The sequence below is a fragment of the Spinactinospora alkalitolerans genome (assembly GCF_013408795.1).
In the GTDB taxonomy this organism is placed as follows: Bacteria; Actinomycetota; Actinomycetes; order Streptosporangiales; family Streptosporangiaceae; genus Spinactinospora; species Spinactinospora alkalitolerans.
This window is the reverse complement of the sequence record NZ_JACCCC010000001.1, coordinates 4,222,076-4,278,354: the sequence shown is the minus strand read 5'-3', so window position 1 is coordinate 4,278,354 and position 56,279 is coordinate 4,222,076. Positions and strand designations below refer to the sequence as shown.

The window sequence follows — 56,279 nt, the reverse complement described above, 5'->3', positions numbered from 1 at the left end:
CAAGAACTCCGGCGTGGAGCGGCTGCAGATCGTCGCCCAGCGCCGCCTCATGCTCAAGACCGCCGAGACCCTGGCCGAGCGGCTCGGTGGTGCGGCGCTGATCACCGGCGACGCGCTCGGCCAGGTCGCCAGCCAGACCCTGACCAACATCACCGCGCTCGACGACGCCGTCGACCTGCCGATCCTGCGCCCGCTGGTCGGCATGGACAAGAGCGAGATCATGACGGAGGCGCGCAGGATCGGCACGCTCACCATCTCCGAGCTGCCCGACGAGGACTGCTGCACCCTGCTGACCCCCCGCCAGGTGGAGACGGCCGCCAAGATCCCGGACCTGCGCCAGATCGAGAGGCGCCTGGACGCCGAGGAGCTCGCCGAGCACCTGGCCGGCACCGCTCAGGTGCACAAGCCGAGCTACCTGGGCGGCGACTCCGGAGCCGCCTGACCGCGCCGCGCCCGCCCCGGTCGCACGTTCGGGACGGGCGCACGAGCGGCTAGACGCCCGCGGCGATCGGCGCGGGGGCCGGCGCGGGAGCCGGGGTCGGAGTGCGGCCGAGCATGCCGGGCAGCGTCGCGACCACGTCGGCGAGCTCGGCGAGGTCGTCGCCCACCAGGGCCTGCGGGCCGTCGCACAGCGCGGTCTCCGGCGTGGGGTGCACGTCGACGATGATGCCGTCGGCGCCCACCGCGATCGCCGCCCGCGACAGCGGGAGCACCAGGTCGCGCTTGCCGCCTGAGTGCGACGGGTCCACGATCACCGGCAGGTGCGACAGCTTCTGGGCCACCGGCACCGCGCTGATGTCGAGGGTGTTGCGCGTGGCCTTCTCGAAGGTGCGGATGCCGCGTTCGCACAGCACGATGTCGAGGTTGCCGCGCTGGGCGATGTACTCGGCGGCCATCAGCCACTCCTCGATGGTGGCGTTCATGCCGCGCTTGAGCATGACCGGCCGCCCGGCCTCGCCCGCGGCCTGCAGCAGCGCGAAGTTCTGCATGTTGCGGGTGCCGATCTGCAGCATGTCGGCGTAGGAGGCCACCAGCTCGACGTCGGCGGCGTCGACCACCTCGGTGACGATCGGCAGGCCCGTTTCGCCGCGCACGTCGGCCAGGATCTTCAGGCCCGCCTCGCCCAGGCCCTGGAAGGCGTAGGGGGAGGTGCGCGGCTTGTAGGCGCCGCCGCGCAGCAGCGACGCACCGGCCGCACGGGCCATCAGCGCCGCTTCGAGCGTCTGCTCCGGGGTCTCCACGGCGCAGGGGCCGGCGATCAGCGTCATGTTCTCGCCGCCGATCGGCACCCCGGCGACGCTGACCACCGTGCGGCTCACGTGGTTCTCCCTGCTGACCAGTTTGTAGGGCGCTGAGATGCGCAGCACGTCACTCACTCCCGGCATCGCGCTGAGGTCAAGAGTCTCGAACTGCTGGACGTCTCCGACGAGCCCGATGATCGTCCGGGTCACACCCCTGGTCACGTACGCCTCACCACCCGCGGTGGCGACCAGATCAACGATGGTGTCGATGTTGTCGGAGGTGGCTTCGGGCGCCATCACGATGACCATGTGCGTCGTTCCTTAGGCTCGTCGGAGATAACGGTTCTTGGCGGGGAAGGGCTTCGGGAGCGCGGGAGGCGCCGCAGAAGCGGGGCCGGACAAACGAAAGAGCCCCGGGCCGTGCGGCCCGGGGCTCTTCGAACGTCGTCCGTGTCAGCGCAGCGCTTGACAGGCGACCGTCCTACCCGAGGGCCGGTAGCCATAAAAGCGCCAAAACTTCCGCTGCATGGCTGGAACTATAGCGCACGGGTGCGGGTGCCCGGCGCGACCGGGGTCCGATTCGGAGCGTCACCGGCGCCTGGCAGGATTGTCACGACGGGCCACGAAGGAGAACGATTGTCGGAGCATCGACTGCCGCCGGGGCAGTACGTGCCGCGCGGATGGCCGGCCCTGCACTACGGGCCGGTGCCGCGGTTCCGCCCGCAACGGTGGGACTTCCGCGTCTACGGCGTCACCGAGACACTCGGCGAGTACCGCTGGACCTGGCCGGAGTTCGAGGAACTGCCGCGGATCGAGGTCGTCGCCGACTTCCACTGCGTGACGAAGTTCACCATCCCGGACAACCGGTGGTCGGGCGTCTCGACGTCGTCCCTGGTAGAGCTGGCGCCGCCGCACCCTTCGGTCACCCACGTCATGGTCTGGGCTGAGTACGGCTACAGCGCCAACCTGCGCGTGGACGACTTCCTGCGCCCCGACGTGCTCCTGGCGACGCACCGTGACGGCGACCGGCTGGCCGCCGAGCACGGGCACCCGGTGCGCCTGGTGGTGCCGCACCTGTACGGCTGGAAGAGCGTGAAGTGGGTGCGCGCGGTGGAGTACCTGACGGCCGACCGGCGCGGCTTCTGGGAGGAGCGCGGCTACCACAACCTTGCTGACCCCTGGGCCGAGCAGCGCTACTCCTACCAGGAGGAGCCCGGTCAAGGTCCCTCTCTGGACTGACCGGGCCCCGTCCCGGCGGATCGCGGAGCAGGGCGGCCGCCGCGGCGGGGCGCCGGCCGACAATGCCGGAAAAGGGCGCGCTTGGGGCATCGATCCTCTAGCTTGTGCCCATGCTCTACGTCGCGGTCACCAGCAGCCTGATCGCCTTAGCCTGCGCCGGCGAGCTGCTCCGGCGCTCGCTGGCCTCCCGCAGGCACCGGGTCCTCGACGCCCACGCCACCCGGGCGACCCTGCGCACGGCTGCCCTGGCGGCCCCGGCGCTGCGCCAGGGCCTGCGGCGCGAGCCCGCCCGCCGGGCCATCCGGCACGTGCGGGCGCTGCTGGGCAGCCAGGCCGCCGCGATCGTGGACGCGACCGAGACGCTGGCCTGGCACGGCGCCGGATCGGAGCACGCCGACACGGCACTGCTCCTGGCCGAGTCGGCGCTCGTCGACGCCCGGCCGCTCGTCGACGACCGGATCGCCTGCGACGATCCGCGCTGCCCCCTGCGCGCGGTCGCCGTCGCGCCGCTCACCGTGGACGACGCCCCGGTCGGCGCGCTGCTGGCGTTCGACACCGCACCCTCCCCGGTGCTCGCCGACGTCACCGCGGAGGTCGCCTGCTGGATCTCCGGCCAGCTCCAACTGGCCGAACTGGACCGCTCCAGGGCCGAGCTGGCCGACGCCGAACTCCGGGCGCTGCGGCTGCAGATCTCCCCGCACTTCGTCTACAACTGCCTGACCACCATCGCCTCGTTCGTGCGCACCGACCCGCCCCGCGCCCGCGGCCTGCTGCTGGACTTCGCCGACTTCGCCCGCTACTCCTTCCGGGGGCCGCGCAACCTGACCACCCTGGAGGAGGAGCTCCACTCGATCGACCGCTACCTGGCGCTGGAGCGCGCGCGCTTCGGCTCCCGACTGCGGGTCACCGTGCGCGTCGCGCCCGAGGTGCTGCCGGTGAAGGTGCCGTTCCTGTGCCTGCAGCCGCTCGTGGAGAACGCGATCCGGCACGGCATGGAGGGCGGCAACGGGCCGGGCAGGCTCAGCCTCATCGCGCGGGACGCGGGGGCCGAGGCGCACATCAGCGTCGAGGACGACGGCGTCGGGATGGACCCCCGGCGGCTGCGCGCGGTTCTGGCCGGACGGCGGCCCGCCGACTCCGCCGACTCCGGCGGGATCGGCCTGGCCAACGTCGACGAGCGGCTGCGCAACATGTTCGGCGACGCCTACGGCCTGGTGATCGAGACCGAGGTCGGCGCGGGGACGAAGATCAACCTGCGGATCCCCAAGTTCCTGTCCGAGTGACGAGCGGCGCACCGGGTGAGCTGCCCGCCGCCGTCCGGGCGACGTACGGCCGGGACCGATTCGTCGGCTCCCGGCCGGAACGGGCCCCGCGATGAAGCCGGAACCCCGCATATATCAGGGCATCCGGTCGTTCGCGCCTCCGTTCCCGTCGCTTCGTGCCAAACCGGTTGCAGTGGGTGACGGGCTCGGCCATCCTCGTTGCCATGCTTCGTGTCCTTGCCGTGGACGACGAGGTCCCGGCACTTGAGGAGATGGCCTATCTGCTCCAGCGAGACCCGAGGGTGGGGGACGTGGCCACGGCCGGCGACGCCACATCGGCCATGCGGCTGGTCAGCGACCTCGTCGCCGCCGGCGACCACCTCGACGCCCTCTTCCTCGACATCCACATGCCGGGTCCCAGCGGCATCGACCTCGCCCGGTTCACCTCCGCCCTGGCGCATCCGCCCGAGGTCGTCTTCGTCACGGCGCACGAGGACTTCGCCGTCACGGCCTTCGAGTTGAAGGCGCTGGACTACCTGCTCAAGCCGCTGCGGGAGGAACGGTTGGCCGACACCCTCGGCCGGCTCGCCCGGGTGCGCGGCCACCGGCCGGAGGAGAACAGGGTGGCGGTCGAACTGGCGGGGCGGGTCCGCTTCATCCCGCGCACCGACGTCTTCTACGCCGAGGCGCAGGGCGACTACGTGCGGCTGCGCACCGCCGAAGGGAGCTACCTCATCCGCAGCACGCTGGGCGCCCTCGAACGCGAATGGGACGGCGCCGGGTTCGTGCGGATCCACCGCAGCGTCCTCGTCGCCGCCCGGCACGTCTGCGAACTGCACTTCGACGGCTCCCGGGCCAGGGTCAAGGTGGGCGAGGAACTGCTGCCGGTGAGCCGCAGGCAGACCCGTGAAGTGCGCGACCAGTTCATCCGGCGGATCTCCGGGGATCCGGGCGTGTCGTGAACCGCCGCCCGGTTCCCCCCGGCGGCGCGGCCCCTCCCCGCCGCACCGTGGTCGTCGGCCCGGCCACCCAGCGGGCGATGCGGGCCGGCGCTCCCGTTCCCGCGCGCGCCGACCGCGTCCCCGACTGCACCCGGCTCATGCGCCGCCAATTGTCGCTGGGGCTGGCGCTCGTCGCCGTCGTGGCGCTGGTGCTGCTGGTCCTGCCGATGGTCTTCACCCTCCGCCCCTCGCTCAGCGGGGCGTGCTCGGGAGGGCTGCGGCCGGGCTGGATCGCCGTCGCGGTGGGGCTGCCGCCCCTGGCGGTGCTCGCGATGATGGCCCACGTGAGCGCCGTCGAGCGGCTGGAACGTCGGGCCGCGTTCAGGGCGGACGGTGCCGCGCACCCGGATCCGGCCGAGCCGGAGGACCGCCGGTGATCGAGCTCGTCGGTGGTGCGCTGCTCATGGCCATCACCCTGCTCGTCGTGCTGACGGTCGCGGGTTTCCACACCCGCTCCGGCGCGACGTCGGACTTCACGGCGGCCGTCCGGCCTCCGCACGTCCTGTCCTCCGCCGCGGCCGTCTGCGGCGAGTACCTCTCGGCGGTGACGTTCCTCGGCCTCGCCGGGGTCATGCTGGTCCACGGTTTCCAGGTCATGTGGCTGCTCACCGCGATCGCCCTCGGATACTGCGTGCTGACGGCCCTGGTCGTCGCCCCACTGCGCCGAGCGGGGGTCTACAGCCCTTCGGACTTCGCCGAGTGGCGGCTGCGCTCACGCAAGGTGCGCCGGGTGGTCAGCATCTGCGTGGTGGCGGCCGGCTGGCTGTACCTGCTGGCGCAGTTCAGCGCCGCGGGACTCCTGGTGCGCAGGTTCAGCGGCCTGCCGGGGTGGGCGGGCTGGGCGGCGCTGGCGGCGATCGTGCTGGTCATCGTGCTGTGCTGCTCCGGCGGGTCCAGCACCGGCTTCCAGGCGGTGCACTTCTGGTTCAAGCTCGTCGCCATCGGCGTGCCCGCCATGGCCCTCCTGGTGCTCTGGCAGGTTCAGGATGGCCGGCGGATCGAAGCCGACACGGTCCCCCGCTTCCGCGAGCCGACGTCGGTGCACATCGAGCGGGACCAGCGGCTGCGCGTGTCGGAGAGCACGCCGGTGACGGTGAGCGGGGAGCTGGGCCGGCGGTCCCTGGACGGGGAGACGGTGCGTCTGGAAGCCGGCGCGCACGAGGTGGCGGCGGGCAGCACGCTGTCCTTCGAGGCCGGCGCCGCCGTCCCGCACCACGCGGACCTGCCGGTCAAGGAGGGCGGGCGCTGGGCGGAGGTGGGCGTGGACGTCCCGCTGATCGACGCCTACTCCGTCTACATCGCCCTCGCGCTCGGCGTCGTCGGGCTGCCCCAGTTCGTGGCGCGCTTCTACGGCGCGCCGAACGCCCGCACCGCGCGCCGGACGGTGGTCGTGGTGTTCGCGCTGATCGCGGTCTTCTCGATCTTCCCCGTGGTCTACGCCGGGCTGGGCCGGGTCTACGCCGGCGACCTGCTGACCACGGCGCGCACCGACCTCCTGGTGCTGGAGCTGCCGGGACGGATCGCCCCGGGCCTCTCCGGCGTGCTGCTGACCGCCCTGGTGGCGGCGGGCGCGGCCGTGGCCGTCATCACGGTGTCGGTCGGCCTGGTCACGGCGCTGGCCGGGACCATCTCCCAGTGCGTCCTCGGCGGCGGCACCCAGGCGTTCCGGCTCGGGGCGGCCATGGCGGTGGGGGTGCCGCTCGCGGTCAGCGTCGCGCTCCCCGAACTGTCGCAGGCCGGCCTGATGGCGATGGTGGTCCCCGCGTTCCGGCTGAGCGCGGCCACGGTGGCCCCGCTCCTGCTGCTGGGCATCTGGTGGCGCGGGCTGACCGATGCCGGGGCCGCGGCGGGACTGGTCACCGGGCTGCTCGGCACGGCGGCGAGCACGCTGCTCACGGCCGAGGGGGAGGCGGGCACCGGCCTGCCGGCCGATGCCACCATCGTGCTCGTCCCGCTCACGTTCGCGGTCATGGTCGTCGTCTCCCGGCTCACCCGCCGCCGGGTGCCCGGTGACGTCGCGGCCGTGCTCGCGCGCATGCACCTTCCCGAGGAGACCCCGCGCATCCCGTGACGGGCCGTCCGGACCGTTCGCCGTCCGGGAGCGACCGTTCGTCGATGGCGGATTTCCGCATGGCGACCTCTCGGCACCGCCCGTCGATCAAAGGCCGAAGAGAGCGGTTCGCAGACCGCACACGCCGTAGGGTGATGGCTGAGCGACCGGCCGATCGCCGTATCGGTCGACACGCCTCGGTCTGCCGGCCGGTCGCTCGTGAAGAGGGGGAGAGACCCGGCGCCGTCAGCCCGCGGAGCGCAAGCGCCGCGGCACGGAGGGGAGCGGCGTCGGAGCGCGTCGCCCGGCGGCCATCGCACGACGATGGCGGCCGGGCGACACCGCTGTGCGGACCCTCACTGATGTCGGGCGATCGGATCCGCACAGGGGGTCGGCCATCGCAGTGCGCGCAAGTCGCCAGCGGCACGGCCGTCCGAGCCCGAAAGCCCCATCTCGCCCCCGAACGCAGCGGTCACCACCCGTCAGCCCGGCCTTCGCCCGGCGCCCGGTCAGTCCCCGCCCCGGCCCCGCCCCCGGCCGTTGTCGCCGTTGTCGTCGTTGTCGTCGTTGTCGTCGTCGTCACCGCCGCCGCCCGGAGCGAAGGGCGACACGAACAGCTCGATCTCGGCGCCCTCCTGCGCCTTGCCCTCGGGGCTGTAGGAGCCCACCCGGTCGCCGCCGAGGATCCGGGTCACCTTGACGGTGAAGCCGAGCTCCTCCAGTTGCTTCCTGGCGTCCTTGGCCTTCATCCCCCGCACGTCGGGGATCTCGATCTCCTCGGGACCGGAGGAGACGGTGATGGTCACGGTGTCGCCGCTGCCGACGCTCTCGCCCGCGGCCGGGGCCTGCTCCATGACCTCGCCCTTGGGCACGTCGTCGCTGGGCTTCTCGGCGACGTCGACCGCGAGGTCGTTCTCCTCGAGCTGGCGCGTGGCGTCGTCCTGGCTGAGGCCGACGACGTCGGGCAGGTCGAAGCCGGCGCTGACCTGGAGCGTCACGCTCTCCTCCCGGTCGGCGCCGTCGCCGGCGGAGGGGTCGGAGGACAGCACGGTCCCCGGCGCCTCCTCGTAGGAGACCGTCTCCTCCTCATCGATCTCGGTGATGCCCTGCTCCTCCAGGAGCTCGCGCGCCTCGCCCACGGGCCTGCCGACGACATCGGGCATCTCGACGGTCTGCGGCCCCTGGGACAGCGCCACGGTCACGGTCTCGCCGGGGAGGATGCGCTCGTCGGGGGCCGGGGTGCTCTCGGCGATCATGCCCTCCTCGGCCTCGTCGCTGTAGACCCGCTCGTCCGACACCTCGATCTTCAGCCCGGCCCCGGACAGTTCCTCCTGCGCCTGCTCCTGGCCCATGCCGACCAGGTCGGGGACGCTCTCGTAGCGGCCGAGCAGCATCCACCAGCCCAGGCCCAGCAGTGCCACCAGGAGCACGCCGCCCACGAGCAGCAGCGGGTAGTTCAGGTTGGGACGCCGACGGGCGGGGGCGCCGTCGTCGCCGTACTCGGCCGGCGGGAGGTCGACCTCGTTGAGGTCGACGACCAGGGTGCTGTTGGAGCCCTCGCCGGTGGCCGGCTCCGTCCCGGCGGCGGCGGGGGTGCGGGTGAGCGGCATGTCGGGGCCGGTCTCGGGCATCGCCTGGTAGACGGCGAACACCGAGGTGAGGAACTGCCCGGCGTCACCGGGGCGGTAGCGCGGATCGCGCTCGGTGGCCCGGGTGACCAGCGAGTCGATCTCCTGGGGCACGCCGGGGACGGTCCGCGAGGGCCGCGGCACGTCCTCGTTGACGTGCTGGTAGGCGATCGCGATCGGGCTCTCGCCGGTGTGCGGCTGCCGACCGGTGAGCAGTTCGTACAGCATGATGCCGGCGGCGTAGACGTCGGTGCGCGCGTCGGAGACGCTGCGCGAGATCTGCTCCGGCGCGAGGTAGGCGGCCGTGCCCATGAGCGTGCCGGTCTTGGTGAGGTTCTGCTGCGTGGCCTCGACGACGCGGGCCAGCCCGAAGTCCACCACCTTGACCTGGCCGTCCTCGGTGAGCAGGACGTTCTCGGGCTTGACGTCGCGGTGCACCATGCCGGCCTGGTGGGCCGCGCCGAGCGCGGCCAGCACCGGGACCATGACCTGCAGCGCGTCGCGCGGGTCGAGCCGGCCCCGGGCGGTGAGCAGGTCGCGCAGCGTGCGCCCGGGCACGTACTCCATGGCCAGGTACACGTGTCCCTGGTCGGTGCCCTGGTCGTAGACCTGCACGACGTTGGGGTGGGAGAGCTTGGCCACCGAGTGCGCCTCGTTGATGAAGCGGCGCACGAAGTGGGGGTCCTGGGCGAGGGAGGAATGCATGACCTTCAGCGCGACGCGCCGGTCCAGCCGCAGATCGTGCGCGACGTAGACCGTGGCCATGCCACCGCCGTCGACACGGGACTCGACGTAGTAGCGATGGTCGAGCGTCGTGCCAACAAGCGGGTCCGCAGTCGTCATGTCCACGAAGGTGAGTTTACGGGCGATTGCGGTGAGAAGTGAGAGGAAGGCGGTTTCTGCGAGTCGCGGACGGGGTAACGCTCCACCTCAGACTCCTGCGGACGGCCCCCGTTTCTTCTCGGAGATCCGGGGTGCCGCCACGCAGGGTGAACGAGTGTGCGCCCGGGGTCGCGTCCGCGGTGGCGGGCTACTCCGCCGCGGGGGAGGAGGCGTGGGCGTAGCGGCGCACCGGGATGCGCCCGGCCCGCCGCGCCAGGCGACCCGCTGTGACCGCATCGCGCATCGCCGCCGCCATCAGCGCCGGCTCCCGAGCCCGGGTCACGGCGGTGGCCAGCAGGACGGCGTCGCAGCCCAGTTCCATCGCCAGCGCGGCCTCGCTGGCGGTGCCGATGCCGGCGTCCAGGATGACCGGCACGCCGGCCTGCTCGACGATCAGTTCGATGTTGTGCGGATTGCGGATCCCCAGCCCCGACCCGATCGGCGCGCCCAGCGGCATGACCGCGGCGCAGCCCACCTGCTCCAGGCGGCGGGCCAGGATCGGGTCGTCGTTGGTGTAGGGCAGCACCACGAACCCGTCGTCGACGAGGCGCTCGGCCGCGTCGAGCAGCTCCACCGGATCGGGCAGCAGGGTGCGCTCGTCGGCCACCACCTCCAGCTTCACCCAGTCGGTCTGCAGCGCCTCCCTGGCCAGCCTGGCGGTGCGCAGGGCGTCGGCGGCGGTGAAGCAGCCGGCGGTGTTGGGCAGCGGCCGGATGCCGTTGGTGCGCAGCACGTCCCACACCGACCCCTGGGTGCCCGGGTCCACCCTGCGCATCGCGACGGTGGTGATCTCGGTGCCGGAGGCGAGCAGGGCCTCCTCCAGGACGTGCAGCGACGGCGCGCCGCCGGTGCCCATGATGAGCCTGGAGCCGAACTCGCGCCCGGCGATGACCAGCGGGTCGCGGCCGGTCGCGGGGAACGGTGCCTCGGTCGTTGCGGCGGTCATCGTCAACCTCCCTGGACGGCGGTGAGGACGTCGACGCGGTCGTTCTCGGCGACCGCGGTCCTGGACCACTCGGTCTTGGGCACGACCTCGTCGTTGACCGCGACCGCGACGCCACTGGCGGCATCGGTCAGCGAGCGGACCACGGACTCGACCGTGGTCTCGGGCGCCATGTCGCGGCGCTCACCGTTGATGATCACGTGCACGGGACTCACTTCTTCCTTCGCGGGGACGTCGGGCGCGCGGCCGGCGTCGATTGGGCATGGCCGGTCAAAGGGGTGCTCATCGAACTCTGACTGCTGCGTTCGTGGGGCGGGATGGGATTTCCAGGGCTCGGACCTGCTGTGCCGCCGGCGCTGCGCGCACTGCGACAGCCAACCCCCTGTGCGAGCGCGGTCGTCAAACATCAGTCAGGCCGGGACACCGAGGTCACGGGTCGCGGCGAACCTGCGGGCGTGGTCGGGCAGTGGTGCGCCGGTCAGCGCCTCGGCCATGGCGTCGCCGGTCGCCGGGGTCAGCAGCACGCCGTGCCGGAAGTGGCCGACGGCCAGGTGCAGCCCGGGGATCCGGGTCGGACCGAGCAGCGGCTCGTTGTCGGGGGAGCCGGGGCGCAGGCCCACGCAGGTCTCGGCGATCTCCAGTTCGCTGACGCCGGGGACCAGTTCGCGGGCGTCGCGCAGGACCTCCCACACGCCGCCGACGGTGAGCCGGGTGTCGTACCCGGTCTCCTCCTGCGTGGCGCCGAGCACGATCTCGCCGTCGGCCCGCGGCACCAGGTACACGGGCGTACCCCTGACCAGGCCGCGCACCGTGCGGGTGACGATCGGCTCCTCGCCCTCGGGGGTGCGCAGCCGCAGCAGTTGCCCCTTGACCGGACGCAGCGGCGGGAGCACGTCGGCCGGCACCCCGCCGATGCCGGGGGTCCAGGTGCCGGCCGCCAGCACCACCTGCCCGGCGTCCAGGCGGTCGCCGCCGCTCAGGCGCACGCCCAGCGCGGCGCCGCCGGATACGACGACCTCGGTGACGCGGTCGGTGACCAGCTCGGCGCCGCGGTGCAGCGCCGCGGCCCGCAGCGCCGCCATCAGCCGGCGGGGGTCGACGGAGTGGTCCTCGGGCGCGAGGACGCCGCCGCGCACCGACGGCGCCAGCATCGGTTCCAGCCTCCGGCACTCGCGGCCGGTCAGCCGCTGGGCCTTGACGCCGAGCCGGCCCTGCAGCTCCATCAGCTCGGTGAGCCGGGCCAGGTCGTCGGTGTCGAAGGCGACCTGCAGGGTCCCTTCGGCGCGGTACCCGGCGTCGCGGCCGCTCTCGGACTCCAGTTCGGCGATGAAACCGGGGTAGCGGTCGCGGGAGTGGATCCCGAACCGCATGAGGGCCTCTTCGCCGAAGGCGGCCTCGGTGGCCGGGGTGAGCATCCCCGCGGCGACGCCGGAGGCCGCCGCGTGCGGCTCCGGCGCGACGACGCTCACCCGCAGTCCCCGCTGGGCCGCCCGCCATGCGGTGACCAGGCCGATCAGCCCGGCTCCGACGACGACGACATCGGGGGCGGGCCGGGAGGAACCGTGGTCGGATGGTGGTGTGCGCACGTCTCGCCTCCACTCCCTTCGCCGGCATGATCCGGATCAGGTTCGTGCGGTCGGAGGCTCACAGCCTCCCTCTCAGCCGGGTCCCACCCGGCTCCCGCGGGGTTTCATGTTCTACGGCAATGCTAGAACGTCGCGGCGCGGTGGGGGCAACGCGCCCGCTCGTCACCGCTCACCACTACGCCTACAGCGATAACGCCCCGTGTCCGCGTTTGGATTCCAGTGGTATGTGGGAGATTGGCTGACGTGACACAGATTGACCGCGACACCGACGCCCTCGTGGGCGACTGGCTCACCATCAACGAGACCGCCCAGGCGCTCGGTGTCAGTCCGAATCGGATCAAACAACTGATCAACGACCACAAGCTCCTCGGGGTGCGGCGCTCGGGGGTCTGGTCGATCCCCGCCGTCTTCATCGCCGACGGCGAGATCGTCAAGGGCCTCTCCGGTACGCTCACCGTCCTCGCCGACTGCGGTTTCACCGAGGACGAGGCGCTGCGCTGGCTGTTCACGGCCGACGACACGCTGCCCGGCGCCCCGATCGACGCCCTCATCGCCAACCGTGGCACCGAGGTGCGCCGCCGCGCCCAGGCACTGGCGCTGTAGGGCCGCCCTCCGCCGCCCGGCGGCGTCGGTCCTATGCTGGGCGGCGTGAATGCGAGCTTGCGGGAGCGCCTTGACTCCGCCCTGCTGTACCTGTGCACCGACGCCCGCCAGGGCCAGGGGGACCTGGCCGACTTCCTGGACGCGGCGCTGTCGGGCGGCGTGGACATCGTCCAGTTGCGCGACAAGACCCTGGAGACCCGCCAGGAGCTGGAGTGCCTGGAGACCGTTCGGGAGGCGTGCGACCGCCACGGCGCACTGCTGTCGGTCAACGACCGCGCCGACATCGCCCGCGCTGTGCGCGCCGATGTGCTGCACCTGGGCCAGAACGACCTGCCGGTGCCGCACGCTCGCGAGATCATCGGTCCCGGGCCGCTGATCGGGCGGTCCAACAACGCCCCGGAGATGGCCGCGGCCTCGGCCGTCGAAGAGGGCGTCGACTACTTCTGCGTCGGCCCGGCCTGGGCCACCCCCACCAAGCCGGGGCGCCCGGCCGCCGGCCTGTCCGTCGTGGAGCACGCGGCCGGACTCGGCACCGACCGCCCCTGGTTCGCCATCGGCGGCATCGACCTGTCCAATCTCGGCCAAGTACTGGACGCGGGCGCCCGCCGCGTCGTCGTGGTCCGCGCCATCACCCTGGCCGAGGACCCTCGGGCGGCTGCGGCCGAGTTCAAGCGCAGGCTGGTGGCCGCGGGGGAGCGCGGTGCCGGAACCGCGTCCGGCGGCGTCGGCCCGGTGTCGTGAGACAGTGCCCTAACACCGTTAGGTAACGGTCGTCTTTCCGCCCTACCCCCGACGTCTCTCGCCCCTTACCCTCGTGGCACCGATCACACCCGGCATTACCAGCGATGGGGGCGATGACCTATGCGCAGCACCATGCAGGACGTACCGCTGTCAATCGCCGACCTGGTCCGCTACGGCACGACGGTGCACGGCGGGTCTACGGTCGTCACCTGGACCGGGGCGGAGCCGCGCCGCACCGCCTACGCCGAGGTCGGGCGCCGTGCGGCCCAACTGGCCCACGCCCTGCGCGAACTGGGGGTCACCGGCGACCAGCGCGTGGCCACGTTCCAGTGGAACAACCAGGAGCACCTGGAGGCCTACCTCGCCGTCCCGGCCATGGGCGCGGTGCTGCACACGCTCAACATCCGGCTGCACGCCGACCAGATCGCCTACATCGCCAACCACGCCGAGGACCACGTCGTCATCGCCGACGCCTCGCTGCTGCCACTGCTCGCCCCGCTGCTGCCCCGCATGAAGACGGTGCGCCACGTCGTCGTGGCCGGCGGCGACCCGGGCGACCTCGCCGCCGAAGGCGTCCGGGTGCACCGCTACGACGACCTCATCGCCGGCCGGCCGGAGGAGTTCGACTGGCCGGTCGTCGACGAGCGCGACGCCGCGGCCATGTGCTACACCTCCGGCACCACCGGCGACCCGAAGGGCGTGGTCTACAGCCACCGGTCGATCTGGCTGCACTCCATGCAGGTCTGCATGAGCGACGGCATGGCCGTCGGCCAGGCCGACTACTCGCTCGCGGTCGTCCCGATGTTCCACGCGATGTCGTGGGGGATGCCCTACGCCGCGCTCATGTCGGGGTCCTCGCTGCTGCTCACCGACCGCTTTCTGCAGCCCGCGGCCCTCGCCGACATGATCGCCGCCGAGCGGCCGACCATGGCCGCGGCGGTGCCGACCATCTGGCAGGGGCTGCTCCAGGAACTGGACGCCGCTCCGCGCGACGTCTCCTCGCTCAAACGCGTCGTCGTCGGCGGCTCCGCCTGCCCGCCCTCGCTGATGAAGGCGTTCGAGGAGCGCTACGGCGTTCCGGTGCTGCACGCCTGGGGCATGACCGAGACCTCGCCGCTGGGCAGCGTCGCCCACGCGCCCGCCGGCGCCGAGGGCGAGCAGCGGTGGGCCTACCGGCTCAGCCAGGGCCGGCTGCCCGCCTCCGTCCAGGGGCGGCTGATCGGGGCGGAGGGCAGGCCGATGCCGCACGACGGGGAGAGCGTCGGCGAACTGGAGGTGCGCGGTCCCTGGATCACCGGCTCCTATCACCGCGACGACGACCCCGCCAAGTTCGACGACGGCTGGCTGCGCACCGGTGATGTCGGCACGCTCACCCCCGACGGCTTCCTCCGGCTCACCGACCGGGCCAAGGACGTCATCAAGTCCGGCGGGGAGTGGATCTCCTCGGTGGAGCTGGAGAACCAGGTCATGGCGCACCCGGCCGTCGCGGAGGCCGCCGTGGTCGCCGTCCCCGACCCCAAATGGGACGAGCGCCCCCTGGTCGCCGTGGTGGTCAAGGAGGGACACAGCGTCGACGCCGCCGGGCTGCGGACCTTCCTCGCCGACAGGGTCGCACGCTGGCAGCTCCCCGAACACTGGGCGTTCGTCGACGAGGTGCCCAAGACCAGCGTCGGCAAGTTCGACAAGAAGACCCTGCGCCACCGGCACGCCGACGGCTCCCTCGAGGTCGTCGACGTCCGGGACTGACCGGCGTCCGGTCGGCCCCGCCCGCCACGAGACGGGCGGGGTCAGCCGCTCAATGTGGCGACGTCGTACTTCTGGACGGCACCGTCCTGAGTCACCAGGGTCAACCCCTCCTCTTGGGCCTGGGCGACCAGGATCCGGTCGAACGGGTCGCCGTGGTGGCGGGGCAGTGCCCCGGCTCTCAGCCCGTGGGCGACGCTGATGGGGAGCTCCTGGAAGCCGTAGTAACGCAGGGCCGCCGTCAGGTCGTCGGGGACGGAGAGCTTGCCCTGTGCCGACTTGATCGACATCTCCCAGGCGGTCGCAGAGCTTACGAAGATCTCGTCTTCGCTGATGAGGAGAGCTCGTAGGGAAGCGGAGAGCTTCGGGCTCTCCTCAAGCCACCACAGCAAGATATGGGTGTCCAGCAGCAGCCTCACGGGCGCTCTCCGTTGAAGGCGGCGAGGGTCTCATCGTCCAGTTCGTCGAAGTCGTCCGCGATGCGCACCTTGCCTTTCCACAGCCCGGGGCCGGGACGCCTGGGCGTTGGACGAAGCGGGATGACCTTGGCGACCGGCTCCCCGTGGCGGTTGAGAACGACGTCGTGTCCCGACTCGACGTCCTGCAGGAGGTCGGCCAGTTGGACATCGGTCTCGTCCAGGTCGTACTGGTATGCGGGCTCCATGAACGGACTCCTTTCGAGTTCCTGCTCATCAAGGTAGCGGCACGCTCACGCGTGCCGCCATCGTTTCGCGCGGGCTGTGGATCAGGTGTGCACGTGGGACAGTGCGCTGGGGTGTTTGCGCAGGTAGCCCTCTATGGAACAGGCCGGGTGGCCGGTCAGGTCCTGGACCGTGTCGCTGACCACGTCCAGCTCGCCCGAGGCGATCGCGGCATAGGAGCTGGCCCAGCCCTCGACGGCCCATTCCGGTGCGCCCGAGCCGCGCCGGGACTCCAGCGCCTCCTCCCAGGTCTCGGGGACGTAGCTCAGGTGCTTTCCGGTCAGGGCCGAGAACCGGTCGAGGGTTTCGGACAGCGTCACCGACTCCGGTCCGGTGACGTCGTAGGTCCGGCCGTCGTGCACCGATCCGCCGGTGAGCACGGCCGCGGCCACGTCGGCGATGTCGTCGCGGGCGACCCAGGCGATCCGGCCCCGGCCGGCCGGACCGCGGACCACGCCGAAGGCGTCGGCCCAGTACGGCACCAGGTCGAGGTAGAGGGAGGGGCGCAGGAACGTGTGCGCCACCCCGGTGGAGCGGATGTGGGCCTCGGTGTAGAAGTGGTCGCGCGCGAACGTGAACGTCGCGGCGGGGGCGGCGGCGAGGAAGGAGAGGTAGACGATCCGGTCCACCCCGGCCGAGACCGCGGCGTCCACCGCGCTGATGTGCAGGTCGACCCGGTCGGCGGCCTCCGGGGCCGACACCAGGAACAGGGTGTCGACTCCTCTCACGGCGCGCTCGAAGGCCGCGGCGTCCTCGTAGGCGGCCATGACCGCGCTGGAGCCGGGGAGCTCCGGCGCCCGGTTGATGTCCCTGACGACGAGCCGCTGCGCCAGGCCCCGGCGGGCCAGCCGCGCCGCCACCCGGCCGCCGATGGAGCCGGTGACGCCGGTTATGCCGATGCTGCGCTTTGCTTCCTGATCATCACCCATGTCTCCCTATCTTCGGTGAATGACCCGTTGTGCGCACCCATCGGCGCGCACGTGAGCAAAGGGACGGCCGCCGGGCGGCGCCCCGACCGCTATCGGACGGGCGCGGCGTCGCGGTAGGCCAGCCGCCGCAGCAGCACCTCGGCCGGTCCGCGCCTGTGCGCGCGCTCCAGCGCGTAGGCCCCGGCCACCGTCACCAGCCAGGTGGCGACGGCGAACGCCGCCATGGCCGCGCTGCCGAAGACCCCGCCCCAACCGAGGCCCCATGCGGTCAGCAGCGGCGCGCAGATCACCGACTGGGCCAGGTAGCACGACAGGGAGCGCTTGCCCACGGCGGCGACGGCGGTCGTGGACGGGCCCCGCCGCCCGCTGCGGGTCAGCCGGGCGCCGATCAGGCCGAACAGCGCCACGTAGCCCACGCCGGCGGCCAGGCCGGTGACCGGCTGGGTCGAGGAGAAGACCCAGCCCGCGGCCTCGGGGACATCGAGCAGGCCCAGGTGGGCCAGCGCGTTCGGCAGGCCGCCGAGCCAGCCGATCGCGATGCCGCCGACCGCGACCCGGCGCAACAGTCCCATGTGGCGTTCGGGCTCCTCCAGAATCCGGTTCCGGGCCGCCCAGAAGCCGAGCAGGAGGGCCACGGGAACGGCCAGTCCAAGGAGCCCCTGCCCGAGCACGATGACCGGCCAGACCATGACGCGCTGCACGGCGGCGGCGAGCGGGTCCTCCTCGCTGATGTTGGCCGCCATCGCGGCCGTCGTGTTCACCGCCGGCTCGGCGGGGGCACCGAGGGAGGAGGCCACGGCGATGGCGCCCACGATGCCGGAGACCGCGATGAGGGCGAGCAGGCCGGTGCCGACCGCGCTCCAGACGAGCAGCGTGCGGTCGCGGCGCCGCAGGAACAGCCACCCAAGGAGCAGCCCGGCCAGGCCGTAGGCGCCGAGGATGTCGCCCATCCACAGCAGCGCGGCGTGCGCGAACCCGAACGCCAGCAGCCACAGGTTGCGCCGTCGCAGCAGGGCCAGCGCCGCGGCCTGCGAGCGTCCCGCCGCCTGCTGGCGCGTCAGCAACTGCACCATGCCGTAGCCGAAGAGGAGAGCGAACATCGGGTAGGTCCGCATGTCCACGGCGACGATGATCACGAACTGGGCGATCCGGTCGAGCACCGACCCCCCGGCCGGGTGGACGGTGGCGGCGCCGACCTCGCGGCCCCAGATGTACCAGACCGTGTTGGCCAGGGCGATCAGCAACAGCATGAAGCCGCGGGCGAGGTCGGGCGCCAGGGTCCGCTCCTCGCTGCGGACCGGGCCGCGGACCGTGGACTCGGGGCTGCTCATGGGTGCGACTACTTCCGTCCGGTGGCCGCCCGCCGCTGCCGCGGCGCGCCCCTCCAGCCTGGAACGGCCGCCCGGCCGGCGTCATCCGCCGCGCGGACGAAACGGACGGAACCGGCGTCCTCCCGCGGTCAGGGGCGGCTTCCTCCGTCCGGCCCAGTGCCGCCCCGCCTGGTCAGTACTTGCGGGCGGTGGTGGCCACGATGAGGTCGGACAGCGCCGAACGGGCGCTGTCGGCGATCGCGTCGGTCTCCAACGCGGCCGTCGCCTCCTCGACGTAGCGGTCGATGCGCCGCTCGCAGGAGGTCAGCGCGCCGCTGTCGGTGATGACGCCGCGCATCCACTCCACGGTCTCGGGCGTGAGCCCGGGATCGCCCAGGCGCCGGCGGAACTCCGCCGCGTCGGCCGCGCCGGCCAGGCGCAGCGTCTCGGCCACCAGCACGGTGCGCTTGCCCTCGCGGAGGTCGTCGCCCGCCGGCTTGCCCGTCTGGGCCGGGTCGCCGAAGACCCCCAGAACGTCGTCGCGCAACTGGAAGGCCGTGCCCAGGGGCAGGCCGTAGGCGGTGTAGACCGGGCCGAGCTCCTCGTGGCGCCCGGCCAGCGCCGCGCCGAGGTGCAGCGGCCGCTCGATCGTGTACTTGGCGGTCTTGTAGTGCATGACGCGCAGGGCCGCCTGCACGGTGTCGGCGCCGCGCGCCTGCTCGACCAGGTCGAGGTACTGGCCGGCCATCACCTCGGTGCGCATCAGGTCGAAGGGGACCCGACCGGTGGCCAGCGCCCCGGCGTCCAGCCCGCTGGCCTGGTACATCTCCTCGCACCACGCCAGGCACAGGTCGCCGAGCAGGATCGCCGCGCCCTCGCCGAACCCGGCGGAGTCGCCGCCCCAGCCCGACCCGGCGTGCAGCGCGGCCAGTCGGCGGTGCGTGGCCGGCAGGCCGCGCCGGGTGTCGCTGTTGTCGATGACGTCGTCGTGGATCAGCGCACAGGCCTGCAGGAACTCCAGCGCCGCCGCGGCCGTGTAGATCGCGGGGACGTCCTCGCCCCCGGCGCCGCGCCACCCCCAGTAGCAGAACGCCGGCCGCAGCCGCTTGCCGCCCGTCAGCATGGCGTCCAGCGCCTCCAGCACCGGAGCCAGTTCCGGGCCGACCTCCAGCAGCTGTGCGCGGCGCCGCTCGACGAACGCGTCGATCTCGGCGTCGACCGTCGGCCGCACGAAGGAGACGGGGGAGGAGTGCGAGGAGCTCATGGAGGCACATTATCCGCTGCTCGGCAGAGGGCCGTCCCGCCCGGCCGCGGCGCGTGCGGGGCCGGCGGCGGACCATTGTGGCCGGGCTCTCCCCCGCCCCCGCGGAACGGGTGGCCTAAGGTAAGGAGCATGCTTGGGTCACCGACACGTTCCGCCGCGCCGCAGGGGCTCGCTCCGCGACCGCGGCACATCCGCGACCTCCTCGCCGCCGGCCGACCGACCTTCTCCTTCGAGTTCTTCCCCCCGAAGACCCCTGAGGGCGAACGCAAGCTCTGGCACGTCATCCGCCAGCTCGAAGCCCTGCAGCCGTCCTTCGTCTCCGTGACCTACGGCGCGGGCGGCGGCACCCGCGACCGCACGGTCGACATCACCGAACGCATGGCCACCGACACCACGCTGCTGCCGGTCGCGCACATGACGGCGGTCGACCACTCCGTCCGCGAGCTGCGCCACCTCATCGGCCGGTTCGCCGGAGTGGGCGTGTCCAACGTCCTCGCACTGCGCGGCGACCCGCCGGGCGACCCGCTGGGCGAGTGGGTCAGGCATCCCGAAGGCCTGGAGTACGCGGAGGAACTGGTCCGCCTGATCAAGGAGAGCGGCGACTTCTGCGTGGGCGTGGCGGCGTTCCCCTACAAGCATCCGCGCTCGGTCGGCATCGACGACGACGTCGAGTTCTTCGTCCGCAAGTGCCGCGCGGGCGCCGACTACGCGATCACCCAGATGTTCTTCGAGGCCGACGAGTACCTGCGGCTGCGCGACCGGGTCGCGGCCAAGGGCTGCGACGTGCCGATCATCCCCGAGATCATGCCGGTCACCAAGCTCGCCACGATCGAGCGGTCCGAGCAGCTCTCGGGCGCGCCGTTCCCGCGCCACCTGGCCGAGGAGTTCCAGAAGGCGGCCGACGATCCCGACGCCGTGCGGCGGCTGGGCATCGAGCAGGCCACCCGGCTGTGCGAGCGGCTGCTGGACGAGGGCGCGCCCGGAATCCACTTCATCACGTTCAACCAGTCCACCGCCACCCGCGAGATCTACCAGCAGGTCGCCGGTTCCCGGGTGCCCGCAGGGGCAGGGGCGCGGCCATGATCGTGAACGGCTGCTCGGGGCTGCCGGGGAAGTAGAACTCCGGCAGCACGTCGGCGAACCCGCACGATCGGTACAGGCCGTGGGCCGGGGTCGAGCCGGTGTGCGTCGACAGCACGGCGGTGCGCTCCGCGCGCGCCTGCGTGAGCCGCAGCAGCATGCCGCGGCCGACGCCGCGGCCCTGCCAGTCCGGATGGACGTGCACCTCCGCGATCTCGAAGGAGTCGCCGAACCAGCGGGGCACGGCGGCCTCGTCGCGCAGGCGCAGTTCGTGGGTGACCACATCGTGCCACCACTGCCCGCCCTGGCCGTGGAACCCGTAGGCGAACCCCACCGCGCTCTCCCCGTCGGGGGAGACCGCGGTGACCGAGTGGAACAGGGGCAGCCCGGTGTGGTGCTCCATGACGGTGCGCCGACCGGGTAGCTGGTCCCGCGGCGGCGACATCGCCGCCGCGTAGATCTCCATCAGCGCGGGGACCGCACGGAGGAATGCCGGGGCTGCGAGCTCCCAGAGCTCGATTTCGGTCTCCACAACGCCACCTTAGGCACTGCGCGGAGCGCCCGGGGCGGGATCGCCCGTCCCGGGCCGTTCGCGTGCCGCGGGGACCCGGCGCCGGGTCCCCGCGCGGCCGTGCCCGCGGCCTCCGCTCGCCCGCGGCTAATCGCGGCCGACGTCGGCGACCGAACCCGAGGTGATCCCGACCAGCTCGTCGAAGGAGGTCGGGAACACGGTGTGCGGGTGCCCCGCGGCGGCCCACAGGGGGTCGTGCTTGCGCAGCCATTCGTCGACCAGCGTGCGGATCGGCGCGGGATGGCCCACGGGGGCCACGCCGCCGATGGGCTGGCCGGTGTGCTCGCGCACGAACTCCGGGGCCGCCCTCCCGACCTTCGCCGCGCCGAGCAGCGCGGCGACCTTGGCCGTGTCCACCTTGTGCGCGCCGCTGGTGAGGACCAGCACGGGGCGGGGTTCTGCGGAATTGTCACTGGTCACCGCGAAGATGAGACTGTTCGCGATCGCACCGACGTCGCACCCCAGTTGGGCGGCCGCCGTGGCCGCTGTGGAGGCGGAGTCGGGCAGTTCGCGGATCTCGCCGGCGGCACCGAGTTCGGCGAGGCGGTCCGCGACCTTCCGGGCGTTGGGATGCATGGCCGGGATTGTATGCCCGAGCCCGGGGTCGGAGCGCCCGTCAACGGAATTCGGCGAGAAAACCGCAGGTGAAAGGGCTTGACGAACAGGTGTTCGATGAGGTTCACTGGAATCAGGCCCGGTTGAATGCATGGATTAGAGAACCACTCGCAGTGCTCCCCGCGCAGGCGGGGCGATTCCGGGTGACCGTGGAGCCCCCTCCAGGGCTCGTCTCCGGTCGCTGCCCCCGTGGCGGCCGGGGCGAGAGCGGTCGGGCGGGGGGAGGGGAAGCCTCTCGCTCGACCGCGTCCACCACGGCGCCGGTTTGGAGGAACCATGGCCATGTCGCAGCCGCCGATCTTCTCCGATGCCGACACCGCCGCCGCGCACCCGCCCCGGCGGCCGACTCCCGCGGCCCTGAACATGCTGGAATCAGCACGGCAGCACCTGCGTGACGCCGCGGCCACGACCGTCCCCGAACTCCGCTACGTCAGCGCCCACATGGCGGGGCTGCGCGCGGCGGCGGCCGTGCTGGCCCAGCGCGGGGAGCCGACCCAGCGCCCGTCCCGCCGCAGGCGGCCGCGCAGCGTGTGGGAGATGCTGCCCGAGGCCGCGCCGGAGCTGAGGGAGTGGGCCGCGTTCTTCGCGGCCGGCGCGGCCAAGCGGGCCGCGGCCGAGGCCAATCTGCCCAGCGCGGTCACCGCCGCCGAAGCCGACGACCTGCTGAAGGACGCCCAGGTCTTCCTCTCCCTGGCCGAGACGACCGTCGGCGTCCCCCGCCACCCCACGGTGCTCCCGCGCGCGAGCTAGGACCGCGACGCGAGGGAATCCGGGGCCTCGGAATGGTTTGGAGAAGGCCTGGCTTCAGGGGTTTGTAACCCCGGCCCCGGAAGGGGCTCGTGCGGGTGCGGTCCTCTCGTGTGGCCGAAGGCCCGTTGAGGTGAACCGTGCACCCGTGCGCGAAGCAGACCCGCGCTTTGGGCTGGGGCCGACACCGGGGTTTCGGCCTGGACCACGCGGTAACCGATGTGTTCCGCGCGGAGCCGGACACCCCGCGAAAACGGGCCTTCGGCCACACGAGGGCCGCCCGTTCACCGCGCCCCCTGGGGCAGGCCTTACCGACCCCCTGTGGTCGAGGTGGCGAACCCAGTGGTCCGGAAGGCCCCATGCACAACGGCGGCCGCGTCGATCGGTCGACGCGGCCGCCGCGGATTCTCCGGTGTGCTGCGCTGCCGGTTCCCCTGGGGCACGGGGGAGCGCGGACGCCGTTGACGGACGCGGCGCCCTGCGTTTGGCGGTGGACGCGCCCGCATCGGGGCGCGGCCGCCGGCGAAGAAGAGATCGGATGCCGGGTGGGACGGCTCCTAGAACGCGTCCACGGCGCGGCGCGCCTCGGGGTCGAGGACGCCCCAGTTGATGAGCTCCTCGGTGAGGTCGGCCGGCGAGCGGTCGTAGATGACCGCGAGCGAGCGCAGGTCCTCCTGGCGGATGGACAGCACCCGGCCGTTGTAGTCGCCGCGCTGGCTCTGGATGGTGGCGACGTAGCGCGCGAGCGGGCCGGCCTTCTCCTGCGGCAGCTGCTGCATGCGCTCCAGGTCGATGACCAGCTTCGGCGTCGGGCCCAGCGGGGTCGGCGCCGCGCCGCCCGGCAGCAGCTCCGACATCGGGACGCCGTAGAAGTCGGCGAGCTCGGCGAGCTTCTGCACGGTGACGGCGCGGTCACCCCGCTCGTAGGAGCCGACCACGACGGCCTTCCAGCGCCCGTGGGACTTCTCCTCCACCCCGTGCAGGGAGAGGCCCTGCTGGGTGCGGATGGCGCGCAGCCGCGCGCCCAGGGACTTCGCGTATTCCGATGGCATCTTCTTCGTCGCTCCCCGGTCGTGATGGTGGCTGGCGTGGGGCGGCTGACCCCCGAGTTCACTCGGCTGTCACGACGGTCCCCGTAAATTCGCGTTCTGCGCTGCTTCGCGGGGGCGGCGCGGAGCTGCTCCACCCAGATTGGTTACGGACAGTGACGGTAAAGCGGTAAGGGCGCCAGGTCAAGCCGTTAGGTGAAAACGCGACTAATCAGTGGCCAAACTGTGCGTAAGTGAGGGGTCTCTCATAGGGCGATTAAATAGGACACTTTGCCCCGTCAATGAGAGATGAGAAGGCCTGCGGGGTAAGGGATCCCGTGACCTCCCACTGCCCGGTGGCCGACGGGGCCCGCATCGGGAACGCCCGCGTCGTGGGGAAATCGCGGTCGAGCGCTGTGACGAGGGTCATACTCCTGTTCGATACGGGCCCCCGCCGCGTCGGTTCACCGAGGTCGCGCTGGTAGCGTGATGCTCGTCCGACATCCTTTAACGACCTGTTCAGTGAGGCAGGGAAGGAGGTCATCACTATGTGTGCCCAAAAGCGCACAGGCGGTGGCGAGAAAGTCGGCGGCCCTCCCGCGCGGAGGAGCGCCGAAGACGCCCGGGCCGTTCTCGAGGGCCCCGAGATCAACCGGGCGCTGACCCGGATCGCGCACGAGGTGCTCGAGCGCACCAAGGGCGGCGCCGACATCACGCTACTGGGCATCCCGAGCCGCGGCGTCCCGCTCGCACACCGGCTGGCCCGGCGCATCGAGCAGGTCGAGGACCGCGCCGTCCCGCGGGGCTCGCTCGACATCACCATGTACCGCGACGACCTGCGTCTGGCTCCGGCGCGCGCGCTCGGCCGCACCGACATCCCCGCCGAAGGCATCGACGGCCGCGTCGTGGTCCTCGTCGACGACGTGCTCTTCTCCGGCCGCACCGTGCGCGCCGCACTCGACGCCCTCAACGACTTGGGCCGTCCCAGGGCCGTCCAACTGGCGACCCTGGTCGACCGCGGCCACCGCGAGCTGCCCATCCGCGCCGACTACGTCGGCAAGAACCTCCCCACCTCGCTGCGCGAGAAGGTCACGGTCCTGCTGGAGGAGACCGACGGCCGCGACGCCGTGCTGCTGGGCCCGGCCGGGCCGCGCATCGGGCATGCGGCGCCCGCGGCCGACGGAGCGGAGGTCGATCGCTGATGCGGCACCTGCTCTCCGCCGGGGACCTCTCCCGCGACGAGGCCGTCCTGGTGCTCGACACCGCCAAGGAGCTCGCCCAGGTCGGCGACCGCTCGGTCAAGAAGCTCCCGACCCTGCGCGGCCGCACCGTGGTCAACCTCTTCTACGAGGACTCCACCCGCACCCGGATCTCCTTCGAGGCCGCGGCCAAGCGGATGTCGGCCGACGTCCTCAACTTCTCCGCCAAGGGCTCCAGCGTCTCCAAGGGCGAGAGCCTCAAGGACACCGCCCTGACCCTGCAGGCCATGGGCGCCGACGGCGTCGTCATCCGGCACGGCTCGTCCGGGGCGGCCCGCCGGCTGGCCAACTGGGTGGAGGGCGCGGTCCTCAACGCCGGCGACGGCACCCACGAACACCCCACCCAGGCCCTGCTGGACGCCTACACGATGCGCGAGCGCATGGGCCGCCTGGAGGGCCTGCGCGTCGCCGTCGTCGGCGACGTCCTGCACAGCAGGGTGGCCCGTTCCAACGTCCTGCTGCTGCACACCCTCGGCGCCGAGGTCACCCTGGTGGCCCCGCCCACCCTCCTTCCGGTCTCGGTCGGGACGTGGCCGTGCGCCGTCTCCTACGACCTCGACGAGGTCCTCCCCAAGAGCGACGTCGTGATGATGCTGCGCGTCCAGGCCGAGCGCATGAACGACGCCTTCTTCCCGACCGCGCGCGAGTACAGCCGCCGCTACGGGCTGGACCGCGACAGGTTCGCGCGCATGCCCGACGACGCCATCGTCATGCACCCCGGCCCGATGATCCGGGGCATGGAGATCTCCGCGGAGGTCGCGGACTCACCGCGCTCCACCATCACCGAGCAGGTGGCCAACGGCGTGAGCGTCCGCATGGCAGTGCTCTACCTGCTGCTCGGCGGGTCCGAGTCAGCGATCGGGAACCAGGAGGGTTGATCCAGGCATGAGCGACACCGACACGACCTACCTGCTGCGCGGGGTCCGCGTCCTGGGCGCGGATCCGGCCGACGTCCTGATCCGCGACGGCGTCATCGCCGGCATCGGCCCCGGCGTCTCCGCCGACGGCGCCGAGGTCGTCGACGCCGCGGGCCTCATCGCACTGCCCGGCCTGGTGGATCTGCACACGCACCTGCGCGAACCGGGCCGCGAGGACGCCGAGACCGTGGCCAGCGGCTCCCGCGCCGCCGCCGTCGGCGGTTACACCGCCGTGCACGCCATGGCCAACACCGACCCGGTCGCCGACACCGCCGGCGTCGTCGAGCAGGTCTGGCGGCTGGGCCGCGACGCCGGCCACTGCGACATCCAGCCGGTGGGCGCCGTCACCCGGAACCTCGACGGCGCGCACCTGGCCGAGCTGGGCGCCATGGCCGACTCCATCGCCGGGGTCCGGGTCTTCTCCGACGACGGCAAGTGCGTCTCCGACGCGCTGCTGATGCGCCGGGCCCTGGAGTACGTCAAGGCCTTCGGCGGCGTCATCGCCCAGCACGCCCAAGAGCCCCGGCTGACCGAGAACGCCCAGATGAACGAGGGCGCGGTCTCCGACCGGCTGGGCCTGGCCGGCTGGCCGGCCGTGGCCGAGGAGGCCGTCATCGCCCGCGACTGCATGCTCGCGGAGCACGTCGGCTCCCGGCTGCACATCTGCCACGTCTCCACCAAGGGGTCGGTGCAGATCATCCGCTGGGCCAAGAGCCGGGGCTGCGACGTGACGGCCGAGGTCACCCCGCACCACCTGCTGCTCACCGACGAGCTCGTCGAGAGCTACGACCCGATCTACAAGGTCAACCCGCCGCTGCGCACGGCCGAGGACGTCGAGGCGCTGCGCGGGGCCCTGGCCGACGGCACGATCGACTGCGTGGCCACCGACCACGCGCCGCACCCGATCGAGTCCAAGGAGACCGAGTGGTCCAACGCCGCCATGGGCATGGTGGGATTGGAGACGGCGCTCCCGGTGGTCCAGCGGACCATGATCGATACAGGCCTGCTGGACTGGGCCGGGGTGGCCGAGCGGATGTCGGCGACCCCGGCGCGCATCGGACGCCTCGCCGGGCACGGCCGGCCACTGCGGGTGGGCGAGCCCGCCAACGTCACGCTCTACGACGCTGACGTGCGGCGCGAGGTCGACCCGGTGAACATGACCTCCAAGAGCGGCAACACCCCGTACCGGGGTATGACCCTGCCCGGCCGAGTGGTCGCCACGTTCCTGCGCGGCGTCCCGACGGTCCTCGATGGGAAGATCCAGTGACGATAGAAACAGCAGACTCCCAGGTTCCGGCGATCCTTGTGCTGGAGGACGGTGGAGTGATCCCGACGGTGCGAGCGGAGTCGTCGGTCGTGTCTGCGCGTAGCGCCATGTCGTTCGGCGGCGGAGTGAGTGAGGAGCGGTGAGCGAACAGATGGCAGGCGGCCGTCCGACAGAGGAGAAAGACGACGTGCAGGTTCCGGCGATCCTTGTGCTGGAGGACGGTGGAGTGATCCCGACGGTGCGAGCGGAGCCGTCGGTCGTGTCTGCGCGTAGCGCCATGTCGTTCGGCGGCGGAGTGAGTGAGGAGCGGTGAGCGAACAGATGGCAGGCGGCCGTCCGACAGAGGAGAAAGACGACGTGCAGGTTCCGGCGATCCTTGTGCTGGAGGACGGCCGCGTGTTCCACGGCCGGTCCTTCGGAGCCCGGGGCGAGACGTTCGGTGAGATGGTGTTCAACACCGGCATGACCGGTTATCAGGAGACGCTCACCGACCCCTCCTACCACCGCCAGATCGTGGCGATGACCGCGCCGCACATCGGCAACACCGGCGTCAACGACGACGACCCCGAATCCGGCCGGATCTGGGTCGCCGGCTACGTCGTGCGCGAGCCGGCCCGCATCCCCTCGAACTGGCGCGCCCAGCGCACCCTGGACGAGGAGCTGCGCCGCCAGGACGTCGTGGGCATCGCGATGCCCGGCACCCGGGCCCTCACCCGGCACCTGCGCGACCGCGGCGCCATGCGCGCGGCCATCAGCACCACCGAGCGCGACCCCGAGCGGCTGCTGGAGCGCGTGCGCGCCAGCCCGCAGATGGCAGGCGCCGACCTCGCCGCCGAGGTCACCACGGCCGAGCCCTACACGGTGCATCCGCCCGAGGGCGTGCCGACCCGGTTCACCGTCGCGGCGGTGGACCTCGGGATCAAGGCCATGACCCCGCAGCGGCTCGCCGAGCGCGGCTGCGAGGTTCGGGTGCTGCCCGCCACCGCCACGGCCGAGGAGATCCTCGCCCTCGACACCGACGGCGTGTTCTTCAGCAACGGCCCCGGCGACCCCGCGACCGCCGACGACGCCGTCGCGGCGATGCGCGGGGTCCTGGCCGCGGGCAGGCCGCTGTTCGGGATCTGCTTCGGCAACCAGATCCTCGGCCGTGCGCTGGACCTGGGCACCTACAAGCTGCGCTTCGGCCACCGGGGCGTCAACCAGCCGGTCCGGGACGTGCACACCCGACGGGTGCACGTCACCAGCCACAACCACGGCTTCGCCGTCGACGCGCCCACCGACGGCCCGTTCGACACGCCCTACGGCCGGGCCGAGGTCAGCCACGTCGACCTCAACGACAACGTGGTGGAGGGGCTGCGGCTGCTGGACCGGCCCGCGTTCAGCGTCCAGTACCACCCCGAGGCCGCGGCCGGCCCGCACGATGCCGCCGAGCTGTTCGACGCGTTCTGCGACCTGATGGCCGGGGCGAAGGGCGCGGTGCCCGCGGGAGCGGCCGGATGACGGGCGCGGACCCCCGCGGTCCCGCCTCCGGCCGCCCCGAGGACGACTCCGGACCGGAGTCGGCCAAGCCGCTCGTCCTGATTCTCCTGGCCGTCCTGGGCCTCACCGTCTTCTGTGGTGCGATCGCGCTCATCGTCGCGAGCTCCGCCTAACCGTCATCTTTCGAGGAAACAATGCCGCGCCGTAGTGATCTGTCATCCGTCCTCGTGATCGGCTCCGGGCCGATCGTCATCGGCCAGGCGTGCGAGTTCGACTACTCCGGCACGCAGGCGTGCCGGGTGCTCAAGGCCGAGGGCCTGCGCGTCATCCTGGTGAACTCCAACCCGGCCACGATCATGACCGACCCCGAGTTCGCCGACGCCACCTACGTCGAACCGATCACGCCCGAGATGGTCGAGAAGATCATCGCCAAGGAGCGCCCCGACGCCCTGCTGCCCACCCTGGGCGGCCAGACCGCGCTCAACACCGCCGTCTCGCTGCACGAGGCCGGCGTGCTGGAGAAGTACAACGTCGAGCTGATCGGCGCCAACATCGAGGCGATCCAGTCAGGGGAGGACCGCGACGCCTTCAAGCGCATCGTCGAAAAGATCGGCGGGGAGTCCGCCCGCTCCCGGATCTGCCACACCCTGGACGAGTCCCTGGCCGCGGCCGAGGAGCTCGGCTACCCGGTGGTCGTGCGCCCGTCGTTCACCATGGGCGGCGCCGGCTCCGGCTTCGCCCACGACGAGGCCGAGCTGCGCCGCATGGCCGGCCAGGGCCTCGCGCTCTCCCCGACCACCGAGGTGCTCCTCGAGGAGTCGGTCCTGGGCTGGAAGGAGTACGAGCTGGAGCTGATGCGCGACGCCAACGACAACGTGGTCGTCGTCTGCTCCATCGAGAACCTCGACCCGATGGGCGTGCACACCGGCGACTCCATCACCGTCGCCCCGGCCATGACGCTCACCGACCGCGAGTACCAGCGGCTGCGCGACATCGGCATCGCGGTCATCCGCGAGGTCGGCGTCGACACCGGCGGCTGCAACATCCAGTTCGCGGTGCACCCCGAGACCGGCCGGATCATCGTCATCGAGATGAACCCGCGGGTCTCGCGCTCCTCGGCCCTGGCCTCCAAGGCCACCGGCTTCCCGATCGCCAAGATCGCCGCCAGGCTCGCCGTCGGCTACACCCTCGACGAGATCCCCAACGACATCACCGCCGAGACCCCGGCCAGCTTCGAGCCCAGCCTCGACTACGTCGTGGTCAAGGTGCCGCGCTTCGCCTTCGAGAAGTTCCCCGGCGCCGACCCCGGCCTGACCACCACCATGAAGTCGGTGGGCGAGGTCATGGCGATCGGCCGGTCCTTCCCCGAGGCGCTGCAGAAGGCCATGCGCTCGCTTGAGCGCAAGGGCGGCGGCCTCACCTGGGCCGGCGAGCCCGGGGACAAGGCCGGGCTGCTCGCAGCGGCCGGCACACCCACCGAGCACCGGCTGCACCAGGTCCAGCAGGCGCTGCGGGCCGGAGCGAGCGTGGCCGAGCTGCACGCCGCCACCCGGATCGACCCGTGGTTCCTCGACCAGTTGATGCTGCTGGAGGAGCAGGCCCGCGAGCTGGCCGCCGCGCCGAAGCTGGAGGCCGGGCTGCTGCGCTCGGCCAAGGGGCTGGGCTTCTCCGACCGCCAGATCGGCGAGGTCGTCGGCAAGTCCGAGGAGGTCGTGCGCGAGCTGCGGCACGCGCTGGGCATCCACCCGGTCTACCTCACCGTGGACACCTGCGCCGCGGAGTTCGCCGCCCGCACGCCCTACCTGTACTCCAGCTACGACGAGGAGACCGAGGTCCCCGAGGGGGCCAGGCCCAAGGTGATCATCCTGGGATCCGGGCCCAACCGCATCGGCCAGGGCGTGGAGTTCGACTACAGCTGCGTGCACGCCTGCTTCGCGCTGGCCGACGCGGGCTACGAGACCGTCATGGTCAACTGCAACCCCGAGACGGTCTCCACCGACTACGACACCAGCGACCGGCTGTACTTCGAGCCCCTGACGCTGGAGGACGTGCTGGAGGTGGTCCGGGCCGAGCAGCTCACCGGCCAGGTCGTGGGCGTGGTCGTGCAGCTCGGCGGGCAGACGCCGCTGGGCCTGGCGCGCGAGCTCAAGGCGGCCGGCGTGCCGATCGTGGGCACCAGCCCCGAGAGCATCGACCTCGCCGAGGACCGCGGCGCCTTCGGCAGGGTCCTCGACGAGGCGGGCCTGCCCGCACCCAAGCACGGCATGGCGCAGTCCTTCGAGGAGGCCAAGACCATCGCCGACGAGATCGGCTACCCGGTCCTGGTGCGCCCGTCCTACGTGCTGGGCGGCCGCGGCATGGAGATCGTCTACAACGAGGCCATGCTGCGCGACTACATCCAGCGCAACACCGAGGTCAGTCCTTCGCACCCGGTGCTGGTCGACCGGTTCCTCGACGACGCGATCGAGATCGACGTCGACGCCCTCTACGACGGCACCGACCTCTACCTCGGCGGCGTCATGGAGCACATCGAGGAGGCCGGGATCCACTCCGGCGACTCGGCGTGCGCGCTGCCCGCGATCACCCTCGGCAACGAGGACATCGAGCGCATCCGCTACTCCACCGAGGGCATCGCCCGCGGCACCGGCGTGCGCGGCCTGCTCAACGTGCAGTACGCGCTCGCCTCGGGCGTCCTCTACGTCCTGGAGGCCAACCCGCGCGCCTCGCGCACCGTGCCGTTCGTGTCCAAGGCCACGGCGGTCCCGCTGGCCAAGGCCGCGGCCAGGGTGATGCTGGGCGCCTCCATCGCCGAACTGCGCGCCGAGGGCATGCTCCCCGCCGAGGGCGACGGCGGCACGCTGCCGATGGACGCCCCGCTCGCCGTCAAGGAGGCGGTGCTGCCGTTCAATCGGTTCATCGACCGGCAGGGCCAGGGCGTCGACACCGTGCTCGGCCCGGAGATGCGCTCCACCGGCGAGGTCATGGGCCTGGACGCCGACTTCGGCGCAGCCTACGCCAAGTCGCAACTGGCCGCCTACGGGTCGCTGCCGAAGGCGGGCAGGGTGTTCGTCTCGGTGGCCAACCGGGACAAGCGCACGATGATCTTCCCGGTCAAGCGGCTGGCCGACCTCGGCTTCGAGATCCTGGCCACCGAGGGCACCGCGTGGGTGCTGCGCCGCAACGGGGTGCGGGCCCAGGTGGTCCGCAAGCACAGCGAGGGGACCGGTCCGGACGGGGAACCCACTATCGTGCAACTCATCCACGACGGCGGGGTGGACCTCATCGTGAACACGCCGTTCGGCGGCGCCGGCCAGTCCGGCCCGCGGTTGGACGGCTACGAGATCCGCACCGCCGCGGTCGTCCGCGGCGTGCCCAGCGTCACCACGGTGCAGGGACTGGCCGCCGCGGTCCAGGGGATCGAGTCGCTGGTGCGCGGTGACATCGGGGTGCGCTCCCTGCAGGAGCACGCCGAGCACCTGCGCGGCGCCGCGGGCTGACCGGGGCGGGGCGCGGGCCCCGACCGGTGGCGGCGCGACCGAGGGAGGCGCGGGTGTCGGCGATTGCGCCGGCGCCCGCACCCGCGCATGATGGCCCCCACCGGGCCGCGGCAACATCGAGAAGAGGAGCCTCACGGGTGAGCGACTTCCGACCGGTGCAGATGCGCAGCCCGGTACTGACCGTGCGGCGGGTCGACGCCTACCATGCCATAACCGTGGTGGCCCCCGGAGTCGCCGAGCGGTTCCGCTCCGGGCAGTTCATCGCGGTGGCGGTCGGCGGGGACCAGTCCGGCATGCTGTTGCGCCGCGCGTTCGCCATCCACGACGTCAAGCCCGACTACGGGGGCACCGTGGAGTTCCTCTTCGCGGTGCGCGGCGGGGGCACCGCGTGGCTGGCCGAGCGCCGGTCCAGGGACCTGCTCGACATCGTGGGGCCGCTGGGGCGGCCGTTCCCGCTGCCGAGGGACCCCGTCAACTGCGTCCTGGTCGGGGGCGGCTACGGCAGCGCCCCGCTGTTCCCGCTGGCGCACACGCTGCGCGGGCGGGGCTGCCGGGTGGACTTCGTGCTCGGCGCGGCCTCGGCCGACCGGGTGTTCAGCGCCATCACGGCGCGCCGCGTCGCCGAGACGGCCACGTTCACCACCGACGACGGCTCCTTCGGCGTGCGCGGCCGGGTCACCGACGCCCTGCCGCAGGTGATCGAGGACGCGCGCTCCGACGTCGTCTACGCGTGCGGGCCGATGCCGATGCTGCGGGAGGTCAGCGCCATGGCGATGCGGCACGACATCCCGGTGCAGGTCTCGGTCGAGGAGACCATGGCCTGCGGCACAGGGGTGTGCATGACCTGCGTGGTCCCCGTGGTGGGGGAGGACGGCATCACCCGGATGGTCCGCTCCTGCGTCGACGGCCCGGTGTTCCGCGGCGAACGGGTGCGCTTCGACGACGTCGGCACGATCCCCTTCGACGCGCTGGGCGCGCCGGGGTGGAAGGCGCGGGGCGGCGACGACCCCGTCTCCGCTCGTGAGGCCGGCTGAGGCCGTGGCCGGCGCGACACCCGGCGTCACCTGGTGGCGGGGCATGCCGGAGACGGCCCTCCCCCTCCTCCCGGCCGCGCCGGCGGAGCCCGGGGGAGCGCAGGAGGGCGATCAGCGGGCCGGGGAGGCCGGCGGTGACGAGGCGAGGACGGAAGGGGCGTCGGGGATGAGTCCCGACCTGCGGGTCCGGTTGGGCGACGTGGAGCTGGCCAATCCGATCATGACGGCGGCGGGCTGCGCCGGCGCGGGCCGGGAGCTGGCGCAGTTCTTCGACGTCGCCCGGATCGGCGCCGTGGTCACCAAGTCGGTGATGCTGGAGCCGCGCGCCGGGTGGCCTGCGCCGCGGATGGCCGAGACCCCCAGCGGCATGCTCAGCGCGATCGGCCTGCAGGGCCCCGGCATCGACGTGTTCCTGCAGCGCGACCTGCCGTGGCTGCTCTCGCGCGGCGGCCGGGCCGTGGTCTCGGTGGCCGGGGGCGGGAGCGCCGAGTACGCCGAGCTGGCCGGGCGGCTGTCCGAAGCCCCCGGCGTCAGCGTGATCGAGGTCAACCTGTCCAGCCCCAACCTGGCCGACCGCGGCCGGCACTTCACCGACGACCCCGCTGCCGCGGCCGAGGCCGTGCGCGCGGTGCGCTCCGGGGCCCGCTCCGACATCCCGGTCTTCGCCAAGCTCTCGCCGGACGTCCCCGACCTGGTCGGGCTGGCCGGGGCCTGCGTGGAGGCCGGCGCCGACGGCCTGTCCATGATCAACACGGTGCGCGGGATGTCCATCGACACCGCGACGATGCGCCCGGCCGTGGCCGGCGGCATGGGCGGGGTCTCCGGACCCGCGATCCGCCCCATCGCCGTGGCCTGCGTCTACGAGGTGCACGCCGCGCTGCCCGATGTCCCCATCATCGGCATGGGCGGCGTGCGCACCGGTTCCGACGCGCTGGAGTTCGTGCTCGCCGGGGCCTCGGCCGTGGCCGTGGGCACGGTCATCTTCCACGATCCCTCGGCCTGCGTCCGCATCCTGCGCGAGTTCGAGGAGGCGCTGGGGGAGCACGGCGTCGCCCGGGTGTCCGATCTCGTGGGCGCCGCCCACCGCCCCATGGGCGCTGCGCTGGGACGATGAGGAGGACGGCGTTCAAACAGCTCCTGGCGCACCGCGCCCGTGGGGGTAACCTTGGGGGACCCTCCGGGGTTTCTGTGGCCTCCACGGCCTTCTCAGGGCCCCTTGGAATCCGTCAATCGGTGGCCGCGTGCCCGGCCACCCGAATACGGGCGTCGTCCCGCCCGTCGCAGGCATGATCCGGCGAAACCGGGGAACCGCAGGCAGTGGTGTGCCGTTGTGCCCGCGCTCACGACCGCACGGGGTCGCCGCGTCAGCGGCGGTGAACCGCGTGTCCCAAGACGGCGCCGCCCCGGCGGCCCGTGCCATTTCGCTCACCCGTGACCCGAAGGAGAACCACCGTGGCCGCGCCCATCGCCGTCGCCATAGACGCACCCGACATCGAGACCGCAGCCCGCTGGGCCTCGTCGGTCGCCCCCCACGTCAGCACGGTGAAAGTGGGGCTGGAGCTGTACCTGCGCTACGGCCCCGAGGTCATCACGACCATGCGCGGCGCCAACCGGGTCGCGCTCTTCCTCGACCTCAAGCTGCACGACATCCCCGCCACCGTGGCGGGCGCCGCGCGCGCCGTCGCCCGGCTCAAGCCCTCGATCCTGACCGTGCACGCCGCCGGCGGGCGGGACATGATCCGGGCGGCCGTCGAGGCGGCCCCCGACACCAGGATCGCGGCGGTCACCGTGCTGACCTCCCTGGAGGACGCCGCGCTGGAGGAGGTGGGCCTGCGCGGTCCGGCCTCCGACGCCGCTCGGCGGCTCGCCGTGCTCGCCGTCGAGTCCGGCGCCAGGGCGCTGGTGTGCTCGCCGCACGAGGCCGCGTCGCTGCGGGCGGAGGTCGGCCCCGACATCACCCTGATCACCCCCGGTGTCCGCCCGCAGGGCGCGGAAAAGGGCGACCAGGCGCGGGTGGCCACCCCGGAGGAGGCCCTCGCCGCGGGCGCCGACCTGCTCGTGATCGGCCGCCCCATCACCCGCGCGGCCGACCCCGGCGCGGCCGCGGCCTCGATCGCCGGCGCGCTGCGGCGGGCGGAGGCGACCTCGGCCTGAGACCGGGACCGTCGCGAGGCGGTTTGGGAAATCCATGAACGCTGATCGACGCGGGCTGACGCTGATTTAGGACCTTAGCGGCGATTGAAATGGTTCATCCGAAAAGCGGACGAAGGGCGGCGACGTGGTGAAGGTCACGATCCGGCGGGTCCTGGGGCTTTCTTCCAGCTCGCGTCCGTGGCAGGGACCAAAGTCCCGATTTTGGAAGCCGTCTGCAATCACATGATGACTAAGCGTAATTAGTTGGATGAAATAGCGCTTGAAAAGCCACTTTGCGTTGCCGAACAGGGTCGGAACCTACTAACTTGCGCAGGCGTCCGCCCTCCGCAAACGAGAGAAAACCGAGGTGACCCGGCGTGGCCCTTCCTCCCCTCACACCTGAACAGCGCGCCGCCGCTCTGGAAAAAGCCGCCAAGGCCAGAAAAGAGCGCGCGGAAGTGAAGAACCGACTCAAGCACGGCGGCGTCTCGCTGGCCGAGGTCCTCGCGGACGGCCAGAACGATGACGTCATCGGCAAGATGAAGGTCTCCGCTCTGCTCGAGTCGCTCCCCGGCGTCGGCAAGGTCCGCGCCAAGCAGATCATGGAGCGCCTCAACATCGCCGAGTCCCGGCGCGTCCGGGGCCTGGGCGCCAACCAGCGCGCCGCGCTGGAGCGCGAGTTCGGCGGCGCCGAGTAGTCAGGTCGACGCCGGGGCGGGTCGCCGGTGAGCACCGACGCCCCGCCCGGTGACCGGCGGCCGGGATCCCCGAGGTCCCGGCCGCCGGTCGAGTGTCCGATGCCGCGGTGCGGCCCCGGGTGGGAGCGTTCTCACGATCGCGGTCCGCCCGGTCGCACCGCGGCACGGTGGTATAAAAGACCCACGCACCGACCCGCTCGCGAGCGCGATCGGCCGCGGCGCGGCCCGGCGCCCGGGCGTGCGGCACGGCCCGAGAACGTGCGCCGCGCACCGCGTGCGCCGCGCCGGTGCGACGACCGCCGCCGAACCGCCCGCCCGGGGTAGTTGAGAGTCTGAGATCAGTGCCTGTTGAGCCCGGAACCGACGTCAGCCCGAACAGCCCGTCGAAGCGGCTCACGGTGCTGTCAGGGCCCTCGGGAGTGGGCAAGAGCACGGTCGTCAAGGAGATCCGCCGTCGGCACCCCGAGGTGTGGCTCTCGATCTCGGTGACCACCCGCAAGCCCCGCCCGGGCGAGACCGACGGCGTCGAGTACTACTTCGTCTCCGACGACGAGTTCGACCGCCTGGTGGCCGGGCACGAGCTCCTGGAATGGGCGGAGTTCGCGGGCAACCGCTACGGCACGCCGCGCGGCCCGGTCGTGCGGCGGCTGGCGGCCGGCGAGCCGGTGCTGCTGGAGATCGAGCTGCAGGGCGCCCGGCAGGTGCGCTCGAACATGCCGGAGGCCTACCTGGTGTTCCTGGCCCCGCCCTCGTGGGAGGAGCTGGTGCGCAGGCTCACCGGGCGCGGCACCGAATCGTCCGATGTGGTCCAGCGCCGCCTCGACACCGCCCGCATCGAACTCGCCGCCGAGAAGGAGTTCGACACCACGCTCGTCAACACGTCGTTGCGCGATGTCTGCGACGAGCTGCTAGCGTTGATACTCGCGCCATCGGTGTGATACCGGTGCGCCGGCGCCGGACACCGCGGCGCGCGGCGGCCGTCGGGCACGGCGGACGCCCCGGTCCCGCCGGTCGGCGTCGAGACCTCGAAAAACCATCCCACGGTCCCGCAACGGGGCCGGCCAACCGTCTAGGGGTACGCAACGTGGCAGGCACGCAGCCCGTCGCCGAAGGCATCACCAACCCGCCGATCGACGAGCTCCTCGAGGTCGTCGACAGCAAGTACAGCCTGGTCACCATGGCGGCCAAGCGTGCCCGGCAGATCAACGCCTACTACGCCCAGCTGGGCGAGGGCCTGCTGGAGTACGTCGGGCCGCTGGTGGAGACCCAGGTCCAGGAGAAGGCGCTGTCCATCGCCCTGCGCGAGACCAAGGAGCGCCTGCTGAACGCGGAGCCCTACGAGGGCGCCTAGGCGCTCCCGCCCCGGCCCCGCCCGCGTCCGGGCGGGGCGGCTTCGTTAAAGTCCCACCGTGAGCACTGAACACACGCCTGAGGTCGTCCTGGGAGTCGGCGCGGGAATCGCCGCCTACAAGGTCTGCGAGCTGCTGCGGCGCTTCACCGAATCGGGGCACGGCGTCAAGGTGGTGCCCACCGCCGACGCGCTGCGGTTCGTGGGCGAACCCACCTGGGCCGCGCTCTCCGGACGGCCCGTGGCCACCGGGGTGTGGGACGGCGTGCACGAGGTGCCGCACGTGCGGATCGGCCAGCGCGCCGACCTGGTGTTCGTCGCCCCCGCGACCGCCGACCTGCTGGCCAGGGCCGCCCACGGGCTGGCCGACGACCTGCTCACCAACACGCTGCTCACCGCGCGCTGCCCGATCGTGTTCGCCCCGGCGATGCACACCGAGATGTGGGAGCACCCGGCCACGCAGGCCAACGTCGCGACCCTGCGCTCGCGCGGCGCGATCGTGATCGACCCCGCCGTCGGGCGCCTCACCGGCGTCGACACCGGGCGCGGGCGGCTGCCGGAGCCGGAGGAGCTGTTCGCGGTCGGCCGGCGGGTCCTGCGGCGGGGGGCGCTCGACTCCGACCTGGCCGGCCGGCACGTGGTGGTCTCAGCCGGCGGCACCCGCGAGGCCATCGACCCGGTGCGCTTCATCGGCAACCGCTCCTCGGGCCTGCAGGGCTACGCGCTGGCCGCGACCGCCGTCGCCCGGGGCGCGAGCGTCACCCTGGTCTCGGCCAACGTGGCGCTGCCCGACCCCGCGGGCGCGAAGGTGGTGCGGGTCGGCTCGGCGCGGGAGCTGCGCGAGGCCGTGCTCGCCGGGCGGGCCGGGGCCGACGTCGTCGTGATGGCCGCTGCGGTCGCCGACTTCCGGCCGGACGCGGCCGCAGCGAGCAAGATCAAGAAGTCCGGTGCGGCCCCCGGCCCGATCTCCCTGACGGAGAACCCCGACATCCTGCTGGAGCTCGGCAGGGAGCGCGCGCACGCCGGCCAGGTGATCGTGGGCTTCGCGGCCGAGACCGACAACGTGCTGGAGCACGGCCGCGCCAAACTCGCGCGCAAGGGGTGCGACCTGCTGGTCGTCAACCAGGTGGGCGGCGGCCGCGCGTTCGGCACCGCCGACAACCAGGCCGTCGTGCTCGGAGCGGACGGGACGGCCACCGAGATCGCGCACGGCCCGAAGGAGGACCTCGCCGACCGCGTGTGGGATCTGGTGGGGGAGCGGTTGGCCTCTTGATACCCATGGGTAGGGTTGCGATTGTCTCGCTGGGGCGCCGCAGTACCCTACAAGGGTCCTGTCCAGCGAAGAGAGCCGTTCGCACGGTCCCGAGCAGCCCAACGGAACGGCGCTGCAGCGGGCCCTCCGGAGTACCGCGTCTTCACAGCGGCAGGGGGTGTCCCACTACAGTGGACCCGGAAACCAACCGCGCCGGTCGGTTTTCGACGGGAGCGACCCCGCCTCCCGCCGAGCACCGTTCCGCACCGACAACTGTCAGCCAGCAGCCGCTGCAAGGAGTCACTCAACGTGTCCCGTCGCCTTTTCACCTCCGAGTCGGTCACCGAAGGCCACCCCGACAAGATGGCCGACCAGATCAGTGATGCGATCCTCGACTCGATGCTCAAGGACGACCCCGGGAGCCGGGTCGCCGTCGAGACCCTGATCACCACCGGCCAGGTACACGTCGCCGGAGAGGTCACCACCGAGACCTACGTCGACATTCCCAGCATCATCCGCGAGAAGATCCTGGAGATCGGCTACGACTCCTCCGCGAAGGGCTTCGACGGCGCCTCCTGCGGCGTCTCGGTCTCCATCGGCGCCCAGTCCCCCGACATCGCCCAGGGCGTCGACACCGCCTACGAGACGCGCGCCGAGAAGGGCACGGACGACCTCGACCGCCAGGGCGCCGGCGACCAGGGCCTGATGTTCGGCTACGCCAACCGCGAGACGCCCGAGCTCATGCCGCTGCCGATCAAGCTCGCGCACGCGCTCTCCCAGCGGCTCTCCGACGTCCGCCGCGACGGCACCGTCCCCTACCTGCGCCCCGACGGCAAGACGCAGGTGACGGTGGAGTACGACGGCAACACCCCGGTCCGCCTGGACACCGTGGTGGTCTCCAGCCAGCACGCCCCCGACATCGACCTCGACGAGCTCCTCGCCCCCGACGTCAAGGAGCACGTGATCGCCCCCGTCGTGGCGAGCTACGGGCTGGAGTTCGATGACTACCGCCTGCTGGTCAACCCCACCGGCCGCTTCGAGATCGGCGGCCCGATGGGCGACGCCGGCCTGACCGGCCGCAAGATCATCGTCGACACCTACGGCGGATACGCCCGGCACGGCGGCGGCGCCTTCTCCGGCAAGGACCCGTCCAAGGTCGACCGCTCCGCCGCCTACGCCACCCGCTGGGTCGCCAAGAACATCGTCGCCGCCGGCCTGGCCGACCGCGCCGAGGTCCAGGTCGCCTACGCGATCGGCAAGGCCCACCCGGTGGGCGTCTTCATCGAGACGTTCGGCACCGAGCAGGTCGCCCCGGACGTGATCGAGAAGGCCGTCCAGGAGGTCTTCGACCTGCGCCCGGCCGCGATCATCCGCGACCTGAACCTGCTGCGCCCGATCTACTCCAAGACCGCGGCCTACGGCCACTTCGGCCGCGAGCTGCCCGAGTTCACCTGGGAGCAGACCGACCGCGCCGCGGCCCTGAAGTCGGCCGTGGGGGCCTGAGGGACCGACAGCGGACGACGACGAACGACGACACGGGCGAAGGCCCCCGCCCCTCCCGCCGAGGAGGAGCAGGGGCCTTCGCCCGTGCGGCCCGGGCCGGTCGCGGCCGCACACGGGCCGCCGGTCAGCGCCGCGACCGGTCCGGGATCCGGGTCAGGACCCACTTCTGCAGGCCCTCCAGCGGGCCCTGGGGGAAGCGGCGCAGCCACAGCGGCGCGGCGACCAGCAGGGTCAGGCTCACCGCGGCCCACAGGCCGAGCACCCACCAGGGGCCGGTTCCGGCCAACCTCGAAGCCAGGCCCAGGCCGATGCCGTAGCACAGGAGCATGCAGAGCGCGTTCTGCAGGACGTAGCCCGACATCGCCGTGCGGCCGAGCGCCGACAGGCCCGCGGTGACGGTCCCCGGGCGGCGCACCCGGTCCATCAGCACGCCGATCAGGCCGATGTAGCCCAGCGCCAGGACGGGGGCGCAGACGTAGCGGTCGATCAGGAAGAGGTTCGGCCCCAGGAGCGCCGTGGCCAGGTTCAGCGGGAGGCCGATCCCCAGCCCCCAGGCGAGCATGCGGACCCGCAGCCGGCGTCCGGTGTCGTCCGGGTCGAAGGCCCCGGCCCGGAGCAGCCGTACGCCCAGCAGGAACAGGAACACCAGCAGGGGGAAGGTGATGACGGGCTCGATGCGCAGGACCGCGAAGTTCTCCAGCCGGAACAGCACCTGGTCGAGGTAGCCGCCCTCGACGTAGAGCCGCACCACGTCCGCAGTGCCCGGCGGCGGAGCGGTGTCCTGCGGCGGCGATGCGGCGGGGGCGTACAGCAGCGCCGTCAGCGCCGCCATGAACGCGACGTGCAGCGCGGCCTGCGCCCACATGACGATCCGCTGCGCGCGTTCGGAGCGGGTGAGCAGCCACGCCACCAGCAGCGCGGTGGCGGCGTAGCCCATGAGGACGTCCCAGGCGAAGACCAGGGTGAAGTGGAGCGCGCCTTCGAGCAGCAGGAACAGCGCGCGCCATTTGTACCGGCCGGGCCAGCGCGAACCCCGCTTGGCCGCGGAGCGGAACTGGATGGCCAGGCCGACGCCGAAGAGCAGCGTCAGCAGCGCCAGAAACTTGCCGTTGGCGGCGAACCGGAAGAGGAACTCGGCGACGCCCGCCGCCGTGGGCGCCTCCAGCAGCTCCGCTGCCGCCGGGGCCGCGGCCCCGGTGTCGATGAGCGGGCCGGCGTCGCCGCCGGGGCCGGCGAAGATCCACACGTTGGTGGCCAGCGTCCCCAGGATCGCCGCGCCGCGCAGCACGTCCAGCAGCGGCAGGCGCCCCGCGGGCGCGGCGTGCGCCCGGTCCGCGACCCGTTGCGCGGTGGTGTCCATCGTCGAGCTCCCCCATGATCATCGGCCGGTCGGGCACGCGTCGTGCCCGCTCCGTTCCGATGGTCGCGGCCCAAGGGGCGCGGCCGCCTCCTGCACGCAGCGGAAATGGAGATGCTGCTTTGGATGTAGGCGTTCGGGGTCGGATGCCCGGCGCAGATCGGTGTATCCGGCCGGGCCAAAAGGGCGGGACGGTTCAGGAGACCAGCTCGATGGGGCAGCGCGCCCCCGTCCCTCGGGCGAGCTTGGCGTCGGTGGTCAGGAGAGTGGCTCCAAGGTTCTCGGCCAGGGCGACGTAAGCGGCGTCGTATGCCGAGTAGTTGTGTCGGAGCTCCCAGACCCTGCTGATAAGGGGCCCGAGATCGCGGCGTTCGACCGGCATGGCCAGGAAATCGTGCAGTGCCTGTTCGGCCGGGGGCAGAGTGAGCTTGCCGCCCATCAGCAAACCGCGCAGTACGTTGGCCACCTCTAGGTCGACGAAATGCGGCGCGTACATGCGACGGCCGCGCAGTCGGGCCTCGACGGCCATGCCTCTCGGCTCATGAATGGTCAGCGCGATGATCGCGGAGGTATCGACGACGATCACCCGCGCCGCCCTTCGTGCAGAGCGGCCAGAATGTCCTCGTTCGTGATCTCACTCTTGATCTGTTTCCGGTGCTCGGCGATCTCGTCGAGCACGGCATCACTGACGCGCTGATACTCGTCGTCGGCCATGCTGAAGTACACGGTCTCAGATTCGATGCGGGCGTCCGCCTCGACGAGTGCACGCACGTAGTCCTCTGGTGACATGTGCGCGGCCGCCGCTTTGCGGCGGATGTTTTCGCGAGCATACGGGGACAGTCCCCGGATTTCGATGGGTGCCATGTCGTCCACAGTGTCACCTCCTTCCGCGCTTCGCGTGGCTGCCGATGGGTTCGAATGCTATTGGGCCGAGCCCAAAAAGCCCGGCGAAAAGGGCATCCCCTGCTCCGGGGATGCCCAATCGCCGGAAACCGCGGGGAAAGGTCAAATCCGGATCATGGTGCTGCGCACGATCTCGAACACGGGGTGGCCTCCCGCCGCCTCGACGTAGTCGGCCTCGGAGGAGTCGGGGCCGAGGTCGAAGTGGGGGCCGACGACGACGGCCCTGGGGTGGTCCAGGTACTCGCGCAGCACCGGCCCGGCCCGCTCCGAGGAGACCTCCTGCACGCTGATCAGCTCGATCCAGCCGCCCCGGCGCAGGGTCGCGAACCCGTCCTTGCGGATGTTGTGCACCCAGCCGACCGGGCCGTAGGGGGCGACGAGGAAGCGGCCCCTGCTGTTCTCCACCAGGCTGACCGGCGTGGTGCGCAGGAACCCCGACTTGGCCCCGCGCGTGGTCAGCAGGTGCATCTCCGGCGGGCCGTACCCGTATTTGAGGAAGCCCCCGATGACGGCGTTCGCGGTGCGCCTGAGCCTGGTCATCTGCAATCGCCTCGTCCCGTTCGCCATCGTCATCTCCCTTGTCCGCGCTCCCGTCCATTCTGGGGCGTGCGCCGAGTTCCTCGCGCGTTGCGGTACCCGGCTCGGCCGGGGTTATCCGCGGCGCGGGCCGCCCCGGCCGGACCTCATCGGAACGCGGCGACGCCGGTGACCGCCTGCCCCAGGCTCAGCGCGTGGATCTCCTCGGTGCCCTCATACGTCGCGACGGTCTCCAGGTTCACCATGTGGCGCAGCACCGGGTACTCCAGCGTGATGCCGTTGGCGCCGTGGATCGAACGCGCCGTGCGCGCGACCCGCTGGGCCGCCGCGACATTGGCGAACTTACCGAAGCTCACGTGGTTGTGGTGGCAGGCCCCCCGATCCTTGAGCCGGCCGATCTGCAGCGCCGTGAGGTTGGCGTGGTTGACGTCGACGACCATGTCGGCGAGTTTGCGCTGGGTGAGCTGGAAACCGGCGATGGGCCGGCCGAACTGCACCCGCGTCGAGGCGTAGTCCAGCGCCGCCTCGTAGCAGGCGCGGCCGGCTCCGGCCGCGCCCCACACGATCCCGTAGCGGGCCTCGTTCAGGCAGGACAGCGGGGCGCCGAGCCCGGTGGCGCCCGGCAGGCGCGCCTCGGCCGGCAGCCGCACGCCCTCCAGCACGAGCTCGGAGGTGATCGAGGCGCGCAGCGACAGCTTCCTGTGGATGGTGTTGGCGGTGAAGCCGGGCGCGTCGGTGGGCACCAGGAAACCGCGGACGCCCTCCTCCGTGTCGGCCCAGACCACGGCGACGTCGGCGATGGAGCCGTTGGTGATCCACATCTTCACGCCGTCCAGCACCCAGTCCGAACCGTCGCGGCGGGCCCTGGTGCGCATCGATCCGGGGTCGCTGCCGGCGTCGGGCTCGGTCAGGCCGAAGCAGCCGACGGCCCTGCCCGCCGCCATCCGGGGCAGCCACTCGGTCTTCTGCTCCTCGGAGCCGTACTTGTGGATCGCGGCCATCGCCAGGGAGCCCTGCACCGACACGAAGCTGCGCAGCCCCGAGTCCACCGCCTCCAGTTCGCGGCAGGCCAGGCCGTAGGCGACGGCGCTGGTCCCGGCGCAGCCGTAGCCTTCGAGGTGCATGCCGAACACACCGAGCTCGCCGAAGGACTCGGCCAGCGCCCTGGCCTCGGGGATGGTCCCGGCGTCGAACCAGTCCGCCACGTTGGGCAGCAGCTCCCTGGCCGCGAAGTCGCGGACGGTGTCGCGGATGGCCGCCTCCTCCTCGCTCAGCGAGGCGTCCACGGCGAGGAAGTCGTGCGCGTCGGGGGCCGCGGCCTTGTGCCGGTCACTCATGGGGTTCCTTCCCTGTCTCACTCGATGCCGATGGGTCTGTGGGGGCGCCGCCGGAGCCGCGCCGGGCCGTCACCGGACGCCGCCGCGCCGCACCGCGCCGCGCTCGACCAGCCGGGCGATGTCGGCCTCGGCCAGGCCCAGTTCGGCCAGGACGTCCGCGGAGTGCTGGCCGAGCAGCGGCGGCGGCAGCGGCGGCTCCTCGGCACCGCCGGCGGAGGCCGACCGGAAGCCGGCCCGGAGCAGCTCCAGCGGTCCGGCGGTCGGATGATCGACGGCCACGGTGGCGCCGTCGCCCGCGGCATCGGCGGCGCGGACCGCGTCCAGCACCCCGCGCACCCGGCCGACCGGGACGCCCGCCTCCATGAGCAGCTTCACCCACTCCTCGGCGGTGCGGCCGCGCAGCGCGGCCGAGATCTGTGCGACGAGCCCGTCGCGGTGGGCGACCCGCTGCGGGTTGGTGGCGTAGCGCGGGTCGTCGGCGAGGTCGGGCCGGTTCAGGACGGCGCACAGCCGCCGGTACAGCGAGTCGTTGCCCGCGGCCACGACGATGTCGGCGTCGCCGGTGGGGAACACCTGGTAGGGCACGATGGTGGCGTGGGCGTTGCCGTAGCGCTGCGGTTCCTCGCCGGTGACCAGGGCGCCCTGGCTGAGGCTGGCCAGACCCGACAGCGCCGAGTTGATCAGCGACACCGTCACGTGCTCGCCGATGCCCGTGGCCCTGGCCCGCACCAGCGCGCCCAGGATCGACACCGCGGCGTTCAGGCCGGTGAGCACGTCGGTGATCGCGACCCCCACCTTGGCCGCCGCGCCCCCGGGCTCACCGGTGGCCGCCATCAGGCCGCTCTCGGCCTGCACGATCAGGTCGAAGCCCGGACGGCCCGCCGGTTCGTGTTCGGGGCCGAAGCCGCTGATCGAGCAGTAGACCACGCCGGGGTTGCGCCGCCTGACGTCGGCGTAGCCCAGGCCGAGGCGCTCGACGACGCCGGGACGGAAGTTCTGCACGACCACGTCGGAGCGCGCGCACAGCTCCGCCACGGCGTCCAGGGCCTCGGGGTCCTTGACGTCGACGGCCAGACTGCGCTTGCCCCGGTTGACCGACAGGAAGTAGGCGGCCTCCTCATCGGCCCACGGCGGGCCCCAGGAACGGGTGTCGTCGCCGCGCCCGGGGTGCTCGACCTTGACGACCTCGGCGCCCAGATCGGCCAGCAGCATCGTGGCGTAGGGCCCGGCGAGGACCCTGGAGAGGTCGGCGACCCTGATTCCGGTCAGCGGCTTTGCGTCGGTGCTGCTCATCGTCTGGTGCACTACTCCTTCGGGCCGTGGGAGTCGCGGAGCTGGTAGCAGGTCTCGAGGCAGCGGCGCAGTGCGGTCGCCAGGGCGGCCCCGGACTGGCCGGCGTAGCGGGTCTGCACCCGGTGCACGATCTCGGCGATGTCCTCGGTGACCGACAACCCTTCGACGAGGGCGCGGAAGAACTCCTTGGCGAGGTCGGTCAGCAGGGTGGTGTCCGCGGCGACGATCCGGCCGTCGGAGAGGTCGACGGCGAGCACGACCCCCAGCCGCTCGTACTGCGAGTGGCCGGCCACGGTGTCGGGCAACCGGGCGTAGCCGGAGACGAGGACGACGTCGGGGTTGGTGAAGAGATGCCGGATCTGGTCGTGTCCGTGCACGATGGTCGAGTCCCTCCGATGGGCATGCGAATACTCCGTCGCACTGGAGTCTCGCGCCTGGCGGGACGGCCGGGGGAACCGGCCGCCCTCAGCGGAGGGCAGGCCCTCCCAGTATCGCCGATGCCCGGATGCCGCTGTCAATCTCCCCGGCACGCGGCGCGGGGGCGGCCGGCGGACGCGGCAGGACGGCCGGACGGAAACCGCCCCCGTGAGCGCCCGCTCCGCCGTGCGCTATAGTGGCGCGCAGGTCATGAGTGCCAGCGTCAAGCCCCGGCTTGCTGGCCGGCAACCCTCCTTCCGCGGTGGGGTGCCCCGGGTGAGGACCAGGTCAAGACACGACCGTAACCGTGTCGGACAAGCGCGGACCCCGTCCCGTGGCAGCACGACCGTGCGCCCTGGGGTCCCCCGACCCCATGGAGGTGCCCTGATGACGGCCGTCGCCGATTTCCCCGCCACTGCCCCCGCCACCCGCGCCGAGCGTCCCGAGACCGGCGTCGTGGGGGCCGACGTGCGGATCCCCCTGGTCACGGGGGAGCACGTGGACTACGCCAACTTCGACTACGCGGCCAGCGCCCCGTGCCTGGTCCCGGTGCGCCGGGCGCTGGAGGAGGCGCTGCCCTACTACGCCAGCGTGCACCGCGGCGCCGGGTTCCACTCCCAGGTCAGCACCGAGGCCTACGAGCGGGCGCGCCGTTCGGTGGCCCGATTCGTCGGGGCCCGCGGCGACGACGCCGTGGTCTTCGTCCGCGGCACCACCGACGCGCTCAACCTGCTGGCCCGGTCGGTCCCCGACGGCTGCACCGTCGTCGTCTTCTCCGGCGAGCACCACGCGGCCCTGCTGCCCTGGCAGCACCGGGCCGGCAGGGCCGGAAGGGTCGTCCGGCTGCCGCTGCCCGCGAGCCCGGCCGCCGCGGTCGATGCGGCCAGGGACGCGCTGCGCACCGCACCCGAGGGGCCGCGGCTGCTGTGCGTGACCGCGGCCTCCAACGTCACCGGCGAGCTGTGGCCGGTCGAGGAGCTCACCGAGGTGGCCCACGCGGCCGGAGCCCGCATCGCCGTCGACGCGGCCCAACTGGTCCCGCACCGGGCGTTCGGCCTGTCGAGCAGCGGCGCCGACTACGTGGCACTCTCCGGGCACAAGCTCTACGCCCCGTTCGGCTCGGGCGTACTGGCCGGCCGGACCGACTGGCTGCGCGCCGCGGCGCCCTACCTGGCCGGCGGCGGGGCCACGGCGAACGTCACAGAGGACGACGTGCGCTGGAACGACCTGCCGGCGCGGCACGAGGCCGGCAGCCCCAACGTCCTGGGCGCGGTCGCGCTGGCCGCCGCCTGCGACACGCTGTCGGCGGCCGGCCGGGACCGCCTGCACGAGCAGGAGCAGCGCCTGCTGGACCGGCTGCGCGCCGGCCTGGCCGCGATCCCCGGCGTGCACGACCTGAGCCTGTGGGGCGCCGGCCACCCCCGCGTCGGCATCGTCTCGTTCGTGGTGGACGGGCTGGCGGCCGACCTGGTGGCCGCGGCGCTGTCGGCGGAGCACGGCATCGGCGTGCGCGACGGGCTGTTCTGCGCGCACCTGCTGACCCGGCGGCTGCTGCCGCCCTCCCACTCCCAGGCGGTGCGGGCGAGCCTGGGGCTGGGCACCACCGAGGAGCACGTCGACCGGCTCGTGGGCGCGGTGGCCGAACTCGCCGCGCGCGGCCCGCGCTGGACCTACGGCCACGTCGACGGCCGGATCGCCCCGGTCCCGGACCCGCGGTCCTGACCGCGGCGCCGATCGCGAATTCAAAAAGGACGAAAAGTAATTATCTGCCCGAAACCGGCGTCAATAATCCACCTTTGTTCGCAGCGGATAATTTCTCCTGGAAGCGGTACCATCGAGCGCTAATGAAGGGGTCACGGGAATAGGAGGGCGGAGCCGCACGCCTCCCTCCCGTTGCCGAGCCTCGACCAGCCAACGGCTCGGGGAGCGCGATCGTGACTTGTGAACCGGGGGGCGGCCCCGGCGCGTGGCCGTCCCGGAGGACGCCCCTGGCCGCGTCGGCCCTTGGCGCCGGTGCGGCGGGGCGCCCTCCAGGAGGCGGCGACGGAGCCCCCGCGCGGGGGAGCGGCCGCGAGGCCTCCGAGACCGGCGACGCGCGCCCGCGCGTCATCCGGATCGACGACCACCTGGTGCGGCCCCGGCGGGAGCAGCCGCCCGCCGCGGCGGCGCGGCCGCGGACCGAGCGGGCCAAACGCGGCTTCCTGTGGCGGGTGGTCGACTACCTCGCCTCCGACCTGCGCATCCGGCAGTTCGTGGACCTGGACTCCCGGCTCCCGGCCGCCGACGGCATCCAGCACGCCGCCCGCCGGCACGCTCCCGACGCCCGCGTCGTCTACGTCGACACCGACCCCGTGGTGTCGCTGCACGGCCGGGCGTCGTCGCGCGAGAGGGCCGTGACCGTCCTCAAGGCCGACGGCGCCGACCCCGCCGTCCTCATCGGGGACCTCCGGCTCCGGGGCCGGATCGACTTCACCGAGCCCGTCGCGGTCCTGATGGCGGAGCCGCCCCCGCCGCGGCTCGAGGGCGACGCGGCCCGCGACCTCGTGTGCGCGCTGCACGAGGCGATGTGCCCGGGCGGCCACATCGCCATCGCCCGCACACCGCCCGATCCCGGCGACCCCTGCGCCCGGGAGCTGGCGGCCACCCTGTTCGACCCCTTCGCGCTCATCGAGCCCGGCCTGGCCGACATGTCCTGGTGGCCCTACCCCGACGAGGAGGTCACCGGCACCGGGGTCGGAGTCGTGGCCGGGGTCGCGCGCCGGACCTGAAGCAGCGGGCGGCGCCGCGGTCGCACGGGCGCCGAGCCAACGGGGGAGATGGAAGAGACATGTCGCTGAACTGGACCGCCGAGATCCTGGGCCAACTGGAGTTCTACTGGGAGACCTCGATGTGGCCCCGGCTGCGCGGGCTGGACGACGAGGAGTTCTTCTGGGAACCTGTCGAGCACTGCTGGTCGGTGCGCCGCCGGCCCGACGGCTCCTTCACGGTCGACGGGGAGTGGCCCGAACCCGCTCCGCCCCCGGTCACGACGATCGCCTGGCGGCTCGGCCACATCATCGTCGACGTGCTGGAGACGCGGGTGAACCACCACTTCGGCGACCGGAGCATGACCGTGCGCTCCGCGGTCTGGCCGAGCAGCGCGCAGGAGGCGCTGATCCGGCTGCACGACGCCTACGAGCAGTGGCGGACCGGCGTGGCGGCTCTGGACGCCGAAGCGCTGGCCGCGCCCGTGGGCGCCGCCGAACCGCCGGAGTGGGCGGAGTTCCCCTTCGCGATGCTGGCCCTGCACATCAACCGCGAGTTCATCCACCACAGCGCCGAGGTCGCCCTCCTGCGCGACCTCTACCGGGCCAAGGGCGGCTCCCCGGCCGCCATCGGGTGATCGCGCAGCTCAGCGGCTTGCGCGGCCGGTGAGAGCGGGGAGAGCGGCAAGGGCCGGGCCCGCTCCGTTCGTCACCGGGCTCTGATAAGACTGGCACGATGACTGCGCAGCCCCGCCCCGACGAGGGGGCCCTCTTCGACGTGCCCCGCGCGAAGGCGGCGGCCGGGAGGAAGACCCCGCCCAAACGGAGGCCGGCCGCGGAGCTGCCCGTCGCGCGGATCGTCGTCGACACCCCGCTGCCGCACCTCGACCGGCCGTTCGACTACCGGGTGCCCGACACCCTCGACGCGGCCGCGGTGCCCGGGTGCCGGGTCAGGGTGCGCTTCAACGGCCAGCTCCTGGACGGTTTCCTGCTGGAGCGCGCCGAGGAGTCGGACTTCCAGGGCCAGCTCGCCTACCTGCACCAGGTCGTCTCCTCCGAGCCCGTGCTCACGCCCGAGATCCACGGGCTCGCCCGGGCCGTCGCCGACCGCTACGCCGGCACCCTCAACGACGTGCTGCGCCTGGCCGTCCCGCCGCGCCACGCCCGGGTCGAGAAGGAGACCGGGGCGGAACCCGGTCCTGACGAGCCGGGGCCGCACGCGCCGGACCCCGGACCGTGGTCGGACTACCCGGCCGGCCCGGCCTTCCTCACCGCCCTGGGCGGGGGCGGCGCCCCCCGAGCGGTGTGGAGCGCACTGCCGGGTGCGGACTGGTGCGACGCCGTCGCCGTCGCGGTCACGGCCGCCGTCGCCGCCGGGCGCGGGGCCGTGGTCGTGGTCCCCGACGGCAGGGACGTCACCGCCGTGGACGCTGCGCTGGCCGAGCGGCTGGGCCCCGGTCGGCACGTCGCGCTCACCGCCGAGCTCGGTCCGGCCGAGCGCTACCGCCGCTGGCTGTCGGTGCTGCGCGGCGGGGTCCGCGCGGTGGTGGGCACCCGCGCCGCGATGTTCGCGCCGGTGCGCGACCTCGGTCTGGTGGTGCTCTGGGACGACGGCGACGACGTCCACTGCGATCCGCACGCCCCCTACCCGCACGCCCGAACGGTGCTGTCGCTGCGCGCGCACCGCGCCGGCGCGGCCGCGCTGATCGGCGGATTCACCCGCACGACCGATTCCGCCCAGCTCGTGGAGTCGGGCTGGGCCCACCCGCTGACCGCCGACCGCGAACTCGTGCGCCGCCGGGCCCCGCGGGTGCGCGCCGCCGGCGACGACGCCGAGCTGGCCCGCGACGAGGCCGCCCGCTCCGCCCGGCTGCCGAGCCTGGCGCTGCGCGTGGCCCGCGAGGCCGCCCAGGAGGGGCCGGTACTGATCCAGGTGCCGCGGCGCGGCTACCTCAACGCGCTGGCCTGCGCCCGGTGCCGCGCACCGGCGCGCTGCCCCGGCTGCCAGGGGCCGCTCGCGCTGCGCAGCGCGCACGCGATGCCGTACTGCCGGTGGTGCGGCCGGATCGCCGGGGAGTGGCGGTGCGCCGACTGCGAGCACGGGCGGATGCGCGCGACGGTGGTGGGGGCCCGCCGCACCGCTGAGGAGCTGGGGCGGGCGTTCCCCTCGGTCCCGGTGCGCACCTCCGGCCGCGAGGAGATCCTGACCGAGGTCGGGGACCGGCCCGCGCTGGTGGTGGCCACGCCGGGTGCGGAGCCCGCGGCCGCCGGCGGCTACGCCGCGGCGGTGCTGCTCGACGGCTGGGCGCTGCTGGGCCGCGCCGACCTGCGCGCCGCCGAGGAGGCGCTGCGGCGCTGGTGCAACGCCTCGGCCCTGGTCCGTCCGGCCACCGAAGGCGGCCAGGTCGTGGTGCTGGCCGACGCCTCGCTGCCGGTGGTCCAGGCGCTCATCCGCTGGGACCCGGCCGGTTTCGCGGAGCGGGAGCTGGCCGAGCGCCGCGAGCTGGGCTTCCCCCCCGCCGTCACGATGGCCTCGGTCACCGGCGAACCGGCCCGCGTCCGCGAGCTCGTGGACGGCCTCGCCCTGCCCGAGGGCGCCGAACTGCTGGGACCCGTCCCGGTCGCGGATCCGAAGGGAACCGGCCAGGTCGAGCGCGCCCTGCTGCGCGTGCCGAGGAACGCCACCCGGCACCTCACCAGTGCGCTGCAGGCCGCCGCCGCGGCGCGCAGCGCACGCAAGGACGACCACCAGGCCCAGATCCGGATGGACCCGCTGCAGGTGCTCTAGCCTCGGTCGCGCTCTGAGCCCCCGCTGGCCGGGGCGGGCCACACGCCGGAGGTGCCGCGGCGGTGGCTGCCGACCAGGTGGGTGTCGATGATGCCGACGGCCTCCATGAGCGCGAACATCGTCGTGGGGCCGACGAAGGCGAAGCCCTTGCGGCGCAGCGCCTTGGAAAGGGCGGTGGACTCGGGCGAGCGGGTGGGGATCTCCTCGACGGTGCGCGGCGCCGGGGTGGACGCGGGCCGGAACGACCAGACGAAGCCGACCAGGCCGCCCTCCTCGCGCAGGGCGAGGGTCGCCCGGGCGTTGGCGACGGCGGCGCGGATCTTGCGTTCGTTGCGGACGATCCGCCGGTCGGCCATGAGGCGTTCGACGTCGTCGGCGGTGTAGGCGGCGACGGTGTCGGGGCGGAAGCCGTGGAAGGCCTCGCGGAACGCCGGGCGCTTGCGCAGGATGGTCGCCCAGGACAGACCCGCCTGGAAGGCCTCGAGGCTGATGCGCTCGAACAGGCCCTGCTCGTCGCGGACGGGCATGCCCCATTCGGTGTCGTAGTAGTCGCGCAGCAGCGGATCGGTGGCGGCCCAGGGCGGTCGGGCCAGTCCGTCCTCGCCGACCACCGCCCCGGTGGCGGAGGAGGACTCGGAGGGCTGCGCGGCGGAACGGTCGTCCCGGCTCTCGGAGGGGCTGTGGTCCATGGGGCTCTCTTCACGGGAGGGGCGGGTGGCCGGGGTGGCCGGACAAGGGCGCGGGCGGGCGTCGGACCGATCCGGCGGCCGGACCGGCCGGTTCCGGACGGCACCTCGGGCACGCCATGGTAGGCCAGGACGCACCGGGAGCCGCCGCCGGTGGTGAGCGCCTTCGGCCCCGCGGCGTTCGCGGCCTCACCGGTCCCCGCCCGCTCTCTTCCATCGGGCGTACTCCTCCGGCAGGCAGACCGCGCAGGGCCGGTAGCCGGCGGCGACGGCGGTGGGCTCGTCGGCGAAGAACACCCGGTCGGCGGTGTAGCCGCCCCTGGCGATGGCGCGCAGCGCCGACGGGCAGTCCAGCCGGCCGTACAACCGCCCCCGCCGGTTGCCGCCCAGCGTTCCCGGCACGGCGCTCCGATGGGGGCGGCCGTCGGCGCCGATCAGCGTGTGGGTCCGCACCCGTGCTCCTCGTTCAGGCGGTGCTCTCCAGGTCCAAGAGGCGCTGCTTCGCCCGGGCGCCGCCGATGTAGTGGCCGATGGCGCCGCTGCTGCGGACCACGCGGTGGCAGGGCAGCACGATCGGCAGCGGGTTGGTCGCGCACGCGGTGCCGGCCGCGCGCACCGCCTTGGGGCTGCCGGCGGCGGTGGCGACGGCGGTGTAGCTGGCGGTCGCGCCGTAGCCGATCGAGGGCAGACCGGCCAGGACCCGGCGGCGGAAGCCATGGGAGAGCCGCAGGTCCAGTTCCAGGTCGAAGGCGGTGCGGCGCTTCCGGAAGTACTCGTCGATCTGGCGGGCGGCGGTATCCAGGCGGTCGGGCGCTCTCAGGACGCGCGGGCTGATCCGGACGGCCAGTTGCCGCAGCACCGCGTCGTGGTCCTCGGCCGCATAGGCCACCCGCACCAGCCCCTGCGGGGTGGCGGCCAGCAGCAGCGTCCCGAGGGGGGAGTCGACGGTGCGGTAGGCGACGTCGAGCAGCCCCTGGGCGTGGGCTGCGGTGGTCAGCCGGTCGTGCAGCCGCCGGTGCGTCGCCTCCTCGGCGGGCGGTGGCGCGGTGAGGGTGGCGAGTACGGGGTCGTGGTTCATCGGGGTGTTCCTTTGCCGTGGGTGGTGCGCAGGGTCTTGATGCCGTCGGCGGCGGCGCGTCGGGCGGCCTGCTCGGTGCCGCCGAGGATGCGGGCGATCTGGGCGTAGGGCAGGCCGGCGACGTGGTGGTAGGCCAGGACCCGGCGTTGTTTGGGGGGCAGGGCCTTGAGGGCGTCCCACAGGTCGTCGTGGTGGATGTGGGGGTCGGAGTCGGGGGCTGGGGTGTCGGTGATGTGGTCGGTGGGGACGGGGCCGCGGGCGCGGGCGCGGTGCTGGTCGAGGGCCTTGCGGTGGGCGATGGTGACCAGCCAGGCCTCGGTGTTGGCCCGGGGGTCGAGGTCGGGGTAGGCGCGCAGGGCGGCCAGGAAGGTCTCGGACCAGGCGTCCTCGGCGTCGTGGGGGCCCAGCACGGCCCGGCACACGCGCAGCACGGTCGGCCCGTGCTCGGCCACGACCTCCTCGAACGGTTTCAGGCTCACACCAGGTAGACGTTCCCGCCGGGCGGAACGTGAGACGGCCGCCCGAAAAAACCGGGCGGCGGGCGCGTCCCGCCGCCGCCTGCGCTCCGGGAGGACGCCTTAGACTTGGGCGGGGTCCGCCGCAGGCCGCACCGCGCACGACCGCTTCGCCGCCGTCCGGCTGCGCGGCGCGCACCGCGCCGCCGTCGCGCCCGCACGCGGCGGGCCCGGGCCGCAGCGGTCCGCGGACCCCGCGCCTCCCGTCGCGATCCGGCCGCTCCGCGAGCCGGGCCCGGCACGCCATGGCGGAGGAATGCGGGGGGTCGAGAAGCACAACGTTGGGGGTTGGGGCACAGATGAGATTGGTCTTCGCGGGAACGCCCGAGGTCGCGGTGCCGGCGCTGGAGGCGCTGCTGGACTCCCGGCACGAGGTCGTCGCGGTCGTCACGCGCCCCGACGCCGCGTCGGGGCGCGGCCGCAGGGTCTCGGTGAGCCCCGTCGCGCAGCGGGCGGCCGAAGCGGGGCTGGAGGTCCTCAAACCCGCGAAGGCCGGCGAACCGGAGTTTCTGGACCGGCTGCGCGAGCTCGCCCCCGACTGCTGCCCGGTCGTGGCCTACGGCGCGCTGCTGCGCCAGGACGCGCTGGACGTTCCCCGGCACGGCTGGATCAACCTGCACTTCTCGCTGCTGCCGGCCTGGCGCGGGGCGGCCCCGGTGCAGCACGCCGTGCTGCACGGCGACGACGTGACCGGTGCGGCCACGTTCCGGATCGAGCCGGCCCTGGACTCCGGCCCGGTCTACGGCGTGCTCACCGAACCGATCGGTCCCCGCGACACCAGCGGCGAACTGCTCGGCCGGCTCGCCCGCTCAGGGGCCGACCTGCTGGTGCGCACCCTGGACGGCATCGAGTCCGGTGAGCTGGCCGCCCGCCCGCAAAGTGCCGACGGGGTCTCCATCGCCCCGAAGCTCACCTCCGAGGACGCCCGCGTCGACTTCGGAGCCCCGGCGATGCGGGTGGACCGCCTGGTGCGCGCCTGCACCCCCGCTCCCGGGGCGTGGAGCACCTTCCGCGGTGCGCGGATCAAGCTCGGTCCGGTCCTTCCGGCCCCGGACGCCCCCGCGCTGCCGCCCGGCCGCCTGTCGGCCGACAAGAAGCGGGTCCTGGTCGGCACCGCGACCCACCCGGTGGAACTCGGCGACGTCCAGCCGCAGGGCAAGCGTTCGATGTCGGCCGTGGAGTGGGCCCGCGGCGTGCGCCCCGGCGCGGAGGAGGAGCTCGGGCGGGACTGATCCCCGGCAGGACCCCGTTGGTGCGGGAGCCCGCCGGGCCGGGCGTCTCGCGGGCGCCGGAACCGCCGGTTCGGGCTCGCGGCGCCGGGGCCGCAGGAGAAGGGCCGCTCCCCGCCACCGGCCCGCTGACCTGTAGACCTCTGTACCCTCGATGCGGGGCCGCCGGAAGGCGGGCCGCCCGAGTTTCCCGGCGTGAGGCAGATCAAGAGTGAATGACCGTTCCCGTTCCCCCTACCGCCCCGCACGCCGCGGACCCAAGCGCCGCGGCACGCCGCCGCCGGCCCCCAAGGACCCGGCGCGCCGGATCGCCTACGAGGTGCTGCGCGCGGTGGACGCCCGGGACGCCTACGCCAACCTGCTGCTGCCGTCCCTGCTGCGCGAGCGCGGCGTCACCGGGCGGGACGCGGCCCTGGCCACCGAGCTGACCTACGGGACCCTGCGCCGCCAGGGCACCTATGACGCGATCCTGGACGCCTGCGTCGATCGGTCGCTGCGCTCGGTCGACGCCGAGGTCCTGCCGGTCCTGCGGCTGGGAGCGCACCAGTTGCTGGCCACGAAGATCCCGCCGCACGCGGCCGTCAGCGCGACGGTCGACGTCGCCCGCAAGGTCGTCGGCCACCACCGGGCCCGCTTCGCCAACGCCGTGCTGCGCAGGGTGAGCGCGCGCGGCCTGGAGGAGTGGCTGCCCATCGTGGCCCCCGACCGCGCCGCCGACCCGCTCGGGCACCTCGCCGTGGTGCACAGCCATCCCCGCTGGATGGCGGAGGCGCTGGCGGCCGCGCTGGGCGACGCCCCCGACGGCGATCTCGCCGAGACCGAGCGCCTGCTCGCCGCGCACAACGAACGCCCCCGCGTGACCCTGCTGGCCAAGCCGGGCCGCGCCGCCGTCGCCGACCTGATCGGCGACGGCGCGACCGAGGCCCGCTATTCGCCGCACGCCGCCTACCTGCCCGAGGGCGACCCCGGTGCCCTGCGCGCGGTGCGCCAGGGGCGCGCCGCGGTGCAGGACGAGGCGAGCCAGATGGTCGCGCTCGCGCTGACCAGGGTCGCCGTCGAGGGCTCCGACGCCCGCTGGCTGGACATGTGCGCCGGCCCCGGGGGCAAGGCGGCCCTGCTGGGCGGTCTCGCCGGTCAGCGCGACGCCCGGCTGCTGGCCGCGGAGGTCCAGCCCGCCCGCGCCCGGCTCGTCGCCGGCGCCGTGGAACGGTCGGTCCGCGACGCGGCGCGCACCGTGGTCGCCGACTCCACCCGCCCGGCCTGGCGCGCCGGCGCCTTCGACCGGGTGCTGGTCGACGCGCCCTGCACCGGCATGGGCGCGCTGCGCCGCCGCCCCGAAGCCCGCTGGCGGCGCACCCCCGGCACCGCCGCGGAACTGGCCCCGCTCCAGCGCGACCTGCTGCACCGGGCGCTCGACGCCGCGCGGTCCGGCGGCGTCGTCGCCTACGTGACCTGCTCGCCGCACCTGGCCGAAACCCGCGACATCGTGGCCGCGGTGCGGGCCGAGCGCTCCGACACCGAGCCGGTCCGCGCGGCCGACCACCTCGCCGAGGTCCCCGATGTCGCGGTGGGCGACCACGCGCAGTTCTGGCCGCACCGGCACGGCACCGACGCCATGTTCCTCGCCCTGCTGCGCAAGCTCTAGCGAGGTCCGCGGAAGTCGCGCGCCCCGGATCGGCGCCCCTTCTCGCCGATCTTGACCTTGTGGGGTTATCGCAACGTTTTCAGGGCCCATAAGGCCGACGTGGGTTTGAAGGGCGATTCTCTCGCGTGGCCGAAGGCCCCTAGACGGAAATCGTCCTCCCGCGCGCGAAGCGCACGCCGACGCCGTGGACGCGGGACGG

Annotated in this window: 56 protein-coding genes and 2 riboswitches (1 of these 58 cut by a window edge); of the genes, 32 read left to right on the top strand and 24 right to left on the bottom strand. The window is 73.0% G+C overall.

The window, feature by feature from the left end:
* Positions 1-442 carry the end of a tRNA uracil 4-sulfurtransferase ThiI gene (gene thiI / locus HDA32_RS18965; RefSeq protein ID WP_179644495.1) on the top strand. It extends 821 nt beyond the left edge of the window, so only the last 442 of its 1,263 coding nucleotides appear in the window; the start codon falls outside the window, past its left edge; its stop codon occupies positions 440-442.
* Between the two features lie 49 nt (positions 443-491).
* On the opposite strand, the gene aroF is transcribed toward thiI, so the two are convergent.
* Complete coding sequence (gene aroF, locus HDA32_RS18960) at positions 492-1,550, bottom strand: 3-deoxy-7-phosphoheptulonate synthase (protein ID WP_179644494.1); 1,059 nt, start codon at positions 1,548-1,550, stop codon at positions 492-494.
* A gap of 327 nt (positions 1,551-1,877) precedes the next feature.
* Between aroF and HDA32_RS18955 the strand changes: the two genes are divergently transcribed.
* The 5 genes from HDA32_RS18955 to HDA32_RS18935 all read left to right on the top strand — a co-directional run bounded on the left by HDA32_RS18955 (position 1,878) and on the right by HDA32_RS18935 (position 6,814).
* The gene (locus HDA32_RS18955) at positions 1,878-2,480 is read left to right on the top strand and encodes a sulfite oxidase-like oxidoreductase (RefSeq protein WP_179644493.1); all 603 of its coding nucleotides are present in this window, start codon (positions 1,878-1,880) and stop codon (positions 2,478-2,480) included.
* A gap of 110 nt (positions 2,481-2,590) precedes the next feature.
* Complete coding sequence (locus HDA32_RS18950; protein WP_179644492.1) at positions 2,591-3,763, top strand: sensor histidine kinase; 1,173 nt, start codon at positions 2,591-2,593, stop codon at positions 3,761-3,763.
* 203 nt (positions 3,764-3,966) lie between these two features.
* Complete coding sequence (locus HDA32_RS18945; RefSeq protein WP_179644491.1) at positions 3,967-4,704, top strand: LytR/AlgR family response regulator transcription factor; 738 nt, start codon at positions 3,967-3,969, stop codon at positions 4,702-4,704.
* Positions 4,701-5,120: a hypothetical protein gene (locus HDA32_RS18940; protein ID WP_179644490.1), complete on the top strand. Its 420-nt coding sequence runs from the start codon at positions 4,701-4,703 to the stop codon at positions 5,118-5,120. Before HDA32_RS18945 ends, HDA32_RS18940 begins: the two co-directional genes overlap by 4 nt.
* Positions 5,117-6,814: a sodium:solute symporter family transporter gene (locus HDA32_RS18935; protein WP_179644489.1), complete on the top strand. Its 1,698-nt coding sequence runs from the start codon at positions 5,117-5,119 to the stop codon at positions 6,812-6,814. Before HDA32_RS18940 ends, HDA32_RS18935 begins: the two co-directional genes overlap by 4 nt.
* A 488-nt stretch (positions 6,815-7,302) precedes the next feature.
* Here HDA32_RS18935 and pknB read toward each other — a convergent pair whose 3' ends face one another.
* From pknB to thiO, 4 genes are all read right to left on the bottom strand, one after another.
* Complete coding sequence (gene pknB / locus HDA32_RS18930) at positions 7,303-9,270, bottom strand: Stk1 family PASTA domain-containing Ser/Thr kinase (RefSeq protein WP_179644488.1); 1,968 nt, start codon at positions 9,268-9,270, stop codon at positions 7,303-7,305.
* Positions 9,271-9,451: 181 nt separating this feature from the next.
* Positions 9,452-10,249 carry a thiazole synthase gene (locus tag HDA32_RS18925; RefSeq protein WP_179644487.1) on the bottom strand — a complete coding sequence of 266 codons (798 nt, stop codon included), beginning with the start codon at positions 10,247-10,249 and terminating at the stop codon, positions 9,452-9,454.
* A gap of 2 nt (positions 10,250-10,251) precedes the next feature.
* Positions 10,252-10,452: a sulfur carrier protein ThiS gene (gene thiS / locus HDA32_RS30860; RefSeq protein WP_179646791.1), complete on the bottom strand. Its 201-nt coding sequence runs from the start codon at positions 10,450-10,452 to the stop codon at positions 10,252-10,254.
* 204 nt (positions 10,453-10,656) lie between these two features.
* Positions 10,657-11,832, bottom strand: coding sequence for a glycine oxidase ThiO (gene thiO / locus HDA32_RS18915; RefSeq protein ID WP_179644486.1), 1,176 nt, complete (start codon positions 11,830-11,832; stop codon positions 10,657-10,659).
* Positions 11,829-11,940, bottom strand: a riboswitch (TPP riboswitch). It overlaps the preceding gene by 4 nt.
* A 135-nt stretch (positions 11,941-12,075) precedes the next feature.
* On the opposite strand from thiO, the gene HDA32_RS18910 reads away from it, so the two are divergent.
* The 3 genes from HDA32_RS18910 to HDA32_RS18900 all read left to right on the top strand — a co-directional run bounded on the left by HDA32_RS18910 (position 12,076) and on the right by HDA32_RS18900 (position 14,922).
* Positions 12,076-12,435, top strand: coding sequence for an Rv2175c family DNA-binding protein (locus tag HDA32_RS18910; RefSeq protein WP_179644485.1), 360 nt, complete (start codon positions 12,076-12,078; stop codon positions 12,433-12,435).
* Positions 12,436-12,480: 45 nt separating this feature from the next.
* Positions 12,481-13,176 carry a thiamine phosphate synthase gene (thiE, locus tag HDA32_RS18905; RefSeq protein ID WP_312863240.1) on the top strand — a complete coding sequence of 232 codons (696 nt, stop codon included), beginning with the start codon at positions 12,481-12,483 and terminating at the stop codon, positions 13,174-13,176.
* Between the two features lie 132 nt (positions 13,177-13,308).
* The gene (locus HDA32_RS18900) at positions 13,309-14,922 is read left to right on the top strand and encodes a long-chain fatty acid--CoA ligase (RefSeq protein ID WP_246334415.1); all 1,614 of its coding nucleotides are present in this window, start codon (positions 13,309-13,311) and stop codon (positions 14,920-14,922) included.
* 41 nt (positions 14,923-14,963) lie between these two features.
* Here the strand turns inward: HDA32_RS18900 and HDA32_RS18895 are convergent, their stop codons facing one another.
* The 5 genes from HDA32_RS18895 to HDA32_RS18875 all read right to left on the bottom strand — a co-directional run bounded on the left by HDA32_RS18895 (position 14,964) and on the right by HDA32_RS18875 (position 19,123).
* Complete coding sequence (locus HDA32_RS18895; protein WP_179644482.1) at positions 14,964-15,338, bottom strand: type II toxin-antitoxin system VapC family toxin; 375 nt, start codon at positions 15,336-15,338, stop codon at positions 14,964-14,966.
* Positions 15,335-15,583 (bottom strand): type II toxin-antitoxin system Phd/YefM family antitoxin, encoded by a 249-nt coding sequence (locus tag HDA32_RS18890; RefSeq protein ID WP_179644481.1) that lies wholly within the window; start codon positions 15,581-15,583, stop codon positions 15,335-15,337. The genes HDA32_RS18895 and HDA32_RS18890 overlap by 4 nt, the downstream gene beginning before the upstream one ends.
* 81 nt (positions 15,584-15,664) lie before the next feature.
* Positions 15,665-16,549 (bottom strand): SDR family oxidoreductase, encoded by an 885-nt coding sequence (locus HDA32_RS18885; protein WP_179644480.1) that lies wholly within the window; start codon positions 16,547-16,549, stop codon positions 15,665-15,667.
* Between the two features lie 89 nt (positions 16,550-16,638).
* Complete coding sequence (locus HDA32_RS18880; RefSeq protein ID WP_179644479.1) at positions 16,639-17,880, bottom strand: DUF418 domain-containing protein; 1,242 nt, start codon at positions 17,878-17,880, stop codon at positions 16,639-16,641.
* A 172-nt stretch (positions 17,881-18,052) separates the two neighbouring features.
* Complete coding sequence (locus HDA32_RS18875) at positions 18,053-19,123, bottom strand: polyprenyl synthetase family protein (protein ID WP_179644478.1); 1,071 nt, start codon at positions 19,121-19,123, stop codon at positions 18,053-18,055.
* Between the two features lie 129 nt (positions 19,124-19,252).
* On the opposite strand from HDA32_RS18875, the gene metF reads away from it, so the two are divergent.
* Positions 19,253-20,206: a methylenetetrahydrofolate reductase [NAD(P)H] gene (gene metF, locus HDA32_RS18870; protein WP_179644477.1), complete on the top strand. Its 954-nt coding sequence runs from the start codon at positions 19,253-19,255 to the stop codon at positions 20,204-20,206.
* On the opposite strand, the gene HDA32_RS18865 is transcribed toward metF, so the two are convergent.
* Together HDA32_RS18865 and HDA32_RS18860 are read right to left on the bottom strand one after the other, a co-directional pair.
* Positions 20,124-20,735: a GNAT family N-acetyltransferase gene (locus tag HDA32_RS18865; protein WP_179644476.1), complete on the bottom strand. Its 612-nt coding sequence runs from the start codon at positions 20,733-20,735 to the stop codon at positions 20,124-20,126. The two genes, metF and HDA32_RS18865, sit on opposite strands and share 83 nt — an antisense overlap.
* 126 nt (positions 20,736-20,861) lie before the next feature.
* Positions 20,862-21,350, bottom strand: coding sequence for a YbaK/EbsC family protein (locus HDA32_RS18860; RefSeq protein WP_179644475.1), 489 nt, complete (start codon positions 21,348-21,350; stop codon positions 20,862-20,864).
* A 315-nt stretch (positions 21,351-21,665) separates the two neighbouring features.
* On the opposite strand from HDA32_RS18860, the gene HDA32_RS18855 reads away from it, so the two are divergent.
* Positions 21,666-22,139, top strand: coding sequence for an SAV_6107 family HEPN domain-containing protein (locus HDA32_RS18855; RefSeq protein ID WP_179644474.1), 474 nt, complete (start codon positions 21,666-21,668; stop codon positions 22,137-22,139).
* A gap of 554 nt (positions 22,140-22,693) precedes the next feature.
* On the opposite strand, the gene bldD is transcribed toward HDA32_RS18855, so the two are convergent.
* Complete coding sequence (gene bldD / locus HDA32_RS18850; RefSeq protein ID WP_046470953.1) at positions 22,694-23,188, bottom strand: transcriptional regulator BldD; 495 nt, start codon at positions 23,186-23,188, stop codon at positions 22,694-22,696.
* A 524-nt stretch (positions 23,189-23,712) separates the two neighbouring features.
* Here bldD and pyrR point away from each other — a divergent pair.
* The 15 genes from pyrR (at position 23,713) to metK (ending at position 39,551) form a co-directional block, all read left to right on the top strand.
* Positions 23,713-24,366, top strand: a complete 654-nt coding sequence (gene pyrR, locus HDA32_RS18845; protein ID WP_179644473.1) for a bifunctional pyr operon transcriptional regulator/uracil phosphoribosyltransferase PyrR — start codon at positions 23,713-23,715, stop codon at positions 24,364-24,366.
* The gene (locus HDA32_RS18840) at positions 24,366-25,301 is read left to right on the top strand and encodes an aspartate carbamoyltransferase catalytic subunit (protein ID WP_179644472.1); all 936 of its coding nucleotides are present in this window, start codon (positions 24,366-24,368) and stop codon (positions 25,299-25,301) included. Before pyrR ends, HDA32_RS18840 begins: the two co-directional genes overlap by 1 nt.
* A 7-nt stretch (positions 25,302-25,308) precedes the next feature.
* Entirely contained in the window at positions 25,309-26,607 is a 1,299-nt protein-coding gene (locus HDA32_RS18835) for a dihydroorotase (protein ID WP_179644471.1), read from the top strand.
* 139 nt (positions 26,608-26,746) lie between these two features.
* Positions 26,747-26,920: a hypothetical protein gene (locus HDA32_RS18830; protein ID WP_179644470.1), complete on the top strand. Its 174-nt coding sequence runs from the start codon at positions 26,747-26,749 to the stop codon at positions 26,918-26,920.
* 8 nt (positions 26,921-26,928) lie between these two features.
* Positions 26,929-28,107, top strand: a complete 1,179-nt coding sequence (carA, locus tag HDA32_RS18825; protein ID WP_179646790.1) for a glutamine-hydrolyzing carbamoyl-phosphate synthase small subunit — start codon at positions 26,929-26,931, stop codon at positions 28,105-28,107.
* Positions 28,104-28,259 (top strand): hypothetical protein, encoded by a 156-nt coding sequence (locus HDA32_RS18820; protein ID WP_179644469.1) that lies wholly within the window; start codon positions 28,104-28,106, stop codon positions 28,257-28,259. The genes carA and HDA32_RS18820 overlap by 4 nt, the downstream gene beginning before the upstream one ends.
* Positions 28,260-28,280: 21 nt before the next feature.
* The gene (gene carB / locus HDA32_RS18815) at positions 28,281-31,583 is read left to right on the top strand and encodes a carbamoyl-phosphate synthase large subunit (protein ID WP_179644468.1); all 3,303 of its coding nucleotides are present in this window, start codon (positions 28,281-28,283) and stop codon (positions 31,581-31,583) included.
* Between the two features lie 137 nt (positions 31,584-31,720).
* Positions 31,721-32,617 (top strand): dihydroorotate dehydrogenase electron transfer subunit, encoded by an 897-nt coding sequence (locus HDA32_RS18810; RefSeq protein WP_179644467.1) that lies wholly within the window; start codon positions 31,721-31,723, stop codon positions 32,615-32,617.
* A 166-nt stretch (positions 32,618-32,783) separates the two neighbouring features.
* A complete protein-coding gene (locus tag HDA32_RS18805) occupies positions 32,784-33,731 on the top strand; it encodes a dihydroorotate dehydrogenase (protein ID WP_179644466.1) in 948 nt (315 codons plus the stop codon).
* Between the two features lie 338 nt (positions 33,732-34,069).
* Positions 34,070-34,771, top strand: a complete 702-nt coding sequence (gene pyrF, locus HDA32_RS18800) for an orotidine-5'-phosphate decarboxylase (protein ID WP_179644465.1) — start codon at positions 34,070-34,072, stop codon at positions 34,769-34,771.
* Positions 34,772-35,127: 356 nt separating this feature from the next.
* Positions 35,128-35,448 carry an integration host factor, actinobacterial type gene (gene mihF / locus HDA32_RS18795; RefSeq protein WP_179644464.1) on the top strand — a complete coding sequence of 107 codons (321 nt, stop codon included), beginning with the start codon at positions 35,128-35,130 and terminating at the stop codon, positions 35,446-35,448.
* A 341-nt stretch (positions 35,449-35,789) separates the two neighbouring features.
* The gene (gene gmk, locus HDA32_RS18790) at positions 35,790-36,386 is read left to right on the top strand and encodes a guanylate kinase (protein ID WP_179644463.1); all 597 of its coding nucleotides are present in this window, start codon (positions 35,790-35,792) and stop codon (positions 36,384-36,386) included.
* Positions 36,387-36,532: 146 nt separating this feature from the next.
* Complete coding sequence (gene rpoZ / locus HDA32_RS18785; protein WP_179644462.1) at positions 36,533-36,799, top strand: DNA-directed RNA polymerase subunit omega; 267 nt, start codon at positions 36,533-36,535, stop codon at positions 36,797-36,799.
* A gap of 58 nt (positions 36,800-36,857) precedes the next feature.
* Positions 36,858-38,069, top strand: a complete 1,212-nt coding sequence (coaBC, locus tag HDA32_RS18780) for a bifunctional phosphopantothenoylcysteine decarboxylase/phosphopantothenate--cysteine ligase CoaBC (RefSeq protein ID WP_179644461.1) — start codon at positions 36,858-36,860, stop codon at positions 38,067-38,069.
* A gap of 288 nt (positions 38,070-38,357) precedes the next feature.
* Entirely contained in the window at positions 38,358-39,551 is a 1,194-nt protein-coding gene (gene metK, locus HDA32_RS18775) for a methionine adenosyltransferase (protein WP_179644460.1), read from the top strand.
* A gap of 124 nt (positions 39,552-39,675) precedes the next feature.
* Here metK and HDA32_RS18770 read toward each other — a convergent pair whose 3' ends face one another.
* The 7 genes from HDA32_RS18770 to HDA32_RS18740 form a co-directional block, all read right to left on the bottom strand.
* A complete protein-coding gene (locus HDA32_RS18770; RefSeq protein WP_179644459.1) occupies positions 39,676-40,911 on the bottom strand; it encodes a DUF418 domain-containing protein in 1,236 nt (411 codons plus the stop codon).
* Positions 40,912-41,104: 193 nt separating this feature from the next.
* Positions 41,105-41,494 (bottom strand): type II toxin-antitoxin system VapC family toxin, encoded by a 390-nt coding sequence (locus HDA32_RS18765; protein ID WP_179644457.1) that lies wholly within the window; start codon positions 41,492-41,494, stop codon positions 41,105-41,107.
* Positions 41,491-41,781 (bottom strand): hypothetical protein, encoded by a 291-nt coding sequence (locus HDA32_RS18760; RefSeq protein ID WP_179644455.1) that lies wholly within the window; start codon positions 41,779-41,781, stop codon positions 41,491-41,493. Before HDA32_RS18760 ends, HDA32_RS18765 begins: the two co-directional genes overlap by 4 nt.
* Positions 41,782-41,913: 132 nt before the next feature.
* Positions 41,914-42,378, bottom strand: a complete 465-nt coding sequence (locus HDA32_RS18755) for a nitroreductase/quinone reductase family protein (RefSeq protein WP_179644453.1) — start codon at positions 42,376-42,378, stop codon at positions 41,914-41,916.
* 116 nt (positions 42,379-42,494) lie between these two features.
* Entirely contained in the window at positions 42,495-43,685 is a 1,191-nt protein-coding gene (locus HDA32_RS18750) for an acyl-CoA dehydrogenase family protein (RefSeq protein ID WP_179644451.1), read from the bottom strand.
* Between the two features lie 69 nt (positions 43,686-43,754).
* Positions 43,755-44,978, bottom strand: coding sequence for a CaiB/BaiF CoA transferase family protein (locus HDA32_RS18745; RefSeq protein ID WP_179644449.1), 1,224 nt, complete (start codon positions 44,976-44,978; stop codon positions 43,755-43,757).
* An 11-nt stretch (positions 44,979-44,989) separates the two neighbouring features.
* Complete coding sequence (locus HDA32_RS18740; protein ID WP_179644447.1) at positions 44,990-45,355, bottom strand: DUF3870 domain-containing protein; 366 nt, start codon at positions 45,353-45,355, stop codon at positions 44,990-44,992.
* Between the two features lie 246 nt (positions 45,356-45,601).
* Positions 45,602-45,722, top strand: a riboswitch (SAM riboswitch).
* Between the two features lie 60 nt (positions 45,723-45,782).
* Here HDA32_RS18740 and HDA32_RS18735 point away from each other — a divergent pair.
* The 4 genes from HDA32_RS18735 (at position 45,783) to HDA32_RS18720 (ending at position 50,927) form a co-directional block, all read left to right on the top strand.
* Entirely contained in the window at positions 45,783-47,117 is a 1,335-nt protein-coding gene (locus HDA32_RS18735; protein ID WP_179644445.1) for an aminotransferase class V-fold PLP-dependent enzyme, read from the top strand.
* Between the two features lie 212 nt (positions 47,118-47,329).
* A complete protein-coding gene (locus HDA32_RS18730; RefSeq protein ID WP_179644443.1) occupies positions 47,330-48,163 on the top strand; it encodes an SAM-dependent methyltransferase in 834 nt (277 codons plus the stop codon).
* 59 nt (positions 48,164-48,222) lie between these two features.
* Positions 48,223-48,777: a DinB family protein gene (locus HDA32_RS18725; protein WP_179644441.1), complete on the top strand. Its 555-nt coding sequence runs from the start codon at positions 48,223-48,225 to the stop codon at positions 48,775-48,777.
* A gap of 98 nt (positions 48,778-48,875) precedes the next feature.
* Positions 48,876-50,927 (top strand): primosomal protein N', encoded by a 2,052-nt coding sequence (locus HDA32_RS18720; RefSeq protein WP_179644439.1) that lies wholly within the window; start codon positions 48,876-48,878, stop codon positions 50,925-50,927.
* Here HDA32_RS18720 and HDA32_RS18715 read toward each other — a convergent pair.
* The 4 genes from HDA32_RS18715 to HDA32_RS18700 form a co-directional block, all read right to left on the bottom strand.
* A complete protein-coding gene (locus HDA32_RS18715) occupies positions 50,924-51,616 on the bottom strand; it encodes a DNA-3-methyladenine glycosylase I (RefSeq protein WP_179644437.1) in 693 nt (230 codons plus the stop codon). The genes HDA32_RS18720 and HDA32_RS18715 overlap by 4 nt on opposite strands.
* A 186-nt stretch (positions 51,617-51,802) precedes the next feature.
* On the bottom strand, positions 51,803-52,066 hold the full coding sequence (locus HDA32_RS18710) for an Ada metal-binding domain-containing protein (protein WP_179644435.1): 264 nt from the start codon (positions 52,064-52,066) through the stop codon (positions 51,803-51,805).
* Positions 52,067-52,079: 13 nt separating this feature from the next.
* Positions 52,080-52,691: a methylated-DNA--[protein]-cysteine S-methyltransferase gene (locus HDA32_RS18705; protein WP_179644433.1), complete on the bottom strand. Its 612-nt coding sequence runs from the start codon at positions 52,689-52,691 to the stop codon at positions 52,080-52,082.
* Entirely contained in the window at positions 52,688-53,170 is a 483-nt protein-coding gene (locus HDA32_RS18700) for an RNA polymerase sigma factor (RefSeq protein ID WP_312863239.1), read from the bottom strand. The genes HDA32_RS18705 and HDA32_RS18700 overlap by 4 nt, the downstream gene beginning before the upstream one ends.
* A gap of 335 nt (positions 53,171-53,505) precedes the next feature.
* On the opposite strand from HDA32_RS18700, the gene fmt reads away from it, so the two are divergent.
* Together fmt and HDA32_RS18690 are read left to right on the top strand one after the other, a co-directional pair.
* Positions 53,506-54,438 (top strand): methionyl-tRNA formyltransferase, encoded by a 933-nt coding sequence (gene fmt / locus HDA32_RS18695; protein ID WP_179644431.1) that lies wholly within the window; start codon positions 53,506-53,508, stop codon positions 54,436-54,438.
* Between the two features lie 208 nt (positions 54,439-54,646).
* Positions 54,647-56,080, top strand: a complete 1,434-nt coding sequence (locus HDA32_RS18690) for an RsmB/NOP family class I SAM-dependent RNA methyltransferase (RefSeq protein ID WP_179644430.1) — start codon at positions 54,647-54,649, stop codon at positions 56,078-56,080.
* Positions 56,081-56,279: the final 199 nt, after the last annotated feature.

Excerpts from the sequence above, each read along its gene's own strand:
- aroF (WP_179644494.1), bottom strand. The coding sequence starts at position 1,550 with ATGGTCATCGTGATGGCGCCCGAAGCCACCTCCGACAACATCGACACC.
- HDA32_RS18950 (WP_179644492.1), top strand. The coding sequence starts at position 2,591 with ATGCTCTACGTCGCGGTCACCAGCAGCCTGATCGCCTTAGCCTGCGCC.
- HDA32_RS18945 (WP_179644491.1), top strand. The coding sequence starts at position 3,967 with ATGCTTCGTGTCCTTGCCGTGGACGACGAGGTCCCGGCACTTGAGGAG.
- HDA32_RS18925 (WP_179644487.1), bottom strand. The coding sequence starts at position 10,249 with ATGACCGCCGCAACGACCGAGGCACCGTTCCCCGCGACCGGCCGCGAC.
- HDA32_RS18900 (WP_246334415.1), top strand. The coding sequence starts at position 13,309 with ATGCAGGACGTACCGCTGTCAATCGCCGACCTGGTCCGCTACGGCACG.
- HDA32_RS18890 (WP_179644481.1), bottom strand. The coding sequence starts at position 15,583 with ATGGAGCCCGCATACCAGTACGACCTGGACGAGACCGATGTCCAACTG.
- HDA32_RS18885 (WP_179644480.1), bottom strand. The coding sequence starts at position 16,549 with ATGGGTGATGATCAGGAAGCAAAGCGCAGCATCGGCATAACCGGCGTC.
- HDA32_RS18880 (WP_179644479.1), bottom strand. The coding sequence starts at position 17,880 with ATGAGCAGCCCCGAGTCCACGGTCCGCGGCCCGGTCCGCAGCGAGGAG.
- HDA32_RS18875 (WP_179644478.1), bottom strand. The coding sequence starts at position 19,123 with ATGAGCTCCTCGCACTCCTCCCCCGTCTCCTTCGTGCGGCCGACGGTC.
- metF (WP_179644477.1), top strand. The coding sequence starts at position 19,253 with ATGCTTGGGTCACCGACACGTTCCGCCGCGCCGCAGGGGCTCGCTCCG.
- HDA32_RS18860 (WP_179644475.1), bottom strand. The coding sequence starts at position 21,350 with ATGCATCCCAACGCCCGGAAGGTCGCGGACCGCCTCGCCGAACTCGGT.
- HDA32_RS18855 (WP_179644474.1), top strand. The coding sequence starts at position 21,666 with ATGGCCATGTCGCAGCCGCCGATCTTCTCCGATGCCGACACCGCCGCC.
- bldD (WP_046470953.1), bottom strand. The coding sequence starts at position 23,188 with ATGCCATCGGAATACGCGAAGTCCCTGGGCGCGCGGCTGCGCGCCATC.
- pyrR (WP_179644473.1), top strand. The coding sequence starts at position 23,713 with ATGTGTGCCCAAAAGCGCACAGGCGGTGGCGAGAAAGTCGGCGGCCCT.
- HDA32_RS18840 (WP_179644472.1), top strand. The coding sequence starts at position 24,366 with ATGCGGCACCTGCTCTCCGCCGGGGACCTCTCCCGCGACGAGGCCGTC.
- HDA32_RS18835 (WP_179644471.1), top strand. The coding sequence starts at position 25,309 with ATGAGCGACACCGACACGACCTACCTGCTGCGCGGGGTCCGCGTCCTG.
- carA (WP_179646790.1), top strand. The coding sequence starts at position 26,929 with ATGGCAGGCGGCCGTCCGACAGAGGAGAAAGACGACGTGCAGGTTCCG.
- HDA32_RS18820 (WP_179644469.1), top strand. The coding sequence starts at position 28,104 with ATGACGGGCGCGGACCCCCGCGGTCCCGCCTCCGGCCGCCCCGAGGAC.
- carB (WP_179644468.1), top strand. The coding sequence starts at position 28,281 with ATGCCGCGCCGTAGTGATCTGTCATCCGTCCTCGTGATCGGCTCCGGG.
- HDA32_RS18805 (WP_179644466.1), top strand. The coding sequence starts at position 32,784 with ATGAGTCCCGACCTGCGGGTCCGGTTGGGCGACGTGGAGCTGGCCAAT.
- HDA32_RS18770 (WP_179644459.1), bottom strand. The coding sequence starts at position 40,911 with ATGGACACCACCGCGCAACGGGTCGCGGACCGGGCGCACGCCGCGCCC.
- HDA32_RS18755 (WP_179644453.1), bottom strand. The coding sequence starts at position 42,378 with ATGGCGAACGGGACGAGGCGATTGCAGATGACCAGGCTCAGGCGCACC.
- HDA32_RS18750 (WP_179644451.1), bottom strand. The coding sequence starts at position 43,685 with ATGAGTGACCGGCACAAGGCCGCGGCCCCCGACGCGCACGACTTCCTC.
- HDA32_RS18745 (WP_179644449.1), bottom strand. The coding sequence starts at position 44,978 with ATGAGCAGCACCGACGCAAAGCCGCTGACCGGAATCAGGGTCGCCGAC.
- HDA32_RS18735 (WP_179644445.1), top strand. The coding sequence starts at position 45,783 with ATGACGGCCGTCGCCGATTTCCCCGCCACTGCCCCCGCCACCCGCGCC.
- HDA32_RS18725 (WP_179644441.1), top strand. The coding sequence starts at position 48,223 with ATGTCGCTGAACTGGACCGCCGAGATCCTGGGCCAACTGGAGTTCTAC.
- HDA32_RS18720 (WP_179644439.1), top strand. The coding sequence starts at position 48,876 with ATGACTGCGCAGCCCCGCCCCGACGAGGGGGCCCTCTTCGACGTGCCC.
- HDA32_RS18715 (WP_179644437.1), bottom strand. The coding sequence starts at position 51,616 with ATGGACCACAGCCCCTCCGAGAGCCGGGACGACCGTTCCGCCGCGCAG.
- HDA32_RS18705 (WP_179644433.1), bottom strand. The coding sequence starts at position 52,691 with ATGAACCACGACCCCGTACTCGCCACCCTCACCGCGCCACCGCCCGCC.
- fmt (WP_179644431.1), top strand. The coding sequence starts at position 53,506 with ATGAGATTGGTCTTCGCGGGAACGCCCGAGGTCGCGGTGCCGGCGCTG.